The 55,230-nt window shown below is 71.3% G+C and carries 52 protein-coding genes, 3 pseudogenes and 1 riboswitch; of the genes and pseudogenes, 28 read left to right on the top strand and 27 right to left on the bottom strand.

Annotated elements, in window-relative coordinates:
• Positions 1–230: 230 nt before the first annotated feature.
• The 7 genes and pseudogenes from ASF58_RS27035 to ASF58_RS09415 form a co-directional block, all read left to right on the top strand.
• Positions 231–2,722 (top strand): annotated as a pseudogene (locus tag ASF58_RS27035) (DNA translocase FtsK); the annotation flags it as partial.
• 1 nt (position 2,723) lies between these two features.
• Positions 2,724–4,086 (top strand): annotated as a pseudogene (locus ASF58_RS26855) (FtsK/SpoIIIE domain-containing protein); the annotation flags it as partial.
• 126 nt (positions 4,087–4,212) lie between these two features.
• Positions 4,213–5,187, top strand: coding sequence for an outer-membrane lipoprotein carrier protein LolA (locus tag ASF58_RS09435; protein ID WP_055950837.1), 975 nt, complete (start codon positions 4,213–4,215; stop codon positions 5,185–5,187).
• Between the two features lie 90 nt (positions 5,188–5,277).
• Complete coding sequence (gene serS, locus ASF58_RS09430; RefSeq protein WP_055950834.1) at positions 5,278–6,561, top strand: serine--tRNA ligase; 1,284 nt, start codon at positions 5,278–5,280, stop codon at positions 6,559–6,561.
• On the top strand, positions 6,561–7,325 hold the full coding sequence (gene surE / locus ASF58_RS09425) for a 5'/3'-nucleotidase SurE (protein WP_055950831.1): 765 nt from the start codon (positions 6,561–6,563) through the stop codon (positions 7,323–7,325). The genes serS and surE overlap by 1 nt, the downstream gene beginning before the upstream one ends.
• Positions 7,326–7,359: 34 nt before the next feature.
• Complete coding sequence (locus tag ASF58_RS09420; RefSeq protein WP_055950828.1) at positions 7,360–8,016, top strand: protein-L-isoaspartate O-methyltransferase; 657 nt, start codon at positions 7,360–7,362, stop codon at positions 8,014–8,016.
• A gap of 119 nt (positions 8,017–8,135) precedes the next feature.
• On the top strand, positions 8,136–9,536 hold the full coding sequence (locus ASF58_RS09415) for a peptidoglycan DD-metalloendopeptidase family protein (RefSeq protein ID WP_055950825.1): 1,401 nt from the start codon (positions 8,136–8,138) through the stop codon (positions 9,534–9,536).
• A gap of 83 nt (positions 9,537–9,619) precedes the next feature.
• On the opposite strand, the gene ASF58_RS09410 is transcribed toward ASF58_RS09415, so the two are convergent.
• Both ASF58_RS09410 and ASF58_RS09405 read right to left on the bottom strand, forming a co-directional pair.
• Complete coding sequence (locus ASF58_RS09410) at positions 9,620–10,762, bottom strand: polyamine ABC transporter substrate-binding protein (RefSeq protein WP_055950822.1); 1,143 nt, start codon at positions 10,760–10,762, stop codon at positions 9,620–9,622.
• Positions 10,759–11,118, bottom strand: a complete 360-nt coding sequence (locus ASF58_RS09405; RefSeq protein WP_055950818.1) for a RidA family protein — start codon at positions 11,116–11,118, stop codon at positions 10,759–10,761. Before ASF58_RS09405 ends, ASF58_RS09410 begins: the two co-directional genes overlap by 4 nt.
• A gap of 324 nt (positions 11,119–11,442) precedes the next feature.
• Between ASF58_RS09405 and ASF58_RS09400 the strand changes: the two genes are divergently transcribed.
• Positions 11,443–11,709: a GlsB/YeaQ/YmgE family stress response membrane protein gene (locus ASF58_RS09400; protein ID WP_055950814.1), complete on the top strand. Its 267-nt coding sequence runs from the start codon at positions 11,443–11,445 to the stop codon at positions 11,707–11,709.
• Between the two features lie 98 nt (positions 11,710–11,807).
• On the opposite strand, the gene ASF58_RS09395 is transcribed toward ASF58_RS09400, so the two are convergent.
• Positions 11,808–12,026 (bottom strand): DUF2892 domain-containing protein, encoded by a 219-nt coding sequence (locus tag ASF58_RS09395; protein WP_055950811.1) that lies wholly within the window; start codon positions 12,024–12,026, stop codon positions 11,808–11,810.
• 254 nt (positions 12,027–12,280) lie between these two features.
• On the opposite strand from ASF58_RS09395, the gene ASF58_RS09390 reads away from it, so the two are divergent.
• Entirely contained in the window at positions 12,281–12,718 is a 438-nt protein-coding gene (locus ASF58_RS09390; RefSeq protein ID WP_055950806.1) for a hypothetical protein, read from the top strand.
• Positions 12,719–12,846: 128 nt separating this feature from the next.
• Here the strand turns inward: ASF58_RS09390 and ASF58_RS09385 are convergent, their stop codons facing one another.
• Complete coding sequence (locus tag ASF58_RS09385) at positions 12,847–13,731, bottom strand: DUF3108 domain-containing protein (protein WP_082512954.1); 885 nt, start codon at positions 13,729–13,731, stop codon at positions 12,847–12,849.
• A gap of 212 nt (positions 13,732–13,943) precedes the next feature.
• On the opposite strand from ASF58_RS09385, the gene ASF58_RS09380 reads away from it, so the two are divergent.
• From ASF58_RS09380 to phnE (ASF58_RS09355), 6 genes are all read left to right on the top strand, one after another.
• Positions 13,944–14,609 carry a DUF1045 domain-containing protein gene (locus ASF58_RS09380; RefSeq protein ID WP_055950803.1) on the top strand — a complete coding sequence of 222 codons (666 nt, stop codon included), beginning with the start codon at positions 13,944–13,946 and terminating at the stop codon, positions 14,607–14,609.
• 66 nt (positions 14,610–14,675) lie between these two features.
• Positions 14,676–15,302 carry a DapH/DapD/GlmU-related protein gene (locus tag ASF58_RS09375; protein WP_055950800.1) on the top strand — a complete coding sequence of 209 codons (627 nt, stop codon included), beginning with the start codon at positions 14,676–14,678 and terminating at the stop codon, positions 15,300–15,302.
• 92 nt (positions 15,303–15,394) lie between these two features.
• Positions 15,395–16,195: a phosphonate ABC transporter ATP-binding protein gene (gene phnC / locus ASF58_RS09370; RefSeq protein WP_055950797.1), complete on the top strand. Its 801-nt coding sequence runs from the start codon at positions 15,395–15,397 to the stop codon at positions 16,193–16,195.
• Positions 16,196–16,286: 91 nt separating this feature from the next.
• On the top strand, positions 16,287–17,213 hold the full coding sequence (gene phnD / locus ASF58_RS09365; protein ID WP_055950794.1) for a phosphonate ABC transporter substrate-binding protein: 927 nt from the start codon (positions 16,287–16,289) through the stop codon (positions 17,211–17,213).
• Positions 17,214–17,276: 63 nt separating this feature from the next.
• Positions 17,277–18,155: a phosphonate ABC transporter, permease protein PhnE gene (gene phnE / locus ASF58_RS09360; protein ID WP_055950791.1), complete on the top strand. Its 879-nt coding sequence runs from the start codon at positions 17,277–17,279 to the stop codon at positions 18,153–18,155.
• Positions 18,152–19,003 carry a phosphonate ABC transporter, permease protein PhnE gene (gene phnE, locus ASF58_RS09355; RefSeq protein ID WP_055950788.1) on the top strand — a complete coding sequence of 284 codons (852 nt, stop codon included), beginning with the start codon at positions 18,152–18,154 and terminating at the stop codon, positions 19,001–19,003. Before phnE (ASF58_RS09360) ends, phnE (ASF58_RS09355) begins: the two co-directional genes overlap by 4 nt.
• Before the next feature lie 13 nt (positions 19,004–19,016).
• Here phnE (ASF58_RS09355) and ASF58_RS09350 read toward each other — a convergent pair whose 3' ends face one another.
• The 3 genes from ASF58_RS09350 to phnF form a co-directional block, all read right to left on the bottom strand.
• Positions 19,017–19,538, bottom strand: coding sequence for a DUF1993 domain-containing protein (locus ASF58_RS09350; RefSeq protein ID WP_055950785.1), 522 nt, complete (start codon positions 19,536–19,538; stop codon positions 19,017–19,019).
• 79 nt (positions 19,539–19,617) lie between these two features.
• A complete protein-coding gene (locus ASF58_RS09345; RefSeq protein ID WP_055950782.1) occupies positions 19,618–21,657 on the bottom strand; it encodes a YgiQ family radical SAM protein in 2,040 nt (679 codons plus the stop codon).
• A 234-nt stretch (positions 21,658–21,891) separates the two neighbouring features.
• Positions 21,892–22,638 (bottom strand): phosphonate metabolism transcriptional regulator PhnF, encoded by a 747-nt coding sequence (gene phnF, locus ASF58_RS09340; RefSeq protein ID WP_055950779.1) that lies wholly within the window; start codon positions 22,636–22,638, stop codon positions 21,892–21,894.
• A 144-nt stretch (positions 22,639–22,782) separates the two neighbouring features.
• Here phnF and phnG point away from each other — a divergent pair, with 144 nt between their 5' ends.
• The 8 genes from phnG to phnN all read left to right on the top strand — a co-directional run bounded on the left by phnG (position 22,783) and on the right by phnN (position 29,219).
• Positions 22,783–23,226, top strand: coding sequence for a phosphonate C-P lyase system protein PhnG (phnG, locus tag ASF58_RS09335; RefSeq protein WP_082512952.1), 444 nt, complete (start codon positions 22,783–22,785; stop codon positions 23,224–23,226).
• Positions 23,226–23,912: a phosphonate C-P lyase system protein PhnH gene (gene phnH / locus ASF58_RS09330; protein WP_082512951.1), complete on the top strand. Its 687-nt coding sequence runs from the start codon at positions 23,226–23,228 to the stop codon at positions 23,910–23,912. The genes phnG and phnH overlap by 1 nt, the downstream gene beginning before the upstream one ends.
• Positions 23,897–25,024, top strand: a complete 1,128-nt coding sequence (locus ASF58_RS09325; RefSeq protein WP_055950776.1) for a carbon-phosphorus lyase complex subunit PhnI — start codon at positions 23,897–23,899, stop codon at positions 25,022–25,024. The genes phnH and ASF58_RS09325 overlap by 16 nt, the downstream gene beginning before the upstream one ends.
• Complete coding sequence (locus ASF58_RS09320) at positions 25,021–25,950, top strand: alpha-D-ribose 1-methylphosphonate 5-phosphate C-P-lyase PhnJ (RefSeq protein WP_055950773.1); 930 nt, start codon at positions 25,021–25,023, stop codon at positions 25,948–25,950. Before ASF58_RS09325 ends, ASF58_RS09320 begins: the two co-directional genes overlap by 4 nt.
• On the top strand, positions 25,950–26,720 hold the full coding sequence (phnK, locus tag ASF58_RS09315; RefSeq protein WP_055950770.1) for a phosphonate C-P lyase system protein PhnK: 771 nt from the start codon (positions 25,950–25,952) through the stop codon (positions 26,718–26,720). Before ASF58_RS09320 ends, phnK begins: the two co-directional genes overlap by 1 nt.
• Positions 26,717–27,445, top strand: a complete 729-nt coding sequence (phnL, locus tag ASF58_RS09310; protein ID WP_055950765.1) for a phosphonate C-P lyase system protein PhnL — start codon at positions 26,717–26,719, stop codon at positions 27,443–27,445. Before phnK ends, phnL begins: the two co-directional genes overlap by 4 nt.
• Positions 27,446–27,522: 77 nt before the next feature.
• Complete coding sequence (locus ASF58_RS09305) at positions 27,523–28,683, top strand: alpha-D-ribose 1-methylphosphonate 5-triphosphate diphosphatase (RefSeq protein ID WP_200930191.1); 1,161 nt, start codon at positions 27,523–27,525, stop codon at positions 28,681–28,683.
• Complete coding sequence (gene phnN / locus ASF58_RS09300; protein WP_200930190.1) at positions 28,683–29,219, top strand: phosphonate metabolism protein/1,5-bisphosphokinase (PRPP-forming) PhnN; 537 nt, start codon at positions 28,683–28,685, stop codon at positions 29,217–29,219. The genes ASF58_RS09305 and phnN overlap by 1 nt, the downstream gene beginning before the upstream one ends.
• Positions 29,220–29,345: 126 nt before the next feature.
• Here the strand turns inward: phnN and pnp are convergent, their stop codons facing one another.
• The 3 genes from pnp to ASF58_RS09285 all read right to left on the bottom strand — a co-directional run bounded on the left by pnp (position 29,346) and on the right by ASF58_RS09285 (position 33,284).
• Complete coding sequence (pnp, locus tag ASF58_RS09295; RefSeq protein WP_055950759.1) at positions 29,346–31,517, bottom strand: polyribonucleotide nucleotidyltransferase; 2,172 nt, start codon at positions 31,515–31,517, stop codon at positions 29,346–29,348.
• 207 nt (positions 31,518–31,724) lie between these two features.
• Positions 31,725–31,994 carry a 30S ribosomal protein S15 gene (gene rpsO, locus ASF58_RS09290; protein WP_055950756.1) on the bottom strand — a complete coding sequence of 90 codons (270 nt, stop codon included), beginning with the start codon at positions 31,992–31,994 and terminating at the stop codon, positions 31,725–31,727.
• A 234-nt stretch (positions 31,995–32,228) separates the two neighbouring features.
• The gene (locus ASF58_RS09285) at positions 32,229–33,284 is read right to left on the bottom strand and encodes a low specificity L-threonine aldolase (protein ID WP_055950752.1); all 1,056 of its coding nucleotides are present in this window, start codon (positions 33,282–33,284) and stop codon (positions 32,229–32,231) included.
• Between the two features lie 64 nt (positions 33,285–33,348).
• A riboswitch (SAM-I-IV-variant riboswitch) is annotated at positions 33,349–33,461 on the bottom strand.
• Positions 33,462–33,659: 198 nt separating this feature from the next.
• Between ASF58_RS09285 and ASF58_RS09280 the strand changes: the two genes are divergently transcribed.
• Positions 33,660–35,135, top strand: a complete 1,476-nt coding sequence (locus tag ASF58_RS09280; RefSeq protein WP_055950749.1) for an amino acid permease — start codon at positions 33,660–33,662, stop codon at positions 35,133–35,135.
• A gap of 236 nt (positions 35,136–35,371) precedes the next feature.
• Here the strand turns inward: ASF58_RS09280 and ASF58_RS09275 are convergent, their stop codons facing one another.
• The 3 genes from ASF58_RS09275 to ASF58_RS09265 all read right to left on the bottom strand — a co-directional run bounded on the left by ASF58_RS09275 (position 35,372) and on the right by ASF58_RS09265 (position 38,143).
• Positions 35,372–35,983, bottom strand: a complete 612-nt coding sequence (locus tag ASF58_RS09275) for a class I SAM-dependent methyltransferase (RefSeq protein WP_055950747.1) — start codon at positions 35,981–35,983, stop codon at positions 35,372–35,374.
• 26 nt (positions 35,984–36,009) lie between these two features.
• A complete protein-coding gene (locus ASF58_RS09270) occupies positions 36,010–37,257 on the bottom strand; it encodes a DUF3419 family protein (protein WP_055950744.1) in 1,248 nt (415 codons plus the stop codon).
• 76 nt (positions 37,258–37,333) lie between these two features.
• Positions 37,334–38,143, bottom strand: a complete 810-nt coding sequence (locus tag ASF58_RS09265; protein WP_055950739.1) for an exodeoxyribonuclease III — start codon at positions 38,141–38,143, stop codon at positions 37,334–37,336.
• 166 nt (positions 38,144–38,309) lie between these two features.
• On the opposite strand from ASF58_RS09265, the gene ASF58_RS09260 reads away from it, so the two are divergent.
• Positions 38,310–39,062, top strand: coding sequence for a lysophospholipid acyltransferase family protein (locus ASF58_RS09260; RefSeq protein WP_055950736.1), 753 nt, complete (start codon positions 38,310–38,312; stop codon positions 39,060–39,062).
• A 10-nt stretch (positions 39,063–39,072) separates the two neighbouring features.
• Here the strand turns inward: ASF58_RS09260 and tatC are convergent, their stop codons facing one another.
• The 6 genes from tatC to argS all read right to left on the bottom strand — a co-directional run bounded on the left by tatC (position 39,073) and on the right by argS (position 45,607).
• Positions 39,073–39,873, bottom strand: a complete 801-nt coding sequence (tatC, locus tag ASF58_RS09255) for a twin-arginine translocase subunit TatC (protein WP_055950733.1) — start codon at positions 39,871–39,873, stop codon at positions 39,073–39,075.
• Complete coding sequence (tatB, locus tag ASF58_RS09250) at positions 39,870–40,451, bottom strand: Sec-independent protein translocase protein TatB (RefSeq protein WP_055950730.1); 582 nt, start codon at positions 40,449–40,451, stop codon at positions 39,870–39,872. The genes tatC and tatB overlap by 4 nt, the downstream gene beginning before the upstream one ends.
• 117 nt (positions 40,452–40,568) lie before the next feature.
• A complete protein-coding gene (locus tag ASF58_RS09245; protein ID WP_055950728.1) occupies positions 40,569–40,826 on the bottom strand; it encodes a twin-arginine translocase TatA/TatE family subunit in 258 nt (85 codons plus the stop codon).
• A 251-nt stretch (positions 40,827–41,077) separates the two neighbouring features.
• A complete protein-coding gene (nagZ, locus tag ASF58_RS09240) occupies positions 41,078–42,085 on the bottom strand; it encodes a beta-N-acetylhexosaminidase (protein ID WP_055950725.1) in 1,008 nt (335 codons plus the stop codon).
• 273 nt (positions 42,086–42,358) lie between these two features.
• Positions 42,359–43,828, bottom strand: a complete 1,470-nt coding sequence (locus ASF58_RS09235) for an SPOR domain-containing protein (protein WP_055950722.1) — start codon at positions 43,826–43,828, stop codon at positions 42,359–42,361.
• 30 nt (positions 43,829–43,858) lie between these two features.
• Complete coding sequence (gene argS / locus ASF58_RS09230; protein ID WP_055950984.1) at positions 43,859–45,607, bottom strand: arginine--tRNA ligase; 1,749 nt, start codon at positions 45,605–45,607, stop codon at positions 43,859–43,861.
• Positions 45,608–45,940: 333 nt separating this feature from the next.
• Here argS and ASF58_RS09225 point away from each other — a divergent pair, with 333 nt between their 5' ends.
• Positions 45,941–46,567 carry a transglutaminase-like cysteine peptidase gene (locus ASF58_RS09225; protein ID WP_055950719.1) on the top strand — a complete coding sequence of 209 codons (627 nt, stop codon included), beginning with the start codon at positions 45,941–45,943 and terminating at the stop codon, positions 46,565–46,567.
• A 204-nt stretch (positions 46,568–46,771) separates the two neighbouring features.
• Complete coding sequence (locus ASF58_RS09220) at positions 46,772–47,458, top strand: transglutaminase-like cysteine peptidase (RefSeq protein WP_055950716.1); 687 nt, start codon at positions 46,772–46,774, stop codon at positions 47,456–47,458.
• A gap of 108 nt (positions 47,459–47,566) precedes the next feature.
• Here ASF58_RS09220 and ASF58_RS09215 read toward each other — a convergent pair whose 3' ends face one another.
• The 8 genes from ASF58_RS09215 to ASF58_RS09180 form a co-directional block, all read right to left on the bottom strand.
• Entirely contained in the window at positions 47,567–47,896 is a 330-nt protein-coding gene (locus ASF58_RS09215; RefSeq protein WP_055950713.1) for a hypothetical protein, read from the bottom strand.
• Positions 47,897–48,039: 143 nt separating this feature from the next.
• Positions 48,040–48,252 (bottom strand): DUF3126 family protein, encoded by a 213-nt coding sequence (locus tag ASF58_RS09210; protein WP_055950709.1) that lies wholly within the window; start codon positions 48,250–48,252, stop codon positions 48,040–48,042.
• A 168-nt stretch (positions 48,253–48,420) separates the two neighbouring features.
• Positions 48,421–49,278, bottom strand: coding sequence for a serine O-acetyltransferase (gene cysE, locus ASF58_RS09205; RefSeq protein ID WP_055950704.1), 858 nt, complete (start codon positions 49,276–49,278; stop codon positions 48,421–48,423).
• Positions 49,279–49,518: 240 nt separating this feature from the next.
• Positions 49,519–50,454, bottom strand: a complete 936-nt coding sequence (locus ASF58_RS09200) for a helix-turn-helix transcriptional regulator (RefSeq protein ID WP_277996197.1) — start codon at positions 50,452–50,454, stop codon at positions 49,519–49,521.
• A 351-nt stretch (positions 50,455–50,805) separates the two neighbouring features.
• Positions 50,806–51,702: a transglycosylase SLT domain-containing protein gene (locus ASF58_RS09195; RefSeq protein ID WP_055950697.1), complete on the bottom strand. Its 897-nt coding sequence runs from the start codon at positions 51,700–51,702 to the stop codon at positions 50,806–50,808.
• 213 nt (positions 51,703–51,915) lie between these two features.
• Positions 51,916–52,743 carry a Cof-type HAD-IIB family hydrolase gene (locus tag ASF58_RS09190; protein WP_055950694.1) on the bottom strand — a complete coding sequence of 276 codons (828 nt, stop codon included), beginning with the start codon at positions 52,741–52,743 and terminating at the stop codon, positions 51,916–51,918.
• A gap of 16 nt (positions 52,744–52,759) precedes the next feature.
• Complete coding sequence (locus ASF58_RS09185; protein ID WP_055950691.1) at positions 52,760–53,314, bottom strand: gluconokinase; 555 nt, start codon at positions 53,312–53,314, stop codon at positions 52,760–52,762.
• A gap of 149 nt (positions 53,315–53,463) precedes the next feature.
• Positions 53,464–54,837 (bottom strand): alpha/beta hydrolase, encoded by a 1,374-nt coding sequence (locus ASF58_RS09180; protein WP_244477242.1) that lies wholly within the window; start codon positions 54,835–54,837, stop codon positions 53,464–53,466.
• A gap of 240 nt (positions 54,838–55,077) precedes the next feature.
• Here ASF58_RS09180 and ASF58_RS27025 point away from each other — a divergent pair.
• Positions 55,078–55,230: pseudogene (locus tag ASF58_RS27025) on the top strand (sugar transporter); the annotation flags it as partial.

Genomic DNA, 55,230 nt, shown 5'->3' with positions numbered 1-55,230 from the left:
CGCCTCCAGCGCAAGGCTTAAGGGCGGGCGAAGGACTGGCGAAGGGCAAGCGAAGGGCAGGGGCCAGGGGGCTCCGGGGCCGGCGGGCGCGGTTTTAAGCGCCTGGGTCGAGGCGATCGGGCCACGGTCGCGGGGTCGGATCAAGCGTCTGTTAACGACGATGCCCCTAACTCAGCGCTGAACCGCGCCGCTCCCGGCGGCGGACCCGTTTTGAGTACATCCGGCCAATCATGCGCGCATCGGGACGGCTCCCCTACTCCCATCGTGATCCTTCGCGCCCCGTTCGCGGCGGCGACCGCCTCGGCCTGTCGATCGGCGCCCTGGCGCACCGGTTGATGAATCTGCGGGCGACCCTGTCCCGCCGCCTCGCCGGCCCGCCGCAGCGGCCGGACTACACGGTGGCGGCCACCCGCCCGGCTCCGAGCTGGATGACGAGCCCGCAGGCCCTGGTCGGCCGCAACGAGGTCGGCCTCGCCTTCCGGCCCGCCCCCGCGATCCAGGCCTGGCCCGCCCAGGTCTTCGACGACCGCGCGACCCTCGACATGATCCCGCGCCGCGCCGCCCTCACGGCCGGGTTCGATGACGGCCTGATGGAGGCCGACGCCCCCGCGCCCCGCGTCCTGATCCGGACCCCGCGCCGCCCTTCCGCGATCATGCCCGAGGCGGGCGAGGCCCCGGCCTCCGTCGCGGCGGAGCCGGCCGGCCCGGCCGTGCGCTACACCCGCACCCCCGACCCGGTGCTGCACGAGCGCCGCCAGCGGGCGCTGGATGCCGAGCGCGCCGCCCGCGCCCAGGCCCATGCGGAGGCCGAGGCCGAGGCCTTGCGCCTCCAGGCCGAGGAGGAGGCGCTCCGGCTCGAGGCCGAGGCGCGGGCGCAGGCCGCGCTCGCGGCGCAGGCCGAGGCCGAGGCCCTGGCCGCCCAGGTGCCCGAGCCCCTGTGGCGCCAGCCCTTCGTCGCCCCCCCCGGCGTGCGCTTCTTCCGCAGCCCCGACCGTCGCCAGGGCCGCCCCAACGCGGAGGCGCCCGCCGCGCTCGCGCCGGAGCCCGCGCCCGTCGAGGCCGTCTCGGCCGAGATGTCTCCGGCCGAACCGTCTCACGCCGAGACCGGCTTGGTTGAGACCGGCTTGGCCGAGACCACCCTGGCCGAGACCACCCTGGCCGAGACCACCTTGGCCGAGACCACCTTGGCCGAGACCGCCTTCGGAAGCATCGTGCCCGTCGAGGCGGCCGTGATCCCCGACGATCGCGACTGGTCGGACGTGCCGGACTGGTCCGAGGTCCATGCCTGGTTCGACGGGCGCGACGGCGCGGCCCTCGACGCCTGGTCGGCGATCCAGGCCGAGCCCGCGCCGCTGCCGGTGTCCGCGATCGACACCCCCGAGATCAACACGCCCACGCGCTCGGCCTTCGACGTCGTCGAGGCGGTGATCGCGTCCGAGGCCCCTGCCCCGGCCGATGCGTCCGTGACCGCCGAGACGGCCCCGGCTCGGGCCGGCTACCGCCTGGAACACCTCGTGCGGTTCGAGACCTTCGGCCCGCCGTGCCCGGTCGAGGGCCAGGACAATGCGGTTCCGGGGGCCGCGCCGGCCCGTCCGGCTCCGCTCCACGCTATGGCGGCCCGCGCGGCGATCCGCGCCGGCCGTCCGGCCGCCCCCGTCGGCGCCGAGGCCGCTGCGCCGATGGCGGCCGCGGCCCCGGTGGCCGCCCCGGCCCCGGTGGCCGCCCCGATGGCCGTGGCTCCGCACCCGGCCCCCTCCCCTGCCCTGCCGGGGGCGATGCAGTTCGTGCCCGTCGCGCCCTTCGTCCCGGCTCCCGGCGTCCCGGCTCCCGGCGTCCCGGCTCCCGGCGTCCCGGCTTCCTTTGTCCCGGCTTCCGGCGTCCCGGCTTCCGGCATGCCGGCCCTTGTGCCGGCGGCGCCCCGGGCGGCCGAGCCCGCCTTCGTGCCGACCCCGATCCCGACGCGTCCGGTGCTGCTGCGCAACCCCAAGGGCCTGTCCGCCCCCGAGCCCGAGATCGAGGTCTCCGCGCCCGTGGCGTCGAGCGAGGCGGTCGAGGAGGCCCTCGCGGTTGAGGAAGCCCTCGCGGTCGAGGCCGGGGCGCCTGCCCCCGAGGCGGAGGCCGTCGCCGCGCCGGAGGTTCCGGCCGTGCACATGCCGCGCGCGATCCTGCCCGAGCGGCCGCTGCTCATCCCGGCCGGCCGGCACGTGCCGATGTCCTTCGTGGAGAACGCCGACTACGAGCACCCCGCCCTCGACCTCCTGGCCGAGCCGCCGGCCACCGGCACCGAGGAGGTCGATGCCGACGTGCTGGAGCAGAACGCCCTCAACCTGCAGCAGACGGTCCAGGATTTCGGCGTGCGCGGCGACATCCTGGCGGTGCGCCCCGGCCCGGTCGTCACCCTCTACGAGCTGGAGCCGGCGCCCGGCACCAAGTCGAGCCGCGTGATCTCGCTCTCGGACGACATCGCCCGCTCGATGTCGGCGGTCTCCGCCCGCGTCGCCGTCGTCCCCGGCCGCAACGTCATCGGCATCGAGCTGCCCAACGACACCCGCGAGACCGTCTACCTGCGCGAGCTCCTCGCCTCGGCCGATTTCGGGATGAGCAAGCACAAGCTCGCCCTGTGTCTCGGCAAGAACATCGGCGGCGAGCCGATCATCGCCGATCTCGCCAAGATGCCTCACCTGCTGGTGGCGGGCACCACGGGCTCGGGCAAGTCGGTGGCNAAGCTGCCCGCCAAGCCGGCGCTCGCCCGGGCCGCCGAGGCCCCCCTCGGCAAGAACATCGGCGGCGAGCCGATCATCGCCGATCTCGCCAAGATGCCTCACCTGCTGGTGGCGGGCACCACGGGCTCGGGCAAGTCGGTGGCCATCAACACCATGATCCTGTCGCTGCTCTACCGGATGAAGCCGGAGGAGTGCCGCCTGATCATGGTCGACCCCAAGATGCTCGAGCTCTCCGTCTACGACGGCATCCCGCACCTGCTCTCTCCCGTCGTCATCGACCCGAAGAAGGCGGTCATCGCCCTCAAGTGGGCCGTGCGCGAGATGGAGGAGCGCTACAAGAAGATGTCCAAGATCGCCGTGCGCAACATCGACGGCTACAACGCGCGCATGGCGGAGGCCCGGGCCAAGGGCGAGGTGATCACCCGCGAGGTCCATACCGGCTTCAACCGCGAGACCGGCCAGGCCGTCTATGAGACGGAAGAGATGGACCTCTCGGCGCTGCCCTACATCGTGATCGTGGTCGACGAGATGGCCGACCTGATGATGGTGGCGGGCAAGGACATCGAGGGCGCGATCCAGCGCCTGGCGCAGATGGCGCGCGCGGCCGGCATCCACCTGATCATGGCGACCCAGCGTCCCTCGGTCGACGTGATCACGGGCACGATCAAGGCCAACTTCCCGACCCGGATCTCCTTCCAGGTGACGAGCAAGATCGACAGCCGCACGATCCTGGGCGAGATGGGCGCCGAGCAGCTGCGCCATGGCGGTGCCGGGCGGGCTCCTCTACGCCAAGATCCTGGACAGCCGCACGATCCTGGGCGAGATGGGCGCCGAGCAGCTGCTGGGCCAGGGCGACATGCTGTTCATGGCCGGCGGCGGGCGCACGACGCGCGTGCACGGGCCGTTCTGCTCCGACTCGGAGGTCGAGAGCGTGGTCGCCCACCTCAAGCGCCAGGGCCGGCCCTCCTACCTCGAGGCCGTCACGGCCGACGACGGCAGCGGCGACGAGAAGCCCGCCAAGGGCTCGAAGGCCGACAAGGCCGACCGGGCCGAGAAGGCCCAGGCCACCGAGATCGATGACATCGACGCCCCGATCTTCGATGCGGGGGCCTATGCGGGCAGCGGCGGCATCGATCCCGGCGCCGAGCTCTACGACCAGGCGGTGCAGGTGGTGATGCGGGACCGCAAGGCCTCGACCTCCTACATCCAGCGCCGCCTGCAGATCGGCTACAACCGCGCCGCCTCCATCATGGAGCGGATGGAGATCGAGGGCATCGTCGGCCCGGCCAACCATGCCGGCAAGCGCGAGATCCTGATGGAGGGCGGCCACGCCGCCTCCGGCATGATGGACTACGACGATTGAGCCGGATGGCACGGGTGGGGCGGTTGCCGTCCCACCCGTCGCATATTCGCCACAGGGCGGGCTTCTAAGCGGGCACCACCCGCGCTCGACCCGCACGCCTTCGCATCGCCTCAAGGGAGCGTCCCGATGATCGGCCGCCGTCACCGCCTCGCCGCCGGTCCGCTGCTCGTCCTGGCGGCCAGCCTCGCGCTTCCGCAGCCCGCCGCCGCCCAGGTCTCCTCGTTCCTCGACGGCCTGTTCGGCCGCAAGGAGCAGCCGGCCCCCGCGCCCGAGCCGGAGCCCGCCCCGGAGGCCGCGCCCCCGGCCGCCGCCCCGAAGAAGCCCGTCGCCCAGGCGCCGAAGACCACGAAGCCGTCCGCCAAGGCCGACGCGAAAGCCCCCAAGGGCGAGGCCAAAAGCGCGGACGCCAGGGCTGCCGACGGGAAGGCTGCGGACGGCAAGGCTGCGGACGGCAAGGCTGCCGACGGGAAGACTTCGGACGGGAAGGCCGCCAAGGTCGCGGCCGTGGGTGCGCCCGCCGCCGTCGCGGGCGAGGCCGACGACGCCACCGTGATCGCGCAGGCCAATGCCTACTTCAACGGCATGACCACGCTCACCGGCAACTTCGTCCAGGTCGGCCCGGACGGGCGCCGCATCGGCGGCAAGCTGACGCTCGCCAAGCCCGGCCGGCTGCGCTTCGACTACGACCAGCCCTCCCCCCTGGAGATCGTGGCCGATGGCACCTCGGTGGCGGTCAAGGACCGCAAGCTCGGCACCCAGGACCTCTACTTCATCTCGCAGACGCCCCTGAAATTCCTGCTCCGCGAAAAGATCGACCTCGCCCGCGACCTCTCCGTCACCGACGTGGCGAACGATCCGGGCGGCCTGCGGATCTCCCTGGAGGACCGCTCGACGCTCGGCGGCACCTCGCGGATCCAGCTGTTCTTCGACCCCGAGGTGAAGACCCTGAGCCAGTGGCGGATCACCGACCCGCAGGGCTACCAGACCACGGTGCAGCTCGCGAACCTGCAGAAGGGCCGCCCGGTCGAGGGCAGCCTGTTCTTCATCAATTACGGGCGCAGCGAGGACAAGGCGGCCGAGCGCCAGATCCGCGCGCAGTAGCGCCGCGTCGGACGTCCGGGGCGGCGCCGCGCTTGTCCCGCCGGTGCCGAAGCGGCTAAGCGTCGGGCTCGCATCGTACGAGCCGAGCCCATGCACGACATCCGCGCCATCCGCGACAATCCGGACGCCTTCGACGAGGCCCTGCGCCGCCGCGGGCTGGCGCCGCTCGCCGCGGACCTCATCGCCCTGGACGACGCGCGCAAATCCGCGATCTCGGCCGCGCAAGCCAACCAGGAGCGCCGCAACGCGCTCGCCAAGGAGATCGGCGGCGCCAAGAAGGCCAAGGACGAGGCCAGGGCCCAGGACCTCATGGCTGAGGTCGCCCGCCTGAAGGACGAGGCCCCGGCCCTGGAGGCCGCCCAGGCCGAGGCGGGCAAGACCCTCGACGACCGTCTCGCCGCGATCCCGAATCGCCCGAACCCGGACGTGCCGGAGGGTGCCGACGAGCACGGCAACGTCGAGTACCGGCGCTTCGAGGCCCACCGCCCGCAACTCGCCACCGGCAGACAGCACTTCGAACTCGGCGAAGCCTCCGGCCTGATGGATTTCGAGGCCGCCGCCCGGATGTCCGGGGCCCGCTTCGTGGTGCTCAAGGGCCAGCTCGCCCGCCTGGAGCGGGCGCTCGGGCAGTTCATGCTCGACCTGCACACCGGCGAGCACGGCTACACCGAGGTGGCGCCGCCGATCCTGGTGCGCGACGAGGCGATGTTCGGCACGGCGCAGCTGCCGAAGTTCCGGGACGACCAGTTCCAGGCCGGCGAGCACTGGCTCATCCCCACGGCGGAAGTCCCCCTCACCAACCTCGTGCGCGAGAGCATTCTTCGCGAGGAGGAGCTTCCCCTCCGCTTCACCGCCCTCACCCCGTGCTTCCGGGCGGAGGCCGGCTCGGCGGGCCGCGACACCCGCGGCATGCTGCGCCAGCACCAGTTCAACAAGGTCGAGCTCGTCTCGATCACCACGCCGGAGCAGTCGGCCACGGAGCACGAGCGCATGCTGGGCTCGGCCGAGGCCGTGCTGAAGAAGCTCGACCTGCCCTACCGGATCATGACGCTCTGCACCGGCGACATGGGCTTCGCCTCCCAGAAGACCTACGACATCGAGGTCTGGATGCCGGGCCAGGAGACCTTCCGCGAGATCTCGTCCTGCTCGGTCTGCGGCGACTTCCAGGCGCGGCGGATGAACGCGCGCGTCCGCGCCCGGGATGGCAAGGCGGTGAATTTCGTCCACACCCTCAACGGGTCCGGCGTGGCCGTGGGCCGCGCGCTCATCGCCGTCATGGAAAACTACCAGAACCCGGATGGCAGCGTCACGGTGCCGTCGGTGCTGAAGGCCTATATGGGCGGGATCGAGCGGATCGAGGGGTTCAAGAGCTGATGCGCATTCTCGTCACCAACGACGACGGCATCCACGCGCCGGGGCTCGAGACCCTGGAGGGGATCGCCCGGGCCATCTCGGACGACGTCTGGGTGGTGGCGCCGGAGACCGACCAGTCCGGCGTCTCGCACTCCCTCTCGCTGAACGACCCCCTGCGCCTGCGCCAGGTCGCCGAGAAGCGCTTCGCCGTGAAGGGCACGCCGTCCGACTGCGTGATCATGGGCGTGCGCCACATCCTCAAGGAGCACGGCCCCGACCTGGTGCTCTCGGGGGTCAACCGCGGCCAGAACGTCGCCGAGGACGTGACGTACTCGGGCACCATCGCGGCGGCCATGGAGGGGACGATCCTCAACGTGCGCTCCATCGCGCTGAGCCAGGCCTACGGGGCCGGCGGGCGCGGCGCCATCAAGTGGCACTGCGCCGCCGAGCACGGGCCCGGGGTGGTCCGCAAGATCCTCGACATCGGCATCGAGCCCGGCATCGTCGTCAACGTGAACTTCCCCGACTGCGAGCCCGAGGAGGTCCTGGGCACGGCGGTGACGGCCCAGGGGTTCCGCAACCAGGCCCTGCTCCAGATCGATGCGCGCCAGGACGGGCGCGGCAATCCCTATTTCTGGCTCGCCTTCGCCAAGGCCACCTTCCAGCCCGGCCACGGCACCGACCTCAAGGCCATCGCGGAGAAGCGCATCTCGGTCACGCCCCTGCGCCTCGACCTCACCGACGAGCCGAGCCTGACCCGCTTCGCGCAGGGCTTCGCGCCGTAGGGCCGGTCGCCGCGGAACCGATCGAGGTCCAGCCATGATGCACGAGGGCTCGATCGAGGATGCCGCCTTCGTCATGGCCCTGCGGGGCCGCGGCGTGCGCGACACCGACACCCTGCGGGCGATGGAGCGGGTGCCGCGCGAGCGCTTCGCCCCGGCCCGGCACCGCGACCTCGCCCGGCGCGACCTCGCCCTGCCGCTGGCCTGCGGCCAGACCATGACGGCCCCGACCACGGTGGCGGCGATGCTGAAGGCGCTGGCCCTGCGCCCGGGCGCCCGCATCCTCGAGATCGGCACCGGCTCGGGCTACGTCACCGCCCTGCTGCTGCGCCTCGGGGCGGCGCATGTTCACAGCGTCGAGCGCTACGCCACCCTGGCGGACGAGGCCCGCGACAACCTCGTGCCGGAGGACCGGCCGCTCGCCGAGATCACCGTCGGGGACGGGCTGCACCCGGCGACCCTGCGGGGGGCGGAGCCCTTCGACCGCATCCTCCTCAACGGCACGGTGTCGGCGATTCCGGATCACCTCGGCGACCTGCTCGGCCCCGGCGGCCGCCTCGTCGCCCCGGTCGGCCGGCCCGAGGCGGCGGGCCTCGTCACCTGGACGCGGGGGCAGGACGGCACCCTGGACGCGCGCCCCGGCGCGGCCGTCCGGCTGGCGCCGCTCACCCCGGGGCGCGCCCGCGTCCTGTAGAGCGAAAGGTTCCCGCGAGAGCCCGGCGCTGGCGCAAACGTGGTGAATCGGAACGGTTGCTTAACCTGAATCGGGTTTGAATGACGTCATCAAGTTGCGTCAGGCAAACAGGTGCGTCGATGCGGGTTCGCGGGACTGGTCGAGGGTTGAGGACGCTGTCGCGTTTCGCGCTCATCGGCGTGATTGGAGGCGGTGCGGCCGCCTGTTCTTCGGATGCGTCCCGATTGGGCGATCCCTTCGGCAATCCATTTGCTTCGAACTTGTCGAGCGAGCCCGCCGCGACGGGCAGCCTGCCCGACGGCGAGATCGCCCCGGCACCGGTGGTGCGCACCAGCCGCATCCAGTCCCAGGCCCTCGGGGCTCCGGGCGCGGCCACCTCGGCGGCGGCCATGTCGCCCCGCCCGATGGCGGCGGCCCCCGTCCCGGCCCGGCCCCAGACCACCCGCCTCGCCTCCACCGAGCCGGTCTCGGGCGGCATGACGGCCTCCGCGGTCTCGGGCATGAACCCCGATGCGGCCCGCATGAGCACCCGCGCGGTGCCCGCCGCGCCGGCCCCGAAGATGATTGACCGGGCCGCCGAGAAGCGGGCCGCCGACGCCCGCCGCGAGGCGGAGGCCCGCGAGGCCGCCGAGGCCAAGGTGGAGGCCAAGCGCCAGGCCGAGGCCGCCAAGCTCGCCGAAGCCCGCAAGGTCGTGGAAGCCGCCAAGGCGAACGAGACCAAGGCTGTCGAGGCCCGCAAGGCCTCGGAGAAGGCGGCCAACGCCGCCAAGCTCGCCGAGACCAAGGCCGCCGACGCCCGCAAGGCCCATCTCCGTCCCGGCCAGGCCGTCGCCAAGGCCGAGGACAAGGCGGTCCGCAAGATCGAGATCAAGGAAGCCAAGGCCGAGGTGAAGGCCGAGGCGAAGGTGGACGCCGCCAAGGACGCGGCCAGGAAGGCCGAGGCGGCCCGCAAGACGGCCGAGGCCGAGGCGGCCAAGCTGGCCAAGGCCGACGCCGCCAAGGAGGCGGCCCGCAAGGTCGCCGAGGCGAAGGCCGCGGAGGCCGCCGCCAAGGAAGCCAGCAAGGAAGCCAGCAAGGCGCCCGTGAAGGTCGCCGCGGTCGAGGCCCCCAAGGCCGAGCCCGCCAGCACCGGGTCCGTCGCGGCCGCCGCGGAGCAGTCGTTCCGCTGGCCCGCCAAGGGCCGGGTGATCTCGGGCTACGGCACCTCCGGCAACGAGGGCATCAACATCTCGGTGCCCGAGGGCACCGCGGTGAAGGCGGCCGAGGACGGCACCGTGGCCTATGCGGGCTCCGACGTGAAGGGCTACGGCAAGCTCGTCCTGGTGCGCCACTCCAACGGCTACGTCTCGGCCTACGCCCATAACGGCGAGCTCGACGTCCGCCCCGGCGAGAAGGTGAAGCGCGGCCAGACCATCGCGAAGTCCGGCGCCTCCGGCAACGTGACCTCGCCCCAGCTCCACTTCGAGATCCGCAAGGGCGCGACCCCGGTCGACCCGATGCCCCACCTCGCCAGCAACTGACCCTCCGGTCGGAAGCCCGCGATCCCGAAACGGCGGCCCCTCGGGGCCGCCGTTCTCGTTCGGGGGGCCGGTCGGCGACGGCCTCAGCGGCCGGTGCGCACCCGGGTCCAACTCCGGGTGACGAAGCGCTGGGTGCGGTCGTCCCAGGCGGTGTTGCTGGCCAGGCGCTGCATCGTCGCCTCGTCCGGGTAGATGCCCGGATTGGCCAGGATCTCGGGCTTGATAAACTTCCGGGCCGCCGCGTTGCCGCTGGCGTAGGAGACGAAGTTGGTGTTGGCCGCCGCCACCTCGGGCCGCATCATGTAGTCGAGGAACTGGTGGGCCTCGGCGGGATGGGGGGCGTCCTTCGGGATCGCGAAGGCGTCGAACCACATCAGCGCGCCCTCGCGGGGAATGACGTAGCCGATCTCGACCCCGTTCTTGGCCTCCTCGGCCCGCTTGCGGGCCTGCATGATGTCGCCGGAATAGCCGACCGCCAGGCAGAGGTCGCCGTTGGCCAGTCCGTTGATGTATTCCGAGGAGTGGAACTTGCGCACCGAGCCGCGGACCTTGAACAGGGCGTCGGTGACCTGGGTAATGTCGTCCCAGCGCTTGGAATCCGGCTTGAAGCCGTAGAACGGCAGCAGGCTCGGGATCAGGTCCTCGGGGGAATCGAGCAGCATCACCCCGCAATCCTTGAGCTTGGCCATCAGGCCCGGATTGAGGACGAGGCTCCAGGTGTTGAGGGGCTGGCTCGCCCCCAGGCGCTCGCGCACCTGGGCGAGATTCACGCCGATGCCGGTGGTGCCCCACATGTAGTCCACGGCGTAGGTGTTGCCGGGGTCGTAGGTGGCGAGCCGCGCCGCGATCTCGGGCCAGGCATGGACCAGGTTGGGGATCCGGGCCTTGTCGAGGGGCTGGAACACGCCCGCCCGGATCAACCGCTGCAGGAACGGCCCGGAGGGCGCCACCACGTCGTAGCCCGAGCGCCCGGCCAGCAGCTTGGTCTCGAGGATCTCGTTGTTGTCGTAGGTGTCGTACACGACCTTGATGCCGGTCTCCCGGGTGAAGGCCTCGAGCATCTTCGGGTCGATGTAGTCCGACCAGTTGTAGATGTTGACCACGCGCTCGCCCTGCGGCGCGGGCGTCTCGGCCCGCGCCCCGGGCAGGCCGAGCGCCAGGGCGGCGAACGCCCCGGCGACCAGCCCCCCGGACAGGAGCGCGCGGCGGCTGCCGGCTCGGATCATGCCTGTCCTTTCGCAGCCACCACCACGATCTCGACGCGGTATTCGGGGGCGGCGAGCTTGGCCTCCACGGTGGCGCGGGCCGGCGGGTTGTCCTGGGGCACCCAGGCGTCCCACGCGGCGTTCATCTCGGAGAACGTGGCGATGTCGGCCAGGTAGATGGTGGCGGTGAGGATGCGGCTCTTGTCGGTGCCGGCCGCTGCCAGCAGGCGGTCGATCTCGCCCAGGATCTCCTGGGTCTGTGCGGTGACGCCGGCGCCCACCACCGTGCCGGCCACCTGGCCCGCGAGGAAGACCATGTCGCCGTAGGTGACGGCCTGGCTCATGCGGGGACCGGATTCGAAGCGCTGGATCGTCATGGCGGGGATACGTGCCTCTCGCGTGTCGGCCGCGGGATGCCTCGAGGCACCCCTGGGATGCCCCCTTGGCATCCCGGCTCGGGGCAAGCGTTGTGCCGCGTCGGGGACCCGAACGTAAAGGCCCCCTCGGCGCCCGGTGCACGCCGCGATCCGGCCGCGCCGGATCGGCTTCGCCGGCGCCGCGACAAAGTCGCTGCGTGCAGCGCAACCCATCCCACCGGTGCGGCGTTCTCACCCCATGCGCTAAGGCCAAGGCTAGAAAGCCGGTCGCTACCGCCAGTGACGTCCGACCCAGAGGGTTCGGCCAAGTTCGAGGATCAGCTCATGGGTATCATCTGGACCATCATCATCGGCTTTCTGGCCGGTGTCATCGCCAAGTTCATCATGCCGGGCAGCAACGAGCCGGGCGGCTTCATCCTGACCACGATCCTCGGCATCGTTGGCGCCTTCGTCGCCACGTTCCTCGGCCAGGCCCTCGGCTGGTACGGTCCGAACCAGGGTGCGGGCCTGATCGGCGCCGTCGTCGGCGCGATCGTCGTGCTGGCGATCTACGGCTTCATCCAGGGCCGTCGCTCGACCACCTCCCTGTAGAGTCCACGCCACGCCTGCGCTCACAGCGCAGGCGCAACGGAGAAAGGGGCGCCTCAGCGAGGCGCCCCTTTTTCGTGTCCGGTCGGGCGCGAGGCCGGTCAGGCCTCGGTCACGGCCTTGACGGCGCAGTGACCGGTGGCGCCGCGGATGGCGAGGCCGGCGCCGACCACCAGGGCCGCGAGGCTGAGCCACTTGTTCGGGCGCGGCTGCGCGGCCGCCGCGGCGATGCCGAGGCCGAGCACCACCGAGACGGCGCGCTCCGTGGTGGTGAGGTTCGGGGTGCCGCTGAAGATGTCTTGGATCATCGCGTTGGCCATGCGGGCGTCTCCTGTGCTGCGTCGCGGGGCGAACGCGGCGGGGGAACGGGCGTTCCACCGCGCGGGTGTGGCGCGGCACCGGGCCGCCGACCGCACCGGCCGCCCCGGAACGCACCGCCGGGATCCGGCGCGCGATCCCTGTGTATATCGGAAGTTGTGATCGCGGCGGGATCTTGTTCCTACGTGCAGAAGGCGTGAAACCAGCTGGGCCGTCACAGAATACGGCTCGGGGGGACGACATGAGCACCAGGACCATGAGCACGAGGACCACGGGCACGCGGACACTCGCCGCCGCGATGCTGATCGCGGTGAGCGTCGGGGCTTGCGGCAGCATCACGCGCGGCACGACGGAGAAGATGGCCTTTCTCACGGAGCCCTCCGGCGCGACGATGACGAGCACCAAGGGCTATGCCTGCCCGGCGACCCCGTGCTCCCTCGAGGTGGATCGCTCGGACGCGTTCGACGTGACCTTCGCCAAGCCCGGCTTCCAGCCCGCGCTCATCCCGGTCCGCACCCAGGTGGTGGGTGCGGGCGCTGCCGGGATGGCGGGCAACGTGCTCGCCGGCGGGGTGATCGGCATCGGCGTCGATGCCTATACGGGGGCGGCCCTGGACCATACCCCGAACCCGGTCAGCGCCGTGCTGGTGCCGGAGGCCCCGCACGCCCGCCGTCGCCGCGCCCCCGACACCTAGGCGGTGGTCGCGCGATCGTCCGAGGCAAGAAGACAGGCAAGCAGAGCCGGGCCGGCGTCAGGTTCTCGACGCGTCCGCGACCCGCGCGATCCCGATGGCCGCGACGGCGGGAAACCGTTGCCGCGCCCCTAGCGGGCATTGGGCAGGCGCACCGTCACGCCGGCCTTCGCGGCCGGGGCTTCCGGGCCGGGCGGCGCCCCGCCCCAGCGGGTGGCCTCGATGCGCACCGTACCCCATCCGGTGGCGACCGTGATCGACAGCGGCAGCAGCAGCGTCCCGTCGAGGATCGGGGCGAAGCGCACCTGCATGTCGTCGTTGGCGGCCATGCGGCGGACGTTGCTCCCGCCGGAGCGGTGGCCCGAGATCGGCACCCAGCGCACCCGGCAGTCGAGGGCGGGGCCGCGATAGGCGCCCTCCGTCACCGTCGCGAGGCGGCCCCGCGACAGCACGAGGTCGGCCCGGCTCGCCCCGTCGAAGACCGGGATGCGCCGGTCGCACAGGGCGACGTCCAGGGGGGCGGCCCCGAGGGGAATCGTCAGCATGGTCAGGGGGTCGACCACGCCGACCTTGTCCTCCGGCGCCACCGGGACCCGGTCCTCGCGCGGGGTCGGGGGCGGCGCGACGCTGGCGCTGCGCACGCGCCCGCCGGCAAGGTCGAGGGCCACAGCGATCGGCTTGCCGCCGTAGCGGCTGTCGATCCGGAAGGTGGCGGTCACCGCGCCGGCCCGGGTCGCCGATCCGGCGACGGTGGCCTTGCCGGCCCCGTCGAAGAAGACGCCGGCGAGGCCGCGCAGGCCCGCCTCGAGCTCCAGGGCGTAGCGCTCGCCCGACCGCTCGACCGCGAGGCTCGCCTCGCCCGCCGGCAGGTTCAGGAAGCTCAGGCCGTAGGCCGCCGTGAAGCGGGCCGCGGGTGCCTCCCCCGCGGCCTGCGCGCCGGCCCCCAGCACGGCGGTCGCCAGGGACAGGGCGATCAGGGCCCGGATCTGTCTGTGCCTGCGAGCGGACACGGCCATCGCCTCATCGCGCCCCGAACGGCGCTCAAGCTGTCATATCGGCGTCGGAAGCCCGTAGTATGCGCGCTTCGGCACCTCGCGCGCAGGCTCAACCCCGCGCGACTCACCCATCCCCTCGCGTGCCGCCAGAACACGCGCCCTTGCCGGACACGCTCCCCTTGCCGGACACGACTGCCTTGCCGGACACGCCCCCCTTGCCGGACACGACTGCGTTGGATCGACCCGCCCGATACGCCCTCTACTTCACGCCCGCCCCCGGCTCGGCCCTGGCCGCCTTCGGTGACGCGATCCTGGGTTCCGGCCCGGCGCCCGGCCCGGAGGCGCTCCGGGCGATCCTGGCCGCCCACACCGCCGAGCCGCGCACCTACGGGTTCCACGCCACCCTGAAGGCGCCGATGCGCCTCGCCCCCGGCGCCACCGAGGCCGATCTCCTGGCGGCGGCCGAGGCCCTGGCGGCGCACCGGAGCCCCCTGCCCGTCGGCCCCCTGCGGGTCACCGCCCTCGGGGCCTTCGCCGCCCTGGTGCCGGAAGCGCCCCCGGCCGCCCTCGGCCTCCTGGCCGCCGAGTGCGTCGCGGCCCTCGATCCCCTGCGCGCGCCCCTCACCGAGGCCGAGCGGGCCCGCCGCCGCCCCGAGCGTCTCGATCCCCGCGGCCGGGCGCTGCTGGAGCGCTGGGGCTACCCGCACGTCTTCGAGGCCTTCCGCTTCCACATGACGCTCACCGGCCCCCTCGGGCCGGAGGACGGGGCGACCGCCCTGCCCCTCCTGGCCGCGGCGGCCGCGGGCCTGCCCGACCTGGAGGTCGATGCGGTGAGCGTGGTGGTCCAGGACGGCGCGGCGCCGTTCCGCCTGCTGCGCCGCCTCCCCTTCTCCGCCTGACATCCCTTCTCCGCCCGACATTCCTTGCCCGCCCGACATCCCTTGCCCGCCTGACAGGATCCCGCGATGGCCTCCGATCGCCTCGGCCTCGAACCGGCCGTCCACCCGACCGCCCAGATCTCGGGGGGCCGCCTCGGCCGCTACACCGAGGTCGGCGCGCGCACCCGCCTCCGCGAGACCAGCCTCGACGATTACTCGTACATCGTCGAGGACGGGCAGGCGGACGACACCACCATCGGCAAGTTCTGCTCCATCGCCTCCCACGTGCGGATCAACCCCGGCAACCACCCGATGGAGCGGGCCTCGCAATCCCACATCACCTACCGGGCCAGCGCCTACTGGCCGGTGGAAGCGGACGAGGCGGCCTTCTTCGCCCGGCGTCGGGCCCTGCCCGTCAGCATCGGCCACGACGTCTGGATCGGGCACGGCGCCGTCATCCTGCCCGGGCGCCGCATCGGCACCGGGGCGGTGGTGGGCGCGGGCACCATCGTGACCCGCGACGTGGCGCCCTACACGATCGTGGTCGGCAATCCGGGCCGGGTGGTGCGCCGCCGGTTCCCGGAGGCGATCGCCGAGCGCCTGCAGGCGCTGGCCTGGTGGGACTGGGACCATGCGCGCCTGCGCCGGGCCCTGCCGGATTTCCGTGCCCTGTCGATCGACGCGTTCCTGGAGCGCTACGAAGCAGAGGCATAAGCATTCCGGCTATCGGTTAGCCGAACAACTGTCATGATGCTGTCGTGCCCCGCGGGTTTACCGGCGCTCATCGTGAAGCGCCGGATACCCGCATGCTGATCCTCGAAGATCTGACGCGCCGTTACGGCGACCGCCGTGCCGTGGAGCGCGTCTCCCTCGCCATCCCCCGCGGCCGCTTCGTGGGCGTGATCGGGCGCTCGGGCGCCGGCAAGTCGACCCTGCTGCGGATGATCAACCGCCTGGCCGAGCCGACGGGTGGCCGCATCCTGTTCGACGGCCTCGACGTCACGGCCCTGCGCGGCCGCGAGCTGCGGCGCTGGCGGACGCGCTGCGCCATGATCTTCCAGCAGTTCCACCTCGTCGGCCGCCTCGACGTGCTGAGCAACGTGCTGATGGGCCGGCTCTCCGAGGTGCCCCGGCACCGCGCGCTGCTCAAGCTCTGGTCCGAGCGCGAGCGCGCCCTGGCCCTGGCCGCCCTCGACGGGTTCGGCATGGGCGACTTCGCCGGGCACCGGGCCGACCAGCTCTCCGGCGGCCAGCAGCAGCGCGTCGCCATTGCGCGGGCGATGATGCAGGCCCCCGACCTGATCCTCGCCGACGAGCCCGTGGCCTCCCTCGATCCGCGCAACACCCGCATCGTCATGGACGCCCTGGCCGAGGCCAACCGGCGCCACGGCATCACGGTCCTGTGCAACCTGCATTCCCTGGATCTGGCCCGCCGCTACTGCGACCGCCTCGTCGGCCTCGCCGACGGCCGCCTCGTGTTCGACGGCGCCCCCGCCGACCTCACCGAGGCGGTGGCCCGCCAGCTCTACGGGCTGGAGGCCGGCGAGGTCCTCGATGCCCCCGAGCCGGTGCGGCCCCCGACCTATCCCGCCGCCCTGGTTGCCTGATCCTCCGGCTCGATCCTTCGCCCTGATCGTTCGCCCCGATCGTTCGCCCCGATCCTGCGGCCTGATTTCCCACCCCCACCGGGAGTTTCCCATGCTGACCCGTCGATCCCTCGCCGGCGCCGTCGCGCTCGCCCTCCTCGCCCTCCCGGCCGCGGCCCAGGACTGGAAGGCCGCCTATCCGGCCCTGACCCTGGCGGTGATCCCGGCCGAGAACGCCTCGGGCACCACCGATCGCTACGCGCCGATGACCGCCTACCTGTCGAAGGCCCTCGGCGTTCCGGTGACGCTGCGCATCGCCAACGACTACGCCGCCGTGATCGAGAGCCAGCGGGCCGGCAACGCCCAGCTCGCCTTCTACGGCCCCGCCTCCTTCGCCCGCGCGGTGATGACCGGGGTCAAGGTCGAGCCCATCGTCAACCAGCGCCACGACACCGGCGCCTCGGGCTACTACTCGGTGATCTACGTGCGCGCCGACAGCCCGTACAAGACGATCGAGGACCTGAAGGGCAAGAACCTCGCCCTGGTCGACCCGAACTCCACCTCCGGCAACCAGGCGCCGCGCTACTTCCTGCACAAGGCCGGCCACCCGGTCGACACGTTCTTCGGCAAGACCGTCTATGCCGGCAGCCACGAGAACGCCGTCCTGGCCCTGGTGCAGGGCACCGTGGACGCGGCGGCCAACCTCTACAACACCGACACCGACACCATGGTCACCCGCATGGCCGCCAAGGGCATGCTGAAGAAGCCCGACGGGACGCCCCTGACGCAGGCGGATTTCCGGGTGGTGTTCAAGTCCGACTTCCTGCCCGAGGGGCCCTTCGCCATGCTGGCGAGCCTGCCCGACGCCCTCAAGGCGAAGATCCGCGAGGCCCTGATGGCGATGCCCACGGCCGACAAGGCGGCCTTCGACCGGCTCTCGGACGGCAAGGATCTGGGCCTCACCCCCGTGACTCTGAAGGACTACCAGCCGATCATCGACATGCTGAAGTTCAACGACGACCAGCGCCGCAAATCTTGATCCCGCCCCTCCTGACCTGCCCCGTCCCGGGACGCGGGTGCGCGGGCGTGCCGGTGACGACCGATGCCTGAGCGGATCACGCCCCTGCCTCCGGACCGGGCCGCCGCCCTGGCGGGGGCCTACGAGGCCGCCATCGCCGCGACCCGGCGCCGGACCTGGGCCGGCCTCGCCGGGCTCGTGGTCCTCACCGGCCTCGCCGCCTGGGCCGCGGAGGTGCGCCCCTGGGTGCTGGCGACCCATCTCGGCCGCTTCACCGACTACATCGTCCAGATCCTGCCGCCCCTGACCCTGGCGAACCTGCCGGGGGACCTGGCGGACTGGTACTGGGGCGGGCCGAAATGGCTCGGGCTCCTGGGCGAGACCCTGCTGATGGCCTATCTCGGCACCCTCCTGGGGGGCATCGGCGGCTTCCTCCTGTGCTTCTCCGCCGCCGCCAACGTGGCGGGCAGCCGGACGGCCTGCATCCTCGTGCGGCGCGGGCTGGAGGTCTGCCGCACCGTGCCGGAGATCGTGTTCGCGCTGATCTTCGTCATCGCCTTCGGCCTGGGGCCGATGGTGGGCGTGCTGGCCCTGGCGATCCACACCACGGGGGCGCTGGGCAAGCTGTTCGCCGAGGTGGTCGAGAACATCGACATGAAGCCGGTGGAGAGCCTCACCGCCGCCGGGGCCGGGCGGATCGAGATCCTGCGCTTCGCCGTGCTGCCGCAGGTGCTGTCGAACTTCGCCTCCTACGGGCTGCTGCGCTTCGAGATCAACGTGCGCGGCGCCGGCGTGATGGGCTTCGTCGGGGCCGGCGGCATCGGGCAGGAGCTCCTCGTGGCCATCCGGAACTTCTACTACGCCGACGTCAGCGCCATCCTGGTCCTGATCATCCTCACCGTGATGGCGATCGACCTCGGCACCGAGCGCCTGCGCCACGGGCTGCTCGGAGGCCTGCGATGACCGGCCCCGACCTCGGCCCGGCCGAGATCGCCGCCCTGCGCCGGCGCTTTCCCGACAGCTTCCGGCCGGCTTGGCGGGGGCGCCTCCTGGGAGCCCTCGCCCTCGCCGGCCTCCTCGCCCTGGCGGGCTACGCCCTGGTCCGCCTCGACGTCTCCCCGGCGCGCCTCCTCGCCGGCCTCAGCCGCCTCGGCGAGTTCAGCCTGCTGATGCTGCCGCCGGAGACCGGCGGCCGGGCCTGGGCCTTCCTGCAGGCGCTGGCCGAGACCCTCGGCATCGCCTTCATCGGCACGCTGACGGCCGCGCTCCTGGCCTTCCCGGTGGCGTTCCTCGCCGCCCGCAACGTCGTGCCGAACCCCTTCGTGCACTTCGCCGTCCGGCGCGGCCTCGACGTGATGCGCTCCGTCGACGTGCTGATCTGGGCCCTGATCTGGATCAACGTCGTCGGGCTCGGCCCCTTCGCCGGGGCCCTCGCCATCGCGTGCGCGGATTTCGGAGCGCTCGGCAAGCTGTTCTCCGAGGCGGTGGAGACCGCCGACGCCAAGGCCGGCGAGGGCGTCGCCGCCTCCGGCGGCACCGCGCTGCACCGCGTCCGCTTCGGCCTGATCCCGGCGGTGCTGCCGGTGCTCGGCAGCCAGGTGCTGTACTTCTTCGAATCGAACACCCGCTCGGCCACCATCATCGGCATCGTCGGCGCGGGCGGCATCGGCCAGTATCTCAGCGAGCTGATCCGCGTGCTCGAACTGCGCCAGGTCGCCTTCCTGATCCTGATGATCCTGGTCACGGTGGCCCTCATCGACGCCGTTTCGGGGCGCCTGCGCCGGGCCCTGATCGGCGGGGCCGCGCGCTAGGGCGCCGGCGCGGCTACTTCGCCGCGTGAAGGGTCGGCGGGCCGAGATGCTGGAGGTAGTCGACCTTGCCGAGGCCGACGCCGGCGCTGCGCAGGATTCCGTAGGCCGTGGTGACGTGGAAGAAGAAGTTCGGAAGCGCGAAGCCGGTGAGGTAGGCCTGCCCGCTGAAGCGGTATCCCATGCCGTTCGGGAATTTCAACTCCACCGTGCGCTCCGCGCCCGCGGCCAGGGCCGCCGGATCGACGCCCTCGACGAAGGCAATCGTCCGGGCGCAGCGGGCCTGGAGTTCGGCGAAGGTCGCCTCGACGTCGGGCATCGCCGGCGCCTCGATCCCGGCGAGCCGGGCCACCGCGTTCTTCGCGCTGTCGGACGCCATCTGGTACTGGGCCGGCAGCGGCTTCATGTCCGGCGCCAGCCTCCGGCCGATCAGCGCGGCCTCCGGCTGTTCCGAGGCCGCCTTGTCGAGCCACGCGCTCATGGCGCGCAGGGCGTTGACGAAGACCGGGACGCTGACGTCGTGGAGGGGGATGCTCATCCGGCCTGCGTAAGGCCCTCGTTCCCAAAGCGGGGTGAGACGGCGCACATGGCGCGCGGCCGTCATCGGCTCAGGGCGGTCACTTGCGCAGCGGCACGCCCTTCGTGGTGAAGCGCGGCGCCCCCGGATGGCGCGCAGGGTGCGGCTGGCCGCGCCCCTTGCCCGCCGCAGGACCGGTTCCGGAGGGCTGCGAGACCGGAATCAGCTGGTCCGGCCGCGGCCCGATGAGATCCGCCCGGCCCATCGCCCGCAGCGCCTCGCGCAGCAGCGGCCAGTTCTCGGGGTCGTGATAGCGCAGGAACGCCTTGTGCAGCCGGCGCTGCCGCATCCCCTTGATCGCGTCGACCGGCTCGCTGCCGCCGCGCCGCACGCCCTGCAGCGGGTTGATCTCGGTGTGGTACATGGTCGTGGCGGTCGCCATGGGCGAGGGCAGGAACGTCTGGACCTGGTCGGCCCGGTAGTCGTTCTTCTTCAGCCACAGGGCGAGGTTCAGCATGTCCGCGTCGGTCGTGCCCGGATGCGCCGCGATGAAGTACGGGATCAGGTAGTACTTCTTGCCGGCCTTCTGGGCGGCGGCGTCGAACATCTCCTTGAAGCGGTCGTAGGTGCCGATGCCCGGCTTCATCATCAGGTCGAGGGGGCCGCGCTCGGTGTGCTCGGGGGCGATCTTGAGGCGGCCGCCGACGTGGTGGGTCACCAGCTCCTCGACGTATTCGGGGCTTCGGACCGCGAGGTCGTAGCGCACGCCGGAGGCGACCATCACCTTCTTGACGCCCTTCACCTCGCGGACCTTGCGATAGAGCCGGATCAGGTCGTCGTGCGAGGTGTTCAGGTTCGGGCAGATGTCGGGGAAGACGCAGGAGGGCAGCCGGCAGGCCGCCTCGATCTTCGGGTCCTTGCAGGCCATCCGGTACATGTTGGCCGTGGGCCCACCCACGTCGGAGATCACGCCCGTGAAGCCCGGGGTCTTGTCGCGGATGTGCTCGATCTCGCGCAGGATCGAGCCCTCCGAGCGGTTCTGGATCACGCGGCCCTCGTGCTCGGTGATGGAGCAGAAGGTGCAGCCGCCGAAGCAGCCGCGCATGATCGTCACCGAGAACTTGATCATGTCCCAGGCGGGGATCTTCGCGTCGCCGTAGGCCGGATGGGGGGCGCGAGCGTAGGGCAGGTCGTAGACCGCATCCATCTCCGCGCTGGAGAGCGGGATCGGCGGCGGATTCAGCCACAGGTCGCGGTCGCCGTGGCGCTGGACCAGGGGACGCGCGTTGCCGGGGTTGGCCTCCCGGTGCAGCACACGGCTTGCGCGGGCATAGGCCTCCTTGTCGTCCTTGACCTCGTCGTAGGCGGGGAGCCGGATCACGGTCTCGCCGGGGCGGCGGCTCGCGGCCTCGTCGGCCGAATCGAGGTCGTCGGCGGGCAGTTCGGTGTAGCCCTCGGGCACGCGGCGGAACAGGGCGACGCCCCGGACGGAGTCGAGATCCTGCGGCGCCTCGCCGGCCGCGAGGCGGTTGGCCACCTCGACCACGGCGCGCTCGGCATTGCCGTAGAGGAGCAGGTCGGCCTTGGCATCCGCCAGGATCGAGCGGCGCACCTTGTCGGACCAGTAATCGTAGTGGGCGATGCGGCGGAGCGAGGCCTCGATGCCGCCGAGGATGATCGGCACGTCCTTGTAGGCCTCGCGGCAGCGCTGCGTGTAGACGATGGTGCAGCGGTCCGGCCGGGCGCCGCCTTCGCCGCCGGCCGTATAGGCGTCGTCGCTGCGCAGGCGCCGGTCCGCCGTGTAGCGGTTCACCATCGAGTCGAGATTGCCGCCGGTGACGCCGAAGAACAGCGTCGGCCGGCCCAGCGCCTTGAACGGCTCCGCCGATTGCCAGTCGGGCTGCGCGATGATGCCGACCCGGAAGCCCTGCGCCTCGAGCAGCCGGCCGATGATGGCCATGCCGAAGCTCGGATGATCCACGTAGGCGTCACCCGTCACCAGGACGATGTCGCAGGCGTCCCACCCGAGCGCGTCCATCTCGGCGCGACTCATGGGCAGGAACGGCGCCGCCGTCCTGTTCAGCGGCGGCGTGCAGGCGAGGGGAGCCACGGATCGACTCACGGAAGCTTGGAGGTCCATGGGGCCCGTGCATAGCCCGACCGGGCCGCGAGCTCAACGAAGCGCGCGGGGACCGGATGCCGCGACGGCATCCGGGCGGCGGCGAGGGGCTGTCCGTCCGCCTTGCCGCTTCCCTTGCCCTCCGCCTTGCCGCGTCCCTTGCCCCATCCCTTGCCGTTTTCCTTGCCGCCTCCCTTGCCGCGTCCCGCGCCCGCCCCTTGCCGCCGGCGCCTCGCCCGCCCCGGCCGGGGGGCCTCACTCCACCACCAGCTCCACCCGGTCGGCGGCGAAGAGGCTGCGGGTGGCCTGGATGCGTGTGCCGGCGCCGTCCACGTTCACGCTCGACAGGGCGATCAGGGTGCGGCCGGGGGCGATGTCCAGGCGCTCCGCCTCCTCGGGGCTGGCCGGGCGGGCACCGATCCGGGTCGAGAGCCGGGTGTAGTCGGCCACGCCGAAGACCGCATAGGCGCGGGTGAGCGAGCCGCTGGCGGCGTAGGCGGCGTCGAAGCCGGCGAAGCGCGGCAGGGGCAGGCAGGTCCGGGCCGTCGAGATCGGGGCGCCGTCGGCGCGGTGCACGGTGAGGAGTTCGAGGATCGGCGCGCCCGGGGCGATCCCGAGGGCCTCGGCCCAGTCGGCATCCGCCGGGACGGTGGCGGCCGTGATCAGGTCGCCCCAGGCCTCGCGCCCGGTGCGCGACACGATCTCGGAGAAGCGGGTGCGCGGGCCGATCGGGTAGGCAATCGGCCCCTGCTCCACGAAGCTGCCCCGGCCCTGCGTGGTCCGCACCAGCCCGCCCTCGGCCAGCACGCCGAGCGCCCGGCGCACCGTGTGCCGGTTCACGCCGAAGCGCGCCGCCAGGGCCGATTCGGCCGGCAGCTGCGCCCCGGCGGCCAGGGTCCCGCTGCGGATCTCGCCCGCCAGGGTGTCCGCGATCTGCCGCCAGGCGGCGAGGCCGCCCCCGCGCTGGAGCGCCGTCACGCGGGTGTCGCCCGCCTCGGTCATGGATGTCTCGCGTGGGTGGCCTGCATCACGTCCTCGATAACCCTTGGATAGCCCTTGCGCCCGCTCATCCACTTGTCTATACATATAGACAGGTTTGGAGACCGATCGATGCCGAGCGCCAGCCAAACACCACCTGAGCCCGGGATGCCAGACCTCGCCGCGCGCCGGCAGGCGATGGCGTGGGCCGGTGCGGCGACCGCCGACGAATTGCGGGACGTCCTGGCGCAGGCCGGCGCCCTCCCGGAGGCGGAGAACCTGCGGGCCCCCGAGACGGGCCTGGTCATGGTCCGCGGCCGGATCGGCGGCGACGGCCGGGCCTTCAATGCCGGCGAGGCCACGGTGACCCGGGCGGCGGTGCGCCTGCCCGGCGGCGAGATCGGCTTCGCCTATCACCTCGGCCGCGACCGGGCCCGCGCCCGCCTCGCCGCCATCCTGGATGCCCACTGGCAGCGCCCGGAGGCGCGCCCGGCCCTCGCGGCGGCCCTGGCCGAGATCGCCGGCCGCCGGGCGGACGCGGCGCAGCAGGCCGCCCGCAAGGCGGCGGCCACCCGGGTGACCTTCTTCACCCTGGCGCGGGGAGAGGATTGATGGCGCCCACGCTTGCCCACGGCTTCGCCGACCCCGTCCACGCGGGCCAGGCCGTGTTCCGCGCCGCCATGGAGGCCCTGAGCCGGCCCGGCCGGATCCGCCCCCTGGTCACCGCCCTGGTACCCCCCGCCCCCCTCACCCCCGAACTCGCGGCCCTGGCCCTGGCGCTCACCGACGCCGACACGCCGGTCTGGCTCGATGCACCCCTGCGGGCGGACCCGGCGGTCGCCGGCTTCCTGCGCTTCCACACCGGGGCGCCCCTGGTCGCGAACCCCGGAGGGGCGGCCTTCGCGCTGATCGCCGATCCGGCCCGCTGCCCGCCCTTCACGGATTTCGCGCCGGGCACCCCCGCCTACCCGGATGCCTCCGCCACGCTGATCCTGGCCGTCGACACCCTCTCGGACGCGGATGGGCGGGACTTCGCGGAACAGGCTTGCGCGAGACAGGTTTTCGCCGGACCCGGCATCCGCGGCACGGCGCCGTTCGCCGCCGGGCCCCTGCCCGCCGACTGGACCGCGCGCTGGGCCGCGAATCATGCGGGCTTCCCGCTCGGGATCGATTGTCTCTTCGTGGCGCCGGGCCGCCTCGCTGGGCTGCCCCGCTCGGCCCGGCCCGTCGACGCTGAAACCGTGCCGGGGTCGGACGGGTCTGCAGGTTCGGAGGCACTGCCATGTACGTCGCGGTAAAGGGCGGCGAGGCCGCCATCGACAACGCCCACCGGCTTCTGGCCGAGGTCCGGCGCGGCGACCCGGCCGTGCCCGAGCTCACCGTGGCGCAGATCCGCGAGCAGATGCGCCTCCTCGTCGACCGGGTGATGACCGAGGGCTCCCTCTACGACCCGGACCTCGCCGCCCTCGCCCTGAAGCAGGCCCGGGGGGACGTGGTCGAGGCGGTGTTCCTGGTGCGGGCCTACCGCACCACCCTGCCGCGCTTCGGCGCCACCGAGCCGGTCGACACCGGCGCGATGACGCTGGCGCGGCGCATCTCCGCCACCTTCAAGGACCTGCCCGGCGGACAGGTGCTCGGCCCGACCTTCGACTACACCCACCGCCTCGTGGATTTCGGCCTGGCCGATGCAGGCTCCCCCGACCCCGCCGCCGAGGCCGAGCCGGAGGCCGATGCCGCCGCCTGCCCGCGGGTCACCGATCTCCTGGGCCAGGCCGGCCTGCTTGAACCCTCCCCCCCGGACGAAGGCGCCCCCGTCGGCGACCTCACCCGCGAGCCGGTGGACTACCCGGCCGACCGCGCGGTGCGGCTCCAGGGGCTGGCCCGGGGCGACGAGGGCTTCCTCCTGGCCCTCGGCTACTCGACCCAGCGCGGCTACGGCCGCACCCATCCCTTCGTCGGCGAGATCCGGGTCGGGGCAGTGGAGCTCGCCTTCACGCCGGAGGAGCTCGGCTTTCCCGTCAGCCTCGGCACGGTCGCGCTGACCGAGTGCCAGATGATCAACCAGTTCCACGGCCACGGCGCGGTGCCGCCGCAATTCACCCGGGGCTACGGCCTCGTCTTCGGCCAGGGCGAGCGCAAGGCCATGGCGATGGCGCTGGTCGACCGCTCGCTCCGGGCCGCCGAACTCGGCGAGCCCGTGGCGGTGCCGGCCCAGGACCAGGAATTCGTCCTCGCCCATTGCGACAGCCTGCAGGCGACCGGCTTCGTCGAGCACATGAAGCTGCCGCACTACGTCGACTTCCAGGCCGAGCTCGAACTGGTGCGGCGCCTGCGGGCCGAGCACGCCGCCCGGGCGGCCGCGCCGGCGCCCGCTTCCGACGAATCCCCCCTGCGGGAGGCCGCCGAATGAACCCGCCAAATCCTGCCGTCGCCCGCGCAACCGTCACCGTCTCGGCCGGCGCCGGCTACAACTTCGCCTATCTCGACGAGGGCACGAAGCGGATGATCCGCCGGGCCATCCTCAAGGCCATCGCGATCCCGGGCTACCAGGTGCCCTTCGCCGCCCGCGAGATGCCGATGCCCTACGGCTGGGGCACCGGCGGGGTGCAGGTCACCGCCGCGATCCTCGGCGCCGCCGACGTGCTCAAGGTGATCGACCAGGGGGCGGACGACACCACCAACGCGGTCTCGATCCGGCGCTTCTTCACCGCCACCGCCGGAATCGCCACCACGACGCGGACGGCCGAGGCCACGGTGATCCAGACCCGCCACCGCATCCCGGAGGCGCCGCTCGCCGAGGGGCAGGTCCTCGTCTACCAGGTGCCGATCCCCGAGCCCCTGCGCTTCCTCGAACCGCGCGAGACCGAGACGCGCCAGCTCCACGCGCTGGCCGAGTACGGCCTCATGCACGTCAAGCTCTACGAGGACATCGCCCGGCACGGCCACATCGCCACCACCTACGCCTACCCGGTGGAGGTGGCCGGCCGCTACGTGATGGACCCCTCCCCGACCCCGAAATTCGACAACCCCAAGATGGACGACTGCCCCGCCCTCCAGCTCTTCGGGGCCGGCCGCGAGAAGCGCATCTACGCGATCCCGCCCTACACCCGGGTGCGCAGCCTCGACTTCGAGGACCATCCCTTCCGGGTCCAGCGCTTCGATCGCCCCTGCGCCCTCTGCGGCGCCGAGGACGTCTACCTCGACGAGGTCGTCCTCGACGATGCCGGCGGCCGGATGTTCGTCTGCTCGGACACCGACCATTGCGAAACCCGCCTCGGCGAGACCCGTCTTGCCGAAACCCGTCTTGCCGACGGCCATACCGGGGAGGCCGCGTGATGGAACCGCTCCTGAGCGTCGCGGGCCTGACCAAGCGCTACGGCGGCCGCCTCGCCTGCGACGGCATCGGCTTCACCCTCGACCCCGGCGAGGTCCTGGCGGTGGTCGGCGAATCGGGCTCCGGCAAGTCGACCCTGCTCTCGCTCATCGCCGGCGAGGTCGCGGCCGATGCGGGGTCGGTCGCCTACCGCATGCGCGACGGCGCCACGCGCGACCTCGACACCCTGAGCCTGGTCGAGCGGCGCGCGCTGATGCGCACCGACTGGGGGTTCGTGCGCCAGGACGCGACGCAGGGCCTGCGCATGGCGGTCTCGGCCGGAGGCAATGTCGGCGAGCGCCTGATGGGGGTCGGCGACCGTCATTACGGCCGCATCCGCGCCACCGCCCTCGACTGGCTCGCCCGCGTCGAGATCGCCGCGGACCGGATCGACGACCCGCCCACCCGGTTCTCCGGCGGCATGCGCCAGCGCCTGCAGATCGCCCGCAACCTCGTCACCGCGCCCCGCCTCGTGCTGATGGACGAGCCGACCTCGGGCCTCGACGTCTCGGTCCAGGCCCGGCTCCTCGACATGATCCGGGGCCTGGTGGCCGAGCTCGGCCTCGCGGTCATCATCGTCACCCACGACCTCGCCGTGGCGCGCCTGCTCTCGCACCGCGTCCTCGTGATGCGGGCCGGCCGGGTGATCGAGACCGGCCTGACCGACCAGGTCCTCGACGACCCGCAGGCCGCCTATACCCAGCTCCTCGTCTCCTCGGTGCTCGCCGCATGACGCCCGCTCCCTCCTCGTCTCCTCTGCCTCTCCTCGTCTTCGAAGACGTGGCCAAGAGCTTCACCCTGCACCTGCGCGGCGGCGCCGTGCTGCCGGTGATCGCCGGCGCCACCCTGGCGGTCCACCCGGGCGAGTGCGTCGTGCTCGGCGGGGCCTCCGGCGCGGGCAAGTCCTCCCTGCTGAAGATGGCCTACGGCAACTACCGCTGCGCCGCCGGGGCGATCCGGGTCCGCGACGGGGACCGCAGCGTCGACCTCGCCACGGCCGCGCCGCGGGAGATCCTGGGGCTGCGCCGCACCACCCTCGCCTACGTCTCGCAGTTCCTGCGGGTGATCCCCCGGGTCGGCGCCCGCGCCGTGGTGGAGGCCGCCGGGATCGAGGGCGGCCTCGCCCCCGCGGCGGCCCGGACCCGGGCGGCCGACCTGCTGGCCCGGCTCAACCTGCCCAAGCGCCTGTGGGCGCTCCCGCCCGCCACTTTCTCGGGGGGCGAGCAGCAGCGGGTGAACATCGCCCGGGGCCTCATCGCCGACCGGCCGATCCTGCTCATGGACGAGCCCACCGCCTCCCTCGACGCGCAGAACCGCGCCGTGGTGGTGGACCTCATCGCCGAGAAGCGGGCCGCCGGCACCGCCATCCTCGGCATCTTCCACGATGCGGACGTGCGCCAGGCGGTGGCGACGCGCATCGTCGACGTCTCGGCCTTCCACGGAGCGCTGGCGGCATGACACCGGATCGGGAACAGGCGAGCATGCGGGATCAGGCCAGCGTACGGGATCAGGCAAGCGTGCGGGATCAGGCAAGCGTGCAAGATCAGGCAAGCCGCACGGATCGGGTCGAGATCCTCGAGAACGCGCGCCTGGTCCTGCCCGACCGGGTCGAGGATGGCTGGCTCGCCGTGGTCGACGGGCGCATCGCCGAGATCGGCACCGGGCGTGCCCCCGGGCGCGGCCTCGACTGCGCCGGCGACATCCTCATCCCGGGCCTCGTCGAGCTCCACACCGACCACCTGGAGAGCCACTACGCCCCGCGCCCCGGCGTGCGCTGGCATCCCCTCGGGGCGGTGCTGGCCTACGACGCGCAGATCGCGGCGTCCGGCATCACCACGGTGTTCGATTCGCTGCGCGCCGGCACCGATCCGGACGGCAGCGGCCTCGGCACCGAGCTGGAGCTGCTCGCCGCCGCCCTGGCGGAGGCGCAGGAGGCCGGCCTGTTCCGGGCCGAGCACCGCACCCACCTGCGCTGCGAGATTCCCTCCCCCGACGTGGTCGAGACCGTGCGCGCCTTCGCCGGGCGCTACGCCATCGGCCTGCTGTCGCTGATGGACCACACGCCGGGCCAGCGCCAGTTCCGTGACGTCGACAAGTACTACGTGTATGCCGGGCGCGGCGGCCGCTCCCTGGAGGAGATAAAGCGCAGCACCGCCCGTAAGATGCGCGACGGCCACGCCCTCAACGCCGTGAACCGGCCCGCCCTGGTGGCACTCGCCCACGCCCACGGCATCCCTCTGGCCAGCCACGACGACACCACCCTGGCGGATGTCGCGCTCTCGCGGGAGGAATCCGTGGTGCTCGCCGAATTCCCCACCACCCTGGAGGCGGCCGAGGCCTCGCACGCGGCCGGCATCACCGTGATGATGGGGGCGCCCAACCTGATCCGGGGTGGCTCGCATTCCGGTAACGTCGCGGCTCACACCCTGGCGGAGGCCGGGACCCTCAGCATACTGTCCTCGGACTACGTGCCGGCGAGCCTGCTGATGGCGGCTTTCGGCTTGCCCGAGCGCGTCCCCGGCATCACCCTGCCAGAGGCCCTGGCCACCGTGACGGCCAACCCTGCCCGCGCCACCGGCCTGACCGATCGCGGACGGCTGGCGCCGGGCCTGCGCGCCGATCTCGTCCGCGTCCGCCTCGCCCGGGGCGTGCCGGTGGTACGCCAGGTCTGGCGCGCCGGCGAGCGGGTGGTGTGATGCCGGGCGGCTTCGTTCTCGTGGTCGGCCCGAGCGGCGCCGGGAAGGATACCCTGCTGCGGCTGGCGCGCGATACGCTCGGCCCGGACCCGCGCTTCGTCTTCCCACGTCGCCTCGTCACCCGGGCTCCCTCGGCCCACGAGGACAATGTCGCCCTCACCGAGGAGGCCTTTGCCGCGGGCGCCGCCGCTGGCGCCTTCGCCCTGCATTGGCGGGCGCACGGTCTCGGCTACGCGATTCCCGGCGAGACCCGGGACCAGGCGCAGGCGGGACGGGTGGTGATCTGCAACGTTTCCCGGCGCATCGTGGCGCAGGCTCGCGCGACCCTGCCGCATGTCGGCGTCGTCGCCATCACGGCGGCTCCCGCGGTGCTCGCCCAACGCCTCGCCGCCCGCGCCCGGCCCGAGGATGGCGACCTGCGCACCCGCCTCGACCGCGTCGTCCCAATTGCCGCCGAGTACACGATCTGGAACGATCGCGATCCGGACAGCGCCGCCGCCGTGTTGGTCGCGCACCTACGGGAGCGAGCGGCCTGAGCTTCGGCCGATCGCAGCTTCAGTCTTGCTCTCAAAAGGAAGAAGAGCGCGGCCCTGATGGGACCGCGCTCTTCTCGTTTTGATCGGTTCGGCTGAGCGCTGACGCACCCGGCCGGAACTGGTCGCTTACGCCTCCTGGCGGGGTCCGCGGGCGCGGTCCTGCTCGGCGTTGCGCTCGGCCTTGAGCTTCTCGGTGATGTCCTCGCCGGTTTCTTGGTCGACGACCTTCATCGAGAGGCGGATCTTGCCGCGATCGTCCTGACCGAGAAACTTCACCTTGACCTTCTGGCCCTCCTTAACGACGTCCGTCACCTTGGCGACCCGCTGGGCGGCGAGCTCCGAGATGTGGACGAGGCCGTCCTTGGCGCCGAAGAAGTTCACGAAAGCGCCGAACTCCATCGTCTTCACGACCGTGCCATCGTAGATCATGCCCGGCTCGGCCTCGGCCACGATCGAGCGGATCCAGTTGTAGGCGGCCTTGATGGCCTTGCCGTCGCTGGACGCGATCTTCACCGTGCCAGTGTCGTCGATGTTGATCTTGGCGCCGGTCTTGTCGACGATCTCGCGGATCACCTTGCCGCCGGTGCCGATCACTTCCCGGATCTTGTCGGTGGGGATCTGCATCGTCTCGATGCGCGGCGCGTACTCGCCGAGCTCGGGACGGGCGTCGGTCAGGGCCTTCGCCATCTCGCCGAGGATGTGGACGCGGCCTTCCTGCGCCTGGTGCAGGGCGACCTTCATGATCTCCTCGGTGATGCCGGCGATCTTGATGTCCATCTGCAGCGAAGTGATGCCGGACTCGGTGCCCGCGACCTTGAAGTCCATGTCGCCGAGGTGATCCTCGTCGCCGAGGATGTCGGACAGCACCGCGTAGCGCTCACCCTCGAGGATGAGGCCCATGGCGATGCCCGCCACCGGACGGCGCAGCGGCACGCCGGCATCCATCAGCGACAGCGAGGCGCCGCAGACGGAGGCCATCGAGGAGGAGCCGTTCGACTCGGTGATCTCGGACACGACGCGGATCGTGTACGGGAACTCGTGGGCCGGCGGCAGCACGGGATGCACGGCGCGCCAGGCGAGCTTGCCGTGGCCGATCTCGCGACGGCCCGGGGAGCCCATGCGGCCGGTCTCGCCCACCGAGTAGGGAGGGAAGTTGTAGTGCAGCAGGAAGGTCTCCTTGTAGGTGCCTTCCAGTGCGTCGATGAACTGCTCGTCCTCGCCGGTGCCGAGGGTGGCGACCACGAGGGCCTGGGTCTCGCCGCGCGTGAACAGCGAGGAGCCATGGGCGCGGGGCAGCACCCCGACCTGGGACTCGATCGGTCGCACGGTGCGGACGTCACGGCCGTCGATGCGCGAGCCGGTGTCGAGGATGTTCCAGCGCACGACCTTCGACTGCGCTTCCTTGAACGCGGCCTTGACCTTCTCGGCCGGGAAGCGCGCCTCGCCCTCGGCGGGGCAGAGCGCGGCCATCACCTTCGCCTTCACAGCATCGACGGCGGCGTAGCGCTCCTGCTTGACGGTGTTCTTGTAGGCAGCGCGCAGGTCGGCCTCGCAGACCTCGAGCACGGCGGCTTCCACGTCGCCGTTCTCGGGGGCGGAGAAGTTGCGGGGCTCCTTAGCGGCCTTCTCGGCGAGGCGGATGATCGCCTCGATGACCGGCTGGAAGTGCTTGTGGCCGAACATCACGGCGCCGAGCATGACCTCCTCGTCGAGCTCCTTGGCCTCGGACTCGACCATCAGGACGGCGTCCTGGGTGCCGGCGACGACGAGGTCGAGGGTCGAGGCCTCGAGGTCGGCCACGTGCGGGTTTAGGGTGTACTGGCCATTGGTGTAGCCGACGCGGGCGGCACCGATCGGACCCATGAAGGGCACGCCCGACAGGGTCAGGGCGGCGGAGGCCGCGACCATCGCGAGGATGTCGGGATCGTTCTCGAGGTCGTGGGTCAGGACGGTGACGACGACCTGGGTGTCGTTGCGCCAGCCCTCGATGAAGAGGGGGCGGATCGGACGGTCGATGAGGCGGGAGACCAGGGTCTCCTTCTCGGACGGACGGCCCTCGCGCTTGAAGTACCCGCCGGGGATACGGCCGGCGGCGTAGGCACGCTCCTGGTAGTTCACCGTGAGCGGCAGGAAGTCGATGCCGGCCTTGGGCTCCTTGGCGGACACGACGGTGGCGAGAACCGAGGTCTCGCCGTAGGTCGCCATCACGGCGCCGTCGGCCTGGCGGGCGACCTTACCCGTCTCGAGGACGAGCTTGCGGTCGCCCCACATCAGCTCTTCGCGTTGGATATCGAACATAGTGTCTAGCCTTCCTGCGATCGGGCGAACCCGGCGCCGTCAGGGGCAAGATGGCGGGGGGCACCGCACGCCGTGCCCCCCGCGATCCTGTCCCCGACGCATCCGCCTTCAAGTCGCCCGGGTCTTCGGGTGGCCGGACCCATTCCGGCCGCCCGAACTGTCAAAACGCGGCCCCGGGCCGGGCCCGGAACCGCATGAGAGTGCTGCTTAGCGGCGGATGCCGAGACGCTCGATGAGGCTGCGGTAGCGGGCCTCGTCCTTGCGCTTGACGTAGTCGAGCAGCGAGCGGCGCTGCGAGACCATCTTCAGGAGGCCGCGGCGGGAATGGTTGTCCTTGCCGTGGGTCTTGAAGTGGCCGGTCAGGTTGGTGATCCGCTCGGTCAGGATCGCCACCTGGACCTCCGGAGAACCGGTGTCCTTGCCGCCGGTCGCGTATTCCTTGATGAGCGCGGTCTTGCGCTCTGCCGTGATCGACATCGCAGTGCCTTTCGGTACGGGTTTTCGGAAAGGGCGGCCTCGTCGCGAGGGCCGCGCCACGCTCGTGGAAGGCCGGTGCCGGGATGTCGTCCAGCACGGTCAGACCCACAAGCAGCTTGTGCCCCGGCCCCGTTCGCACGGGTCGGAGCGGCGCGGACCATACACGAAACCCGCTCCGACGCCAGCCCTCGGGGTGTCGCGGTCCCGTACGGGGACGTTGGAAGAGGGAAGCGCTCAGGCCGCGGCGGCCTCGCATCCGGCCACCGCGCGGATGTCCCTTGCGAGCGCCTCGATCCGTGCCGGATCCGAATCCCAGGCGAACATGAAGCGCGCGCCTCCACCGATGAAGGTGTAGAAGCGCCAGCCCCGGGTGCGCAGGGCCTCGAGGTGCTCGGGTGCGGCGCGCAGGAAGACCGCGTTGGCCGCCACCGGGAACATCAGCGCGAAGGCGCTTACGTCCGCCACGGCGGCAGCGAGGCGTTGCGCGCAGGCATTGGCATGGGCGGCGTGGCGCAGCCAGGCTCCGCCCTCCAGCACGCCGACCCAGGGCGCCGAGAGGAAGCGCATCTTCGAGGCGAGTTGGCCCGCCTGCTTGCAGCGGTAGCCAAAATCCTCCGCCAGGGCGGCATCGAAGAACAGGATCGCCTCGCCCGCCGCCATGCCGTTCTTGGTGCCGCCGAAGCACAGGAGATCGACGCCGGCCTTCCAGGTCATGTCGGCGGGGCTGCAGCCGAGGCTGGCGCAGGCATTGGCAAAGCGCGCTCCGTCCATGTGGAGGCGCAGGCCCAGATCTCGGCATGAGGCGGCGATCGCCCGGATCTCGGCGAGGCTGTAGAGCTGGCCCGTCTCGGTGGGCTGGGTGATCGTGACCACGCGAGGCTTCGGAAAGTGGATGTCCGAGCGACCGGTGGCGACGCTTCGAATCAAGGCCGGGTCCAGCTTGCCGTCGGGGCTCGCCACCACGAGCAGCTTCGAGCCGTTGGAGAAGAACTCGGGCGCGCCGCACTCGTCCGTCTCGACATGGGCCGAGGCCGAGCAGATGACGCTGTGGTAGGACTGGCAGAGGGAGGCCAGGGCCAGGGCGTTGGCAGCCGTCCCGTTGAAGGCGAAAAAGACGTCGGCGGCGTCGGTCTCGAACAGGGTCCTGAAGGCATCGGCGGCCCGCTTCGTCCACGGGTCCTCGCCGTAGGCCGGCACCGAACCGCGATTGGCCGCGTCCATAGCGGCCCAGGCCTCGGGGCAGATGCCGGCGTAGTTGTCGCTCGCGAATTGCTGGGGCTCGGGGGGCATCGGTCGCTCTCGTCTGGTCAAGGTCCGCATCAGGAGTGCAGCGACCGACCGGATAGAGATATGGCGAAGCCCGTTCGGTTGCCGGTCCGGCCACATCCCCGCCGATTGCCGGAGGGTGCCACCTTGCCCGGGAGAGCAGGTTGGCGTCAGGGATCGCCCCGACTCTTGATGCTGTTCAAGATCTACCAGAGGGGACCGGCGCTGACAACACGGCCAGGTTGCTGCCTGGCGCGAGAGCTGATCCTGGCGAGAAAGTCTGGACCGGTGCTCGGCACGCAGGCCTTGTGCGGGAGAAGGCCTTGGTGCGTGAGAAGGCCTTGGCGCGGGACTTGCCCCGATTGGCACACGATCCACCGTCATGCGAAGGTCCGGCCGATGACGGGCAACAGCCTCACCGCGCGAAAATCCATCGCCGACATCCTGGCGGCCGACGCCGATGGCGATGGGACCTCGCGCCTGCCGCGTTCGCTCTCGGCTTTCGACCTCGTCGCCCTCGGGGTCGGGGCGACCATCGGGGCGGGCATCTTCGTCCTCACCGGTACGGCGGCGGCCAATTATGCCGGTCCGGGCCTGACCCTGTCCTTCGTGCTCGGCGGCATCGCCTGTGGGTTCGTCGCACTCTGCTATGCCGAACTCGCCGCGATGGTGCCGGTCCCGGGGAGCACCTACACCTACGCCTACGCAACCCTAGGGGAGGCCTGCGCCTGGATCATCGGCTGGGACCTCGTCCTCGAATACGCCATGAGCGCTGCGACCGTGGCGGTGGGCTGGTCGGGCTATGCCCGCTCGCTCCTCGCCGATGTCGGCCTGCATCTTCCTCCATTCCTCTCGGCGGCGCCCTTCACCCCCCTGCCCGGCGGGGTCGACGCAGGGTTCGACCTGCCGGCGGCGGCCATCATCGGCCTGCTGACCCTGCTCCTCGTGCGCGGCAACCGCGAATCGGCTCGGGTGAACGTCGTAATGGTGGCGATCAAGGTTGCGATCATCCTGGCCTTCATCGGCGTCGGTGCGGCCCACGTGAATGTGGGCCTGTGGTCTCCCCTGGTGCCGGAGAACACCGGCACCTTCGGTGCGTTCGGCTGGAGCGGCGTGCTGCGCGGGGCCGGCGTGGTGTTCTTCGCCTTCATCGGCTTCGAGACAATCTCGACCGCGGCGGGCGAGACGCGCCGTCCCCAACGCGACGCACCGATCGGGCTCCTCGGGTCGCTGGCGATCAGCACGGTGCTCTACGTGGCGGTGGCGGCGGTGCTCACCGGCCTCGTCCCCTATCGGGCCCTCGACGTGCCCGACCCCATCGCCAAGGCGGTGGAAGCAATCGGCTTCGGGGCTTTCGCGGTTGCGATCAAGTTCGGGGCGATTCTCGGCCTGACCACGGCGGCGCTCGCTGCCCTCTACGGGCAGGCCCGGATCTTCTACGCCATGGCGCGCGACGGTCTGCTGCCGCCGGCCTTCGCGCGGGTGCATCCCCGCTTCCGGACGCCGGCTACCAGTCAGATCACCATCGGTGCCGTGACGGCCCTGGTGGCGGGGCTGGTTCCGATCGACCTCCTGGGCGAACTGGTGAGCATCGGCACCCTCTTCGCCTTCGTGGTCATCTGCACCGCCGTCCTCGTGCTGCGCCGGACGGATCCGGGGCGCCCTCGCCCCTTCCGGGTGCCGGGCATGCCTGTGGTGCCGATCCTCGGCATCCTGTCCTGCCTCGGGCTGATGCTCGGCCTGCCCGGGGACACCTGGCTGCGGCTCGCCCTGTGGCTCGTCGTGGGGCTGGCGATCTATTTCGGCTACGGTCGACGGGAGGCTCGGCTGCGCCGGATGAGCGCGCCGGGACTGCCTGCGGTCCCGGCGCGCTGAATCTCAGGAGTAGTGGCGCGGGCTCGGACGGCCGGAATAGCGCCGGCGCAGATAGGAGACGAGCTTCGGGAGCAGGAAGGCGACGAGGAGCTTGCGCATGGGAAAACCTCCGGTTGGGGTGGGCGGCCTGGAAGCCGCCGCGTCGGAAACCCAATGCGGGGTCGCGCCAGGGCGTTCGGCCGAAGCCGGCTGAATCAATCTCTGCGATGGGCGCTCGCCAAGCGGATCCTGCGTCCTCAGCGCGTGATCACCGCGTGCACGCAGTAGCCGCGGAAGCGCTGGTGCACCTGCGCCTCGGCGTCCAGGGTGGAGGCCACGGCCGCGACCGCCTGTGGCAGGGCTGCGCGCGGCGTCACCGCGAAGGCCGCGAGCCATCGGTTGAGGAGGCTGCGGGCGGGGCGGGGCAGGCCCGCCTGATCGCCGAAATCCACCACATGGAGCCGTCCGCCCGGTGCGAGGTGTCCAGCGGCCTCGGCCAGTACCCGCTCCCAGGGCGGGATCATCGACAGGGCGTAGGAGATTACGATCCGGTCGAAGCTTGCCCGCCCGAACAGGGCCTCCGGGTCGAAAGCCGTCGCATCCCCGCGCGCGAGGCGAATGCGGGACTCGAGTCCGGCGCGCGCGACGCTGCGGGCGGCCGTGGCGAGCATCGCCGCCGAGACGTCGAGGCCGTGGCAGGCGGCCTCCGGGTAGGTTCGGGCGATGCGCACGAGATTGCGTCCGGTGCCGCAGCCGATCTCCAGCACCGTACCGCCCGCCGGAACGGCGAGGTCCGCGATCGCCCGGTCGCGCCCGAGGAGATAGAATTTGCGGCTGGCGTCGTAGAGGTGGCGCTGGCGCCGGTACATCCGGTCCATCGCCTGCGCGGCGTCGCTCACGCGGCCCGCCGACGGTAGAGATGGAAGCCGCCGTAGATGGCGGAGCGGTCGCGGGCCTGTCCTGCGCGGCTCTCGGCCTCGGCATAGTCCCAGGCGGAGAGGATCCCGTCCGGCACCCGGCCCGGCAGGCAGCGCTCGTCGGCGGCCGTGCGGAAGATGACCCGTGCGCCCGGCCGGGCGGTGCGGGTGATCTCGGTCCACAGGGCGGTCAGGTCGGCGTCGCTCATCCAGTCCTGCGCGTCGAGGAGCACGTAGGCATCCGCGCTCCTGTCCGGGCTGGCCGCCAGGAACGCCGTCATCGACTGCTGGCGGTAGCTCACGCGTCCGGCCCGGGCCCGCAGGGTCTCGAAGTAGCGCGGCTGCAGGTAGGGCGGCAGGGCCGCGTCCGGACCCGGGGCGTAGCCCCGGCCGAAGGCCTGCCAGGCAAAGTAGTTGTCGGCGAGGTCGAAGTCGCAGGCGAGGCGCTCCAGGCGGTGGCGTAGGACGTCGACCATGCCGCCCGGGTGGCCCTGGGCGAGGGCCCGGTACTGGGCTGGGGGGATCCCGAGGCCGTAGAGGGAGGCCGGGCGCCGGATCAGCCAACGCACGAGGCGCTTCTCGAACAGCGGCGCCACGTGTGCCGCGAACAGGCTGCGCTGTTCGGCGCGGTCGCGGGCCTTGAGGACGGCGGAGAGGTCGCAGCCGTAGAGCCGGGCCAGCCGATGCCCGGTCCCGATGAAGCGCCCGAGCAGGCCGTGGCGGAAGACGTTCTCTGAGAAGGCTGCGATGCGCCGGCGCCCGTCCAGGCGACGGGCCTCCCAATACGCGCGCGCGGTGGCGTCCAGGTGAGGCGCGATTCGCGCATCGTAGGCGGCGATGTTGCCGGCCGTGTCGGCACGCCCGAAGAAGCGCAGGTAGGCTGCCGAATCGGGCAGCCGCATCAGGGCCGCGAGCTTGAGGCGCCCCAGGGCGATGTGCGCGCCGTTCAGATCGACTGCGCTGATCCGTGCCGGATCGGCGGTGAGGTAGGACAGGACGTTGCAACTGCCCGACGCGATGGCGACGACGTGGTCCTCCGGCCCCAGCGCCAGAGCTTCCAGATCGACCGCCGGATCCTCCCAGATCTGGGGATAGACCAGCCCGCTGAAGGCCAGGGTGAACAGCCGCTCGGACAGGCCGGCGCGGGACAGGGCGCGGCTGCGATGCACGGCCTGGGTCAGGCCGAGGCTGGTTTCGCGGCGGACCGCCCGTGCTGCGGGATTCATGCGGGCTCTCGGACTGTCCATCGGGGATGATGGACGCCGCCCCTACGCCTCGCGCATGACCGGCCGGTGACAGCCCTTAGAGTTCCAGGGTCAGCGTCACCGGCGCATGGTCGGAGGGGCGGTCCCAGCCCCGGACGTGGCGGGCGACCGTCATGTCGCGCACCGTGCCGGCGAGGTCGGAGGAGACCCAGGCATGGTCGAGGCGCCGGCCCTTGTCGGCCGCCGCCCAGTCGGGAGAGCGGTAGCTCCACCACGTGTAGATCTTCGTCGGCTCCGGCACCAGCAGGCGGGCGGCATCGACCCAGCCGGCCTCGCCCCGCAGGGTCTCGAGCCGCTCGGTCTCGATAGGGGTGTGGCTCACCACATCGAGGAGCTGCTTGTGCGACCAGACGTCGTGCTCCAGCGGCGCCACGTTGAGGTCGCCGACCAGGATCGCCGGGCCCGTGACCCGCCGCCCACCCCAGGCGCGCAGTTCGTCGAGGAAGTCGAGCTTGTGCGCGAATTTCGGATTGAGGCCGCGGTCGGGGACGTCGCCGCCCGCCGGCACGTAGAAATCGTGCAGCACGATCCCGGCCGCCTTCCCGGCTTCGGGCCCCAGGACCGCCGAGATGTGACGCGCGTCCTGGCGCTCGCAGAACGCCATCACGTCGCGCGTGAGGAGGGGAAAGCGCGAGAGGATCGCGACGCCGTTATAGCCCTTCTGGCCGGCGAACACGACGTTCTCGTAGCCGGAGCCCCGCAGGGCCTTCAGCGGAAACGCGTCGTCCGGGCACTTCGTCTCCTGCAGGCAGAGCACGTCCGGCTGGGCCTCGGCGAGGAAGCGCAGGACCGAATCGATGCGCAGGCGCACCGAGTTGATGTTCCAAGTGGTGACGGTGAGGCGCACGGCGTTCGGCTCGCGTGAAACTGGAAAATGTTTAAAGGATCGTGCGCGCGTCGGCGCGGCGGGCCGGCATAGACCGGATCGCCGCCGCCGTCGCCGGGGAAATGCCGCGCCTGGGGCTCCTGATCCGCGAGGGATCGCACCCGGGGCGAGATCGAGGGATCGTCACGTGTCGCGCATCCGTTCCGCGCTCTTCAACGCCTACTGGGCCGCCTGGACCGCCCTGTTCATCCTGCCGCTGGCAGTGCTCGCGCTGCTGGGCGCGCCGGCACGGCCGATCCGGGCCTTCACCCGCCTGTGGTCCCGGGGCATCCTGTTCGGCCTCGCCCGCATCGTCGGGCTCACCTATGTCGAGGAGGGCCGCGCCCGCATTCCGGCCGAGCCCTGCCTCATCGTGGCCAACCACCAATCGGCCTGGGAAACCCTGGCCTTCCTCGTTCTGGTGCCCAACGTCGCCATCGTGGCCAAGCGCGAGTTGGTGGCGATCCCCATCGTCGGCTGGTTCCTGCGCCGCTCGCCGATGATCATCATCGACCGGGCCAACGGCACCCAGGCCCTGCGGGTGATGATCGACGAGAGCCGCGCGGCGATCGCGCAGGGGCGTTCGGTGCTGATGTTTCCGGAAGGCACCCGCGGCGGCATCGCCGAGCCGGTCCAGTTCAAGCGCGGGGTCGAGCTGCTCTACGCCAAGCTCGGCCTGCCCGTGCTGCCGGTGGCGGTGAATTCCGGCCTGTACTGGCCCCATGGCGGCGCCCGCCACAGCCCCGGCGCCGTGACCGTGAGCTACCTTCCGCCCCTGCCCCCGGGGCTGAGCGGCGCTGAGTTCATGCGTGGGACGCAGGGGGCGATCGACGCCGAGCTGAACCGCTGGCGTGATCCTGCCGCGCCCGTCGCCTCGGCCGTGACGGCCGAGGCTCCGTAAGGGCGGCGTTTTACGGGTCGAGCCCCTCGGCCTTGCGCTGGGCGGCTCGACGGCGCTCGACGCGGGCCACCGAGAAGATCGAGGCCTCGTAGAGCAGCAGCATCGGGATTGCGAGCGAGAGCTGCGAGATCACGTCCGGCGGCGTCAGCACGGCGGCGGCTACGAACACCAGGACGATGGCGTAGCGGCGCTTCTCGCGCAGGAACGCCGTGTCGATTACGCCGATCTGCCCGAGCAGGGTCAGGATCACCGGTAGCTGGAAAGCGATGCCGAAGGCGAAGATGAGCGTCATGATGAGCGAGAGGTACTCGTCCACCTTCGGCAGGAGTGCGATCGTCGCCTCGCCGGGCTGGCCGATCTGCTGCAGCGAGACCGAGAACTGGATCAACAGCGGCATCGCCAGGAAGAACACCACCAGGGCGCCGAGGATGAAGAAGATCGGCGTAGCGATGAGGTACGGCAGGAAGGCCTGGCGCTCGTTGCGATAGAGACCCGGGGCCACGAAGGCGTAGATCTGCGTGGCGATGACCGGGAAGGCCAGGAAGCCGGCCCCGAACACGCTGAGTTTGATGTTGGTGAACACCTGCTCGAGGAAGTGCGTCGCGATCAGCTTCGCGTTCTCGACACCCACCACGGAGACGTAGGGGTAGACGAGGATGTTGTAGATGTGCCGCGAGAAGAAGAAGCACCCGAAGAACATCACCACGAACGCAGCCAGCGACTTGATCAGCCGCGACCGCAACTCGATGAGATGGTCGAGGAGCGGGGCCCGCGAGGCTTCGATCTCGGCTTCGTCGGTCTCGTTGATCATCGGCCGGAATCAAGCTGGGGTTTGGCCGGCGTCTCGGAGTGAGGCGACGCGCTGGGAGCTGGGTCGGGGGAGCCGGGCGGCGGTTCGGCGGTCCAGGCGTGGGTCGCAGCCGGACCGGGCGCCCCCGAAGACGGGTGCGGCGGCAGGTCGGGCAGCGCTTCCACGGGGGCTGGCACGGGGTTTGGCATGTCTCGAACGGGCTCGGACGACGAAGTCTCGCGCTCGGCCAGCTGGTCGGCGACGTTGGCGAGGCCCTGGGTCGGCGAAGGGGTCGTCTTTGTCTCGGTCCGACCGTCGACGGCCCCCTTCAACTCGTCGCGGATGGTCTGCACCGGGTTGAATGTCGGCCCCATCGTGCTCGCCGAGCGCTTGACCCCATCCACCTCGCGGCGGATTTCGTCGAACTCCGCCTCACGGATCGCCTCGTTGAACTGCGACTGGAACTCGCCGGCCATGCGGCGCATCTTGCCGGTGATCTGCCCCACCGTACGCAGGGCCTTCGGCAGATCCTTCGGGCCGATGACGATGAGGGCGACGCCGCCGATCAGCATCACCTCGCCCCAACTCATGTCAAACATGGTGTCGACTGTCCCGCGACCGTGCGCCGTCCATCAACGGCGCGCCGCCCATGGCAGGTCGTGGCGCCCTGCGCCAGACCCGCGATCGGCCGCAGCGCCCGATTCTCGCGTAGGGGATCAGACGACCTTGCGGTCGGCCGACACCGTGTTGGCGGTGGCGGGCTCCCCCTGATGGGGCAACGTCCGCACCGGCTCGCCCGCGCTCGGCGGCGGCACGGCCGTGGTGGTCGGCGTCTCGTCCTCCGCCATGCCCTTCTTGAAGGCCTTGATGCCCTTGGCGACGTCACCCATCAGGTCGGAGATCTTGCCGCGACCGAACAGCAGCATCACGATGCCGGCGACGATGATCCAGTGCCAGATACTCATGCTGCCCATGGCAACCTCCCGCGCCGCAGCTCAAACACCGCGCGGCGCCGTCTCGTGTGTCGGTTGAGGGCGAACCTAAGGATCGGGTACCCCGAGCACAAGAAGTGCGGGTGACTCTCGCTCCGTTCCGATCGCCGCATCGCGGGCATGCAAGTTTCCGGCCCGCCGCCGGTTCATAGACCAGCCACGCGCCGTTGTCTCCTCATCCGGCGCGCGGTGCGCGGGATGGCGGGTGAGCAGGAACTCAGGCGATCACGAACTCACGCGGCCATCGACAGGGCCGCCGCGAACCGGGCCCGGGCCTCTTGCACGTCGAAGGTGTCGGGCCCGGCGGGCAGGCGGGCCAGGGCAGCCTCGGCCCGACGCAGGGCCGCGCCGGCCAGGGCAGGCGCACCCTCGGCGACGCCCTGCATCTCGTCCGGATCGCCGTTGCAGTGCAGGCCGACATCGACGCCGGCAGCGAAGCAGGCCTCGGTCCGGCCGCGGAACGTGCCCTGGAGGGCGTGCATCGAGAGGTCGTCGGTCATCAACAGCCCGTCGAAGCCGATGGCCCCGCGGATGATGTCGCGAATCACGATGGCCGACTGCGTCGCCGGGTGGGCGGCATCGAGGGCGGTGAGCACCACATGGGCACTCATGGCCATCGGCAGGTCGGCGAGCGCCCGGAAGGGTACGAAATCCTGGGCGCTCAGGGTGGCGAGGTCGGCCTCCACCACCGGCAGGCCCTTGTGGCTGTCGCAGCCGGCGCGGCCATGCCCGGGAATGTGCTTCATGACAGGCAGCACGCCACCCTGCATCAGGCCCTCCGCCACGGCCCGGCCGATCTCGGCCACGCGGTCGGGCGTGGTGTCGTAGGCGCGGTCGCCGATCACGTCATGGGCTCCGGCCACCGGCACGTCGAGGACAGGGGCGCAGTCGACGTTGATGCCGACGCTGGCAAGGTCATGGGCCATCAGCCGGGCGCCCAGATGCGCGATCGCTGCGGCCGAGCCGTTGAGCCCGCCGAAACGACGCCCCGCCGGATAGGCCGGCCAATGCGGCGGTCCCATGCGCTGCACCCGGCCGCCCTCTTGGTCGATGAGGATCGGGGCGTCCGCGCGGCCGACCGTCTCTCGGAGGGCGTCGGTGAGGGCGCGGACCTCGTCGGGCGTCCCGATGTTGCGCTTGAACAGGATGAAGCCCCAGGGCGCCACGTCCCGGAAGAAGGCGGCCTCCTGCGCCGAGAGGGTCTTGCCGGCGCAACCAAGGATCAGGGCACGGGAGGTCATGATCGGGGACGCATCCTCGGTGGATTGGCTCGGAGAGTGGACTGGCGGGATGGGACGGCCGCCGGAAGGGCTCGGCGACGAATCGACCCCACGCCAATCGGGGCAGGATGCGGCCGGAAAACGTCGAACGGAATGGGGGGTGCACGGGAGAACGCACGCGTGGCCTGGTGGCCACAGGGTGGGATGGGCTCCCGGAAGGCGCCGCGCTCGCCGCCCGGCCGGGCGACCGGGCGCGCGCCGGCGCCCGGTCATTTCAGGGGCCCGGATTGGACCTCAGTTCTTGGCCACGAAGCACTGGCCGCCCGCACCCTGGAGCTGGGTGCACAGGCTGGTCGCCTCGGTCTTGCCGAGGGGCCCGACACGGACGCGGTAGATCGTCTTGCCGTTGACCTCGGCCTGACGGATCAGGGCCGGCTGGCCGGAGAGCTGGCTGTACTTGCCCTGCATCTGGCGGAAGGCGGCCTGGGCCTCGCTTTCGCTGGTGCGGACGCCGAGCTGGACGGCGTAGCCGCCACCGCCCGCGGAGGGTGCTGCCGCGACGGGCGGCGGGGCGGCGATGGCGGAGGTCGCCTCGGGGGCTACGGCGGCCACGCGCTGGGGCGCCTTGACGCGCGGGGCGGGGGCCGGCGCAGGCTCCGGCGGGGCCGCGGCGGGCGCTTCGGCCACCGGGGTCGTCGCCACCGGAGGCGGCAGCCGGGTCGCGCGCTGGCGCAGGGACGGGCTGGCGCTGGCGCCGTCGCTGGTGGCGCCCGGCAGGGTCATGGTGGGGATCACCGACGGTGTCGTGGCTTCGGCGGACGCCTCGCGCTGGGGCGGCGGCGGGGGCGTATCGGGCTTCACCGAGACCGTACGGACCCGACGGGGCTCACCGAGCGAATCGCCGAGGCCGCCTTGCTGGGCCGGCTGCGGGGCCGCTGCCGGAGCGGCGCTGCCCGGGGTCGCCCCGCCTTCGCCGTTCCCGAGGGCCGCCCGGGCGGCCTGGGCCACGTCGAGGGGCTGCTCCTCGCGGTTGACGATGCGGATCTGGCCATCCTTGGCGGTGCGCTCGTAGATCTGCTTGTTCTGGTCCGGGATCTCGACCCCATCGGATTTCTGCGGTGCGATCTTCAGGGGCGCGGTGTCGGCCAGGATGGTGGGGACGCCGCCGCTGCTGCCGGACTGGCCGTGCAGGCCGCGCCAGGCCAGGGCACCGGTGACGCAGAGGGCAAGGACGCTGAGGCCGGCGCCCACCGACACCAGGCGGTTGCGCTTGCGCGGCCGCTCCAGGGAGCGGACCCGGTCATCGGCGTCGTTGGGGGCGAATTCGGCCGCGTCGGGGTCCGGATAGGCGCCCTGCGAATCGGCATAGGCGCCGTGATCGACGGAGGCGAGATACTGGTCGAAGGCGTCCGTGGGCGAGGCCAGCTGCTGAGCCGCCTGGTGCGCGGGCGCCTGGGCATGAACGGGTGTGTGAGCCTGGACCTGGGCGGAGCGGGCCTGGACCGGACCGTCACCGAAGCTCGGCTCGATGCGGCCCCGCGCGGCCGCATCGACGCGGGAATCGCGGGCCTGGAGCAGGGCGCGGAACGGATCGTCCTGCCCGACGATGCGGGCCAGTTCGGCCAGGGGGTCGGCCTTGGCCGCAGCCGGAGCCTGGACAGGCGCAACACCCTGGACGGGCACTTGGGCCGGCGCCGGAGGCTGCTGCAGATCCCGCGCAAAGGCGTCGAAATCGACCGTCGCCCGCGAAGCGTTCGTCGTCATGGCAGCATCCCTCTTCACGCCGAGATCACCTCACCGCATTTCGTCCGGCGCGGTGACGCCCAACACCGCGAGGCCGGAGGCGACAACGCCCCGCAACGCCTCAACGAGGGCCAATCGAGCCCGTGTGGAGTTTCGGTCGTCAGGATTAATAAACCGTAATTGCGGCAAGTCTTTGCCTTTGTTCCACAAACCGTGCAGCGACGAGGCCAGTTCATAGAGGTAGAACGCCACCCGATGCGGTTCATGGGCGCCGGCCGCCGCCTCGAGGACGCGCGGGTACTGCGCGATCAGCCGCATGATCTCGACCTCGCTCGGATCGGTGAGGCGCGACAGGTCGGCCTCGCCCAGGAGGCCGGCCCGGGACAAATTCTCGCCCGGCATCGCCTGCGCGGCCTGGCGGAACACCGACACGCAGCGCGCATGGGCGTATTGCACGTAGAAGACCGGGTTTTCCTTCGACTGCTCCACCACCTTGGCGAGGTCGAAGTCGAGGGTCGCGTCGTTCTTCCGGTAGAGCATCATGAAGCGCACCGGATCGCGCCCGACCTCGTCGACCACCTCGCGCAGGGTGATGAACTCGCCGGAGCGCTTCGACATCTTCACGGGCTCGCCCGCGCGCAGCAGCCGCACGAGCTGGCACAGCTTCACGTCGAGGGTGGCGCGGCCGTCGCTGACCGCCTTCACGGCGGCCTGCATGCGCTTGACGTAGCCGCCGTGGTCGGCGCCGAGCACGTCGATGAGGTCGGTGGCGCCCCGGGCGATCTTGGTCCGGTGGTAGGCGATGTCGGAGGCGAAGTAGGTGAAGGAGCCGTCCGACTTCAGCAGCGGCCGGTCGACGTCGTCGCCGAACTCCACGGTACGGAACAGGGTCTGCTCGCGATCCTCCCAGTCCTCGGGCAGCTGTCCCTTGGGCGGCGGCAGGCGCCCCTCGTAGACGAGACCCTTCTGGCGAAGCTCCGCCAGCAGGACGGGCACCTCCTCCTTGAGGGTGGCTTCGGAGAAGAACACGTCGTGATGGATGCCGAGCCGGGCGAGGTCGTCGCGGATCAGGTCCATCATCGCCGCGATGGCGAAGGCCCGCACCGTCGGCAGCCACTCCGCCTCCGGCTGGTCGAGGAGGGCACGGCCATGGAGCTCGGCCAGCCGGGCGCCCACCGGTACGAGGTAGTCGCCCGGATAGAGCCCCTCCGGCACCGGGCCGACCGGCTCGCCCAACGCTTCGCGGTAGCGCAGGAAGGCCGAGCGGGCGAGCACGTCGACCTGCGCGCCGGCATCGTTGATGTAGTATTCGCGCGTCACGTCGCGCCCGGCCGCCACGAGCAGGTTGGCCAGGGCGTCGCCGAACACCGCGCCGCGCCCGTGGCCCACATGCATCGGGCCGGTGGGATTGGCCGAGACGTACTCGATGTTGACCCGGCCCCCCGGCATGGCGCCGCGCCCGTAGGCCTCGCCCGCGGTGAGGGCCGCCCGGACGACGGCGTGGAAGGTGCCCGGGGCCAGCCGGAGGTTGATGAAGCCGGGACCGGCGACGCTCGCCTCCGTCACGTCGGGGTCGGCGCGCAGGGCCGCGGCGAGGGTTTCGCCCAGGGCCTTCGGGTTGGTCTTCGCCTCCTTGGCCAGCACCAGCGCGGCGTTGGTGGCCAGGTCGCCATGGCTCGCATCCCGTGGCGGCTCCACCACCACCCGGGCGAGGTCGAGCCCCTCGGGCAGCTGCCCGGATTGGATGAGGGCCTGCACGGCGCCGCGCACGCGGGCCTCGAAGGTGGCGAAGATGTTCATGGTGCCGTAAAATTCCATGTCCGGGGCTCGGCGGGGACGTCCGTCCCGCGGGGAACGCTCCGCCCCCTCGCCCAGGCCGCGGCATAGCAAGGGCGCTCCCAGGTGTCACGGCGGCCCCGCCCGCTCCGCTTCGTGAAGGACCCCTCTCCAAGCACGGTTACCGGCCGGTTGGCGGAACCGCGCCGTTTCGCGCCATCGCCGAGACGGCGCATTCGGCCTGTCGCGCGAGAGCCGCAATCCCGCCGGCGAATCGATAAAATTGCACGGATCGGCTTCAGCGCGGGACAGGTCCCACGGCGGCACCCTGGCGGCATAGGACGTGAGGACGCCGCCATGGACCGGACGAAGACGATTGCGCTGATCCTGCTCGCGGTGCTGGCCGTCCTGACGTCCGGTCCGTCGACGGCCCAGACTCTGGCGGCCCTGCCTACGCCCTCCCCCGCCGCCCTGACCCTGGCCGAGGCCCGTCCGCTGCCGGCCTGGGCCGCCTTCTGCCAGCTTTATGTGGCCGAATGCGCGATCGACGCGAACGAGCCCAACCGCATCGCGCTCACCCCGGCCATCTGGAACACCGTCGTCGCGGTCAACCGTCGCGTGAACAAGTCCCTGCACGCCGTGACGGACCAGGAGCATTGGGGCGTACCGGATCGCTGGGACCTCGCCGAGGACGGTTCGGGCGATTGCGAGGATTACCAGCTGCTCAAGCGCAAGCTCCTGGCCGAGGGCGGCCTGCCGCGCCGGGCGATGCGGATGACGGTCGTCATCGACGAGAAGGGCGAGGGCCACGCGGTGCTGACCCTGATCACCGACCGCGGCGACTTCATCCTCGACAACAAGACCAGCGAGATCCTGGCTTGGTACCGGACGGGCTACGTCTTCATCAAGCGGGAGTCTGCGGATACGGTGGCATGGGTTTCGCTTGGTGGGGTCACCTCGCCCGTCACCACCGCCAACCGCTGAGCATCTCGGCGGAGACCGAACGGGCTCGAGAGCACCGGCCGTTCCGGTGGCGCGGCACGATCCGTCGGCATCCTCACGTCGCACGAACCTGTGTGGAACCAATGCGCCCCAGTGCGCGTTAACGCGGGTTTAACTTTCCGATTGAGCCCGGATCGTTCCCGTGTAAACCTTGTCGCTCCACCAGGGGATGGCAGGGCGACCGGCATGCGGCACGCGAGACTGCGAAGCGTCGAGGGACTGCCGCACGGGCCGCGCGGAAGACTTTGGCGACGCTTCGCCCGCACGCTGCAGTTCGGCCTCGTCGGGACCATCCTGCTCATCGGTGGCGCCAGCACCGAGGCCCAGACCGTCGCGGCCTTGCCCGATGCCTCGGCCCTCGAGGAAGGCGTCCCGGCCCGCCCCGTCGCCGCCTGGACCGCCTTCTGCGCCCGGATGCCCGCCGAATGCGCCGTCGACACGACGCAGCCCGCCGTCATCGCCCTCACGCCGCGCATCCGCGACCTGCTCAACCGGGTCAACCGACGGGTCAATGCCCGGATCAAGCCGATCACCGACCTCGCCCATTGGGGGGTCGTCGACCGCTGGGATTATCCCGACGACGGCTTCGGCGACTGCGAGGACTACCAGCTCCTCAAGCGCCGGATGCTCGTGGAGCGCGGCCTTCCGCGCCGGGCCCTGCGCATGACCGTGGTCATCGACGAGATCGGCGAGGGCCACGCGGTGCTGATGGTCCGCACCGATCGCGGCGACCTGATCCTCGACAACAAGACCAACGCGGTCCTGTCCGGCCCCCGCACCGGCTACACTTTCATCAAGCGCGAGGGGCAGGACGGTCTGGCCTGGGTCACCCTGAACGGCGGGGCGTCCCCGGTGGCCACCGCCAATCGCTGAGGGCGGATCCCGCCATCGCTGTACGCGCGAAAGGCCGCCTCCAGGGCGGCCTTTCGTGTATCGGCGGTCCAGATGTTGGCCAGGGCCTCGAAACAGGAAGGCGTGTGCTCAGACGCCCGCGATCAGGTGAGCGAGGTCAAGGGCGACGCGGCCCGACATCAGGCTCCAGCCGCAGGCGATCATCGTGGCGATCATCACAAAGGGGATCGGGCGGCGCTCCAGTCGGCGGCCGCGAACGGTGTTGCGCAGAATGATGAAGGGCGCGCCGAAGGCCAGCATCGGCAGGGCCGCCACGGCCGTCACGCCGCCGCGCTCAAGCAGGCTGAAGCTCGCGCGACGCTCCGTGAACAGTTCGAAGGCGCTGGCGAGCAGGCCCGAGAGGGCAAGGCCGACGCAGAGGGTCTGCAGGGAGTCGAGGGCCGAGGGGCTGAGGGTCATGACGCGAACGCTCCACCATCGAGAGGCGATGTGGCGTCCACTGTGCCGCGTCGTTTACGAAACGTTAAGGGTTTCCTGCCGTCAGGGTTAAATCCACGCACAGGCCGGTGCGACCTGCAGGGCCCCGCGGCAGGTGGGAGCCCTCAGTCTTCGAGGTCGATGTCCAGGATCGCCATGGCGAAGTTGAACGAGCGGTCGCCGTCCTCGTCGTCGACCGAGACCACGCCCAGGAACTCCTCGCCGATATAGACCTCCGCCGAATCGTCCTTCTTGGGACGGGGAACGAGGCGGATGTTGGTGTTGGCGAAGGTCCGGCGGAGGTAATCCTGCACCTTCACAATGTCGGTCTTGTTCACGCTGATCGCCTCTCGCGTTCGGGTCGTTTTCCGGCTCATCGCCAGTCGCGCGCGGCGGCCTCGTGAGCCTGCCGGCGGCGGCCGGGGCCGGGCTGGCCCCCGCTTGCCACGCCATCGGGGGATGGGCAAGCGGGGCTCCGAGCCGATATCGGCATGCCGGGGGCGCCGTCAGATGCCCTCGGCCATGTGGATGAACTGATCCATGGCGACGAGCTGGTCCATGGCCCGCGACGGCTCGGCGCAGCCGGCGGTGCCGACCACGCGGGCGGGCACACCGACCACGGTGGTGTTGGCCGGCACCGGGCGCAGCACCACCGAACCGGCAGCGATGCGGGCGCAGGCCCCGACCTCGATGTTGCCCAGGATTTTGGCACCGGCGCCGATCATCACGCCGTGGCGGATCTTGGGGTGACGGTCGCTGCCCTGCTTGCCGGTGCCCCCCAGGGTAACGGCGTGGAGGATCGAGACATCGTCCTCGATCACCGCCGTGGAGCCGACCACGAGGCCGGTGGCATGGTCGAGGAAGATGCCGCGCCCGATCCGGGCCTGCGGATGGATGTCGGTCTGGAACACCTCGGAGGACCGGCTCTGGAGGTAGAGTGCGAGGTCGCGCCGTCCCGCCGTCCAGTACCAGTGGGCGAGGCGATGCGCCTGGATCGCGTGGAAGCCCTTGAAGTACAACACCGGTTCGATGGCCCGGCTGGTGGCGGGGTCCCGATCGAGCACCGCGGCGATGTCGGCGCGAAAATCCTGGCCGAGGCTCGGCTCGGCGGTGATCGCCTCGAAGAAGCCGTGGGCGATGAGCTCGGCCGGCAGCGAGGCGTGTCCGAGGCGGGCCGCCACGCGGTGCGCCACGGCGCCCTCCAGGGAGGTATGATTGAGGACCGTCGCCACGATGAACGAGGCGAGTTGCGGCTCCTCGCGGACGATCGCCTCGGCCTCGGCCCGCAGGCGCGCCCAGATCGGATCGCACACCGCCAGCGGTTCGGCGCCTTTCGCGGCGATGGGGAAGGGGCTGGCGGACATCGGGTCCTCCTCTGGGCCGGGCGCGTCGCGGCGGGCCGGCGTATACCGCGAGTCGACGTGGAGGTCGTGCCGCGTCGGCGGGATCCTGCCCCGCCCCGCGCCGCTCCAGTAGGGTATGTCTGTCGTCACGCGGGCCGGCAGAACAAAACCGCTCCGGACCGCATGTCCCATAGCTTGGTGTGCATCGCACGCCCGATCAAGGCCGCGCGGCGACCGACCCGATCGCGCGGGCCGCGACCGTCAGGCGCTGCGGCGGTGATCGAGGGTGCCGAAGCGCGCCTCGATGGCTTCGGCGAGGCGGTCGACCATGACATCGACGGGCACGTCGGAGGTGTCGACCACCGACGAGGCGCGGGCGTAGAGCGGCTCGCGGCTGGCCAGGACGGCGCGCAGTTCCTGCATGGCCGAGGGGTGGTCGCCGGTGGTGGTGAGTTCGCCCTGGTCGCGCACGCGCTGCATGTGCTCCTCGGGCCGAGCCCGCAGCCAGATCGTGAAGAAGGCCTGGAGCAGCAGGTCGTAGGTCAGAGGTTCCGCGACGATGCCGCCGCTGGTCGCCAGCACGAGGGGCCCGGGATGCTCGGTGAGCCGGCGCAGGGCCGCCTGCTCCAGGCGGCGATAGCCCTCCTGTCCGTAGATCGCGAAGATCTCCTTCACCGAGAGTGCGTTCTCGCGCTCGATCTCGGCGTTGAGTTCGACGAAGGTCCAGCCCAGGCGATCGGCGACCCGGCGGCCGAGGGTCGATTTCCCGGCGCCGCGCAGGCCGATCACCGCGACGCGCGGCTGTGGCGCCTCGCCGCTGGCCGAGGACTGGCCCGACAGGATGCCCTTGGCCAGGGCGATCTGCTCCGGCGACGCGTTGCCGAGGAGATCGCGGATCACGTGCCAGTCCGGCAGGGTCTCCTGCCCGGCGATCAGGTCGTCGAGGCGCACGCCCATGGCGTTGGCGACCCGGCGCAACAGGATGATCGAGACGTTGCCCTGCCCGCTCTCGAGCTGCGCGATGTAGCGCTCCGACAGACCGGAGGTCTGCGAGAGGAGCTTGCGCGACAGGCCCCGCACGGTCCGGGCATGACGAACCCGCCGGCCGAGATCAGCCAGGAAGGTCGATTCTTGTTCTACCGCGCCGGCCATGCCGTCGTCCGTTTCCTCGGTTCGCGGTCGGGCCGAAGCCCGCACGCAGGTTGCCACAACAGGCGGTCGATCCCGGAGCTAGGCTCACGGATGTGGAAATATTATGCCCAGATTCGGCGTTTCGAATGTGTTAAAAAGCAACAATCCGAAGATCCGACGTCGGAACAACGCTCCTGGGTCGTTGCGATGATCGTGCCGAACCACGCCGAAGCCCGGCGCTTCGCATTGCACCATGTGAGGCGAGGCGCGCTCCGACGCAAGCGGTCACGGCCACCAGAACGGGGGAAACCCGGAGAATCAGCCGCGGGATGTTCCTCGAAGCCGTGACGGCGGGGCCGGACCGGAGCCCGGCTTGTGCGCAAACGCCGCGTGGGGGAGCACGAGGGCGGGGACGGCCTACTGCGCGGCGGGCGGCAGGGCCGAGGCCTCGAGCACGGTGCCGGCCACCGGCGCCTTCTTCGCCACCACCGGCCGGTTGACCGCGGCGAGGGCCAGCGCCGACGGACGGCGCGGCGGCAGCGGAACCTCGATCGCCTCCGTGAAGACGGCGTCGACCTGGGCGCCCGCCTGGGTCATGCCCGGGACGATGCCGGGATGGGGGCTGATGGCCGCTGCGGAGGCCGGGGCAGCGGCGTCGGCCGGTGCCAGGGCCGCGACCTCGACCGCGCCGAGCCCGGCGAGGGCAGCGGGCCTGCGCGGCGGCAGCGGCACCGCGACGGTCTCAGTGGGAACGCCATTTGCGGCGGGGCTGGGCGCGTAGGCGAGCGCGGTGTTGGCGGCGATGACGGCGGGGCTGTCGGCGCGGGCGAAGGCGTTGGAGAAGGCCTCGCCGGATCTCGGCGTCTCGAGATCGTCGGGGACGCTGGTCTCGATGCCGAGGCGCTTGGCGGCGTAATAGTAGCCTCGATTGTAGAAATTATAGGCCTGGGCGATGTCCCCCCTGGCGGCCCGGTAGGCGCCGGCGAGGTAGGCGATGCCGTAGCGGAGGTTCACCCGCGGGTCGAACAGGCCCGCCGCATCCCCCTGGTAGCCGAGGCCCCGGGCGGTCGCATGCTTGATCTGCATGAGCCCGAGGGCGCTACCACCCTTCGCGTTCGGGTTGTAGTTGCTCTCGCGCTTGACGACCTGATGGACGAAGCTCGACGGCACCCCGTTGGCCTTGGCCTGCTGCTCGATCAGCGCATCGATGTTGTCCCGTGCCGCCGTACCCTGGGCCAGGGCCGCGCCGGGCGGGAGCATCCCGCACGGCATGGCAACCGCGGCGACGGCGAGGAGCAGGAAGCGCTGGTTCATCGGAGACCCGGATCGTCCTTGTTCTTGGACGGTCAAGGTCCGGGCGAATTGAGGCCGGAAAGCGGCTCGGGCGGGTCGAGCGTGACCGTTTCCCCATGTGCTGTGTCGCACATGGCACAGTCGCCGCAGCCCGGTCCGGATTGTGTCTGAAGCGATTCGCCAATGTTGCCAAGGGCCTCGCGGTGCGGTGCGGCCGGCGGGGCTAAGGCTGCCTCAGCGTCGCAAAATGAATTCGTCGATGGCTTTTGCGAAGCCGTCCGCGTCGTTCGTGGCCGTGACGGCCCGGGCCGCGGCCTGGACCGCCGGCGCGGCGTTGCCCATCGCCACCGAGAATCCGCTGCGGGCGAACATCGGCACGTCGTTGGCGGCGTCACCGAGGGTTGCGATCCGGGATCTGTCGATCCCGAGGTGCCGGCTCATGGCATCGACGAAGGCGGCCTTGCCGGAGCCGGGGGGCGTCACATCGAGATAATAGGCCTGGGAGCGATGGACGTCCGCCCGTCCCGCCAACGCCGCGGCGGTCTCCGCCTCACAGGCCTCCAGCTGCGCCGCATCGGCACTGACGCCGACGATCTTGGCGGCCTGGTCCAGGAGCGGTTCGAGATCCGCGACCACGTTCGGCTCGGCCTGCAGGGTCCGGCGCTCGAGGTCGGTATAGGGCCCGTGCGGATCGGTGAGGTTCCACTGCCCACGGGCGAACACCCAGGTGTCGAGACCGGCCTCGGCGAAGCGCCGCACGGCCGCGCGGGCGGCCTCGGCCGGGATCAGCGTCTCGGACAGGAGGCTGAGATCGGGGGCGACCAGGGTGCTGCCGTTGAAGGCCCCCATCGGCAGGGTGAGCCCGAGTTCGGCCACCAGCGACTTCAGGCCCACGGGCGGTCGGCTCGACGCGATGGTGAAGGCGATGCCCGCCGCCTCCAGCCGCCGCACGGCCGCCCGGGTCGCGGGCGTCAGGCTCTTGTCGGTGGTCACCAGGGTGCCGTCCACGTCCGAGATCACCAGGGCAATCGCGGCGGGGGTCGGTTCGGAGGACAGGGGCATGGAATCCGGAGGGGGCTCAGGGTTGCGGGGCGCCCTCCCCCAATCCCAACCGGGCCACGATCGTTGCGACGATGGCCTCGGGGGGCGCATCGACGCCCACCGCCACCGCGTTCTCCTCGGGGGCCGGCGGCTCCAGGATGGCGAACTGGGTGTCGAGAAGGCCCGCCGGCATGAAGTGCCCCTGCCGGCGCGCGAGGCGCCCCTCGATCAGGGTGCGGTCGCCCTCCAGGTAGACGATCCGGACCTCCGCGCGGCCGCGCACCAGCACGTCGCGATAAGCCCGCCGCAGGGCCGAGCAGACCACCACGCCGGTCGCCCGCTGCTGCAGCTGCGTGTCGATCCAGGCGCCGATCGCCGCGAGCCAGGGGGCACGGTCGTCGTCGTCGAGGGGGTGGCCTGCCCGCATCTTGGCCACGTGCTCGGGGCTATGGAAGCTGTCGCCGTCGACGAAGGTCCAGCCGAGGCGCTCGGCGAGGCAGGACGCCACCGTGCTCTTGCCCGATCCCGAGACGCCCATCACCACGAGGACCATGGGCCTGCCGCCCGGTGCGGGAGTCTGGCCTGATGACATCGTGCATCCCTTCCTGGTGGCCGCCTCGGATAAGCCGGCCGCGGCCTCTTAGCAGGCCACGGCCTCTTGGCAGGCCGCGCCCTCATAGCAGGCCGCAGCGCCTGGAGGCTGTGCGGAAACATGCCGGGCGAGGGCGGGTTTTCCGGCTCTCAGGAGGCGAGCGGCGTGCTCGGACAGGCGCCGGGCGAACCGGGACTTGGCGAACCGGGATTTGGCAAGGCGGGATTTGGAAAGGCGGGATTTGGCGAGGCGGGATCGGTCGAGACGGGGCCGGGCAGAACGGGATCGAGCGCCCGCTCGCGCAGCCGTTGCGGGCCCAGGGTCATCGCGAAGAAATCGTAGTACCCGCGCCGGTCGTTGGCGAGGAGGAACTGGAAGTGCATCCGGAACGGACGCCAGCGCACCTTCCGGTAGGTCTCCGTGCTGATGATCTCGCGGAACCGGGCCGAGCGCACCAGGGGGTTGGCGACCGTCCGACCCTGAAGGTCGAGCGTCAGGTGCACCACCGGGTTGAAGCCGGGAAAGTTCATCCAGTCCTGGGGGGCCTGGAAGTCGGCCCAGACGAGGCGCTGCGAGGTCACCAGACTGGCGATCTCGCAGCGCAGCCCCTTCGCCATGCCCTGCATCGCCACCAGGGGCAGGCCGGACCCCAGGGTGACGAGGGCGAGCGTGGTCGCTCCGGTGCCAAGATGCGGATCGCGGGCGAGCACCCGGGCGGTCACCTCCACCGCGCTCAGGGCTCCCGAGGAATGGCCGAGGATCAGGATCTCGTCGAGCGGGTCGCTGGCCGCCAGGGCGGTGCAGCGCGCGAGGACATGCCCGGCGAAGGCCTCCAGCCGGCGCTCGTAATCCGGCCGTCGGCCCTGTCCGTGCTGCCAGTTGAAGACCCAGTCGTTCAGGAGCTGCCAGAAGAAGATCCGATTGAGAAAAGCTTCCATCGCCTTGATCCAGGCGAGGCCGATGAGGAGGCCTGCCGGCAGCGTCACCCAGAGCGGCCACCCGAGGCTGTGCCCGAAGGCCGTCCCCAGATGGGCATGCACGAAGGCGGCGATGGCCAGGGTGCACAGGGCGAGGAGCAGGACCATCACCAGCGGATAGAGGATGACGTTGCCGTACTTCCAGTTCAGCCGGTAGAATCGCAGCATCAGGCCGGAGACGATGGTCTGGAGCGTGCCGAAGACCAGGAGGGCGACGCTGACCGGACGCCGGCGCCGGAAGTCGTCGCGGACGATGTCGTCCCAGAGGAGCACGTCGTAGGTGGTCTCGGCACCCTGCGTGGCGGGCTGGCCGGCCACGCGCCAGCTCTGAACCAGCCCGTCGGCGCTGAGATTCGCGCCGGAGACCGTGCGTTTCGGCTCTCCGAAGCGCTTGGCGTAGCGGGCCAACTCGCGCACGAACAGCATTCGATAGCGGCTGCTGCCCTCAGGATCGTAACCCGGAAGATAAAAGACATGCCGTCGTCGGACCGGCCCCGGAACACCCTGGGCTAGTCCAGGAGGTGTGTAGTCGAACGACGTTGTCATCGGATCCGATTCGGCCGAAACCCAGGTTTGGCAAATCAAGAGTTGCCGTCCCGACGAGAACGCACATCGCGTTGCTCCTTTCAAGTATCGTGTCGGACACGATTTTTTGGGATAGACGTGGGTAGCGGGGACGACGGGCGGGTGACGGGCGCTCACCGCGAGACTGTGTCCCGGCCGCCACGGACAGCGACCCGGCGATGGTCTAGGCAGCCCATGAGAGAAACCGACAGGCGATCCTGCATGCGCGCACTGCCTTTGGCCCTCTGCACCGTTCTGGGCACCGCCCTGACGGTGTCGGGCTGCTCGTCGCTCCTCCCTGCGGCCGGACCGACGACGGGTGCGGTGGTGGAGGGGGCCGACATCGCGACGAGCGAGGGGACGTTCGCCCGCTAC

It is taken from the genome of Methylobacterium sp. Leaf125, assembly GCF_001423085.1.
Lineage (GTDB): Bacteria > Pseudomonadota > Alphaproteobacteria > Rhizobiales > Beijerinckiaceae > Methylobacterium.
The sequence above is the reverse complement of the archived record's forward strand: the minus strand, read 5'-3'. Positions and strand labels throughout refer to the sequence as shown.

What these genes read in the sequence shown, in the direction of transcription:
- ASF58_RS09435 (WP_055950837.1), top strand. Translation starts at nt 4,213, where the DNA reads ATGATCGGCCGCCGTCACCGCCTCGCCGCCGGTCCGCTGCTCGTCCTG.
- serS (WP_055950834.1), top strand. Translation starts at nt 5,278, where the DNA reads ATGCACGACATCCGCGCCATCCGCGACAATCCGGACGCCTTCGACGAG.
- surE (WP_055950831.1), top strand. Translation starts at nt 6,561, where the DNA reads ATGCGCATTCTCGTCACCAACGACGACGGCATCCACGCGCCGGGGCTC.
- ASF58_RS09420 (WP_055950828.1), top strand. Translation starts at nt 7,360, where the DNA reads ATGATGCACGAGGGCTCGATCGAGGATGCCGCCTTCGTCATGGCCCTG.
- ASF58_RS09415 (WP_055950825.1), top strand. Translation starts at nt 8,136, where the DNA reads ATGCGGGTTCGCGGGACTGGTCGAGGGTTGAGGACGCTGTCGCGTTTC.
- ASF58_RS09410 (WP_055950822.1), bottom strand. Translation starts at nt 10,762, where the DNA reads ATGATCCGAGCCGGCAGCCGCCGCGCGCTCCTGTCCGGGGGGCTGGTC.
- ASF58_RS09405 (WP_055950818.1), bottom strand. Translation starts at nt 11,118, where the DNA reads ATGACGATCCAGCGCTTCGAATCCGGTCCCCGCATGAGCCAGGCCGTC.
- ASF58_RS09400 (WP_055950814.1), top strand. Translation starts at nt 11,443, where the DNA reads ATGGGTATCATCTGGACCATCATCATCGGCTTTCTGGCCGGTGTCATC.
- ASF58_RS09395 (WP_055950811.1), bottom strand. Translation starts at nt 12,026, where the DNA reads ATGGCCAACGCGATGATCCAAGACATCTTCAGCGGCACCCCGAACCTC.
- ASF58_RS09390 (WP_055950806.1), top strand. Translation starts at nt 12,281, where the DNA reads ATGAGCACGAGGACCACGGGCACGCGGACACTCGCCGCCGCGATGCTG.
- ASF58_RS09385 (WP_082512954.1), bottom strand. Translation starts at nt 13,731, where the DNA reads ATGGCCGTGTCCGCTCGCAGGCACAGACAGATCCGGGCCCTGATCGCC.
- ASF58_RS09375 (WP_055950800.1), top strand. Translation starts at nt 14,676, where the DNA reads ATGGCCTCCGATCGCCTCGGCCTCGAACCGGCCGTCCACCCGACCGCC.
- phnC (WP_055950797.1), top strand. Translation starts at nt 15,395, where the DNA reads ATGCTGATCCTCGAAGATCTGACGCGCCGTTACGGCGACCGCCGTGCC.
- phnD (WP_055950794.1), top strand. Translation starts at nt 16,287, where the DNA reads ATGCTGACCCGTCGATCCCTCGCCGGCGCCGTCGCGCTCGCCCTCCTC.
- phnE (WP_055950791.1), top strand. Translation starts at nt 17,277, where the DNA reads ATGCCTGAGCGGATCACGCCCCTGCCTCCGGACCGGGCCGCCGCCCTG.
- phnE (WP_055950788.1), top strand. Translation starts at nt 18,152, where the DNA reads ATGACCGGCCCCGACCTCGGCCCGGCCGAGATCGCCGCCCTGCGCCGG.
- ASF58_RS09350 (WP_055950785.1), bottom strand. Translation starts at nt 19,538, where the DNA reads ATGAGCATCCCCCTCCACGACGTCAGCGTCCCGGTCTTCGTCAACGCC.
- ASF58_RS09345 (WP_055950782.1), bottom strand. Translation starts at nt 21,657, where the DNA reads ATGGACCTCCAAGCTTCCGTGAGTCGATCCGTGGCTCCCCTCGCCTGC.
- phnF (WP_055950779.1), bottom strand. Translation starts at nt 22,638, where the DNA reads ATGACCGAGGCGGGCGACACCCGCGTGACGGCGCTCCAGCGCGGGGGC.
- phnG (WP_082512952.1), top strand. Translation starts at nt 22,783, where the DNA reads ATGCCAGACCTCGCCGCGCGCCGGCAGGCGATGGCGTGGGCCGGTGCG.
- phnH (WP_082512951.1), top strand. Translation starts at nt 23,226, where the DNA reads ATGGCGCCCACGCTTGCCCACGGCTTCGCCGACCCCGTCCACGCGGGC.
- ASF58_RS09325 (WP_055950776.1), top strand. Translation starts at nt 23,897, where the DNA reads ATGTACGTCGCGGTAAAGGGCGGCGAGGCCGCCATCGACAACGCCCAC.
- ASF58_RS09320 (WP_055950773.1), top strand. Translation starts at nt 25,021, where the DNA reads ATGAACCCGCCAAATCCTGCCGTCGCCCGCGCAACCGTCACCGTCTCG.
- phnK (WP_055950770.1), top strand. Translation starts at nt 25,950, where the DNA reads ATGGAACCGCTCCTGAGCGTCGCGGGCCTGACCAAGCGCTACGGCGGC.
- phnL (WP_055950765.1), top strand. Translation starts at nt 26,717, where the DNA reads ATGACGCCCGCTCCCTCCTCGTCTCCTCTGCCTCTCCTCGTCTTCGAA.
- phnN (WP_200930190.1), top strand. Translation starts at nt 28,683, where the DNA reads ATGCCGGGCGGCTTCGTTCTCGTGGTCGGCCCGAGCGGCGCCGGGAAG.
- pnp (WP_055950759.1), bottom strand. Translation starts at nt 31,517, where the DNA reads ATGTTCGATATCCAACGCGAAGAGCTGATGTGGGGCGACCGCAAGCTC.
- rpsO (WP_055950756.1), bottom strand. Translation starts at nt 31,994, where the DNA reads ATGTCGATCACGGCAGAGCGCAAGACCGCGCTCATCAAGGAATACGCG.
- ASF58_RS09285 (WP_055950752.1), bottom strand. Translation starts at nt 33,284, where the DNA reads ATGCCCCCCGAGCCCCAGCAATTCGCGAGCGACAACTACGCCGGCATC.
- ASF58_RS09280 (WP_055950749.1), top strand. Translation starts at nt 33,660, where the DNA reads ATGACGGGCAACAGCCTCACCGCGCGAAAATCCATCGCCGACATCCTG.
- ASF58_RS09275 (WP_055950747.1), bottom strand. Translation starts at nt 35,983, where the DNA reads ATGTACCGGCGCCAGCGCCACCTCTACGACGCCAGCCGCAAATTCTAT.
- ASF58_RS09270 (WP_055950744.1), bottom strand. Translation starts at nt 37,257, where the DNA reads ATGAATCCCGCAGCACGGGCGGTCCGCCGCGAAACCAGCCTCGGCCTG.
- tatC (WP_055950733.1), bottom strand. Translation starts at nt 39,873, where the DNA reads ATGATCAACGAGACCGACGAAGCCGAGATCGAAGCCTCGCGGGCCCCG.
- tatB (WP_055950730.1), bottom strand. Translation starts at nt 40,451, where the DNA reads ATGTTTGACATGAGTTGGGGCGAGGTGATGCTGATCGGCGGCGTCGCC.
- ASF58_RS09245 (WP_055950728.1), bottom strand. Translation starts at nt 40,826, where the DNA reads ATGGGCAGCATGAGTATCTGGCACTGGATCATCGTCGCCGGCATCGTG.
- nagZ (WP_055950725.1), bottom strand. Translation starts at nt 42,085, where the DNA reads ATGACCTCCCGTGCCCTGATCCTTGGTTGCGCCGGCAAGACCCTCTCG.
- ASF58_RS09235 (WP_055950722.1), bottom strand. Translation starts at nt 43,828, where the DNA reads ATGACGACGAACGCTTCGCGGGCGACGGTCGATTTCGACGCCTTTGCG.
- argS (WP_055950984.1), bottom strand. Translation starts at nt 45,607, where the DNA reads ATGAACATCTTCGCCACCTTCGAGGCCCGCGTGCGCGGCGCCGTGCAG.
- ASF58_RS09225 (WP_055950719.1), top strand. Translation starts at nt 45,941, where the DNA reads ATGGACCGGACGAAGACGATTGCGCTGATCCTGCTCGCGGTGCTGGCC.
- ASF58_RS09220 (WP_055950716.1), top strand. Translation starts at nt 46,772, where the DNA reads ATGCGGCACGCGAGACTGCGAAGCGTCGAGGGACTGCCGCACGGGCCG.
- ASF58_RS09215 (WP_055950713.1), bottom strand. Translation starts at nt 47,896, where the DNA reads ATGACCCTCAGCCCCTCGGCCCTCGACTCCCTGCAGACCCTCTGCGTC.
- cysE (WP_055950704.1), bottom strand. Translation starts at nt 49,278, where the DNA reads ATGTCCGCCAGCCCCTTCCCCATCGCCGCGAAAGGCGCCGAACCGCTG.
- ASF58_RS09195 (WP_055950697.1), bottom strand. Translation starts at nt 51,702, where the DNA reads ATGAACCAGCGCTTCCTGCTCCTCGCCGTCGCCGCGGTTGCCATGCCG.
- ASF58_RS09190 (WP_055950694.1), bottom strand. Translation starts at nt 52,743, where the DNA reads ATGCCCCTGTCCTCCGAACCGACCCCCGCCGCGATTGCCCTGGTGATC.
- ASF58_RS09185 (WP_055950691.1), bottom strand. Translation starts at nt 53,314, where the DNA reads ATGTCATCAGGCCAGACTCCCGCACCGGGCGGCAGGCCCATGGTCCTC.
- ASF58_RS09180 (WP_244477242.1), bottom strand. Translation starts at nt 54,837, where the DNA reads ATGACAACGTCGTTCGACTACACACCTCCTGGACTAGCCCAGGGTGTT.